The sequence below is a fragment of the Nocardioides sp. genome (assembly GCF_047607185.1).
Lineage (GTDB): Bacteria > Actinomycetota > Actinomycetes > Propionibacteriales > Nocardioidaceae > Nocardioides.
Genome location: NZ_JASGDQ010000049.1, coordinates 1 through 43,354, shown reverse-complemented (window position 1 = coordinate 43,354; position 43,354 = coordinate 1). Strand labels below are relative to the sequence as shown.

47 protein-coding genes are annotated in these 43,354 nt (G+C 71.7%); 26 read left to right on the top strand and 21 right to left on the bottom strand.

The window, feature by feature from the left end; genetic code table 11:
- Window positions 1–294 precede the first annotated feature (294 nt).
- The 15 genes from QM595_RS04845 to QM595_RS04775 all read left to right on the top strand — a co-directional run bounded on the left by QM595_RS04845 (window position 295) and on the right by QM595_RS04775 (window position 16,526).
- Window positions 295–1,359, top strand: coding sequence for an acetamidase/formamidase family protein (locus QM595_RS04845; protein ID WP_415170395.1), 1,065 nt, complete (start codon window positions 295–297; stop codon window positions 1,357–1,359).
- A gap of 19 nt (window positions 1,360–1,378) precedes the next feature.
- Complete coding sequence (locus QM595_RS04840) at window positions 1,379–2,908, top strand: AtzH-like domain-containing protein (protein WP_415170394.1); 1,530 nt, start codon at window positions 1,379–1,381, stop codon at window positions 2,906–2,908.
- A gap of 435 nt (window positions 2,909–3,343) precedes the next feature.
- A complete protein-coding gene (gene uraD / locus QM595_RS04835; RefSeq protein ID WP_415170393.1) occupies window positions 3,344–3,838 on the top strand; it encodes a 2-oxo-4-hydroxy-4-carboxy-5-ureidoimidazoline decarboxylase in 495 nt (164 codons plus the stop codon).
- Complete coding sequence (gene uraH, locus QM595_RS04830; protein ID WP_415170392.1) at window positions 3,838–4,152, top strand: hydroxyisourate hydrolase; 315 nt, start codon at window positions 3,838–3,840, stop codon at window positions 4,150–4,152. Before uraD ends, uraH begins: the two co-directional genes overlap by 1 nt.
- An 8-nt stretch (window positions 4,153–4,160) precedes the next feature.
- Window positions 4,161–5,516, top strand: coding sequence for an allantoinase AllB (gene allB / locus QM595_RS04825; RefSeq protein WP_415170391.1), 1,356 nt, complete (start codon window positions 4,161–4,163; stop codon window positions 5,514–5,516).
- On the top strand, window positions 5,513–6,730 hold the full coding sequence (locus QM595_RS04820) for a pyridoxal-phosphate-dependent aminotransferase family protein (RefSeq protein WP_415170390.1): 1,218 nt from the start codon (window positions 5,513–5,515) through the stop codon (window positions 6,728–6,730). Before allB ends, QM595_RS04820 begins: the two co-directional genes overlap by 4 nt.
- Window positions 6,727–7,962: an allantoate amidohydrolase gene (locus tag QM595_RS04815; RefSeq protein WP_415170389.1), complete on the top strand. Its 1,236-nt coding sequence runs from the start codon at window positions 6,727–6,729 to the stop codon at window positions 7,960–7,962. Before QM595_RS04820 ends, QM595_RS04815 begins: the two co-directional genes overlap by 4 nt.
- Before the next feature lie 76 nt (window positions 7,963–8,038).
- Entirely contained in the window at window positions 8,039–8,851 is an 813-nt protein-coding gene (locus QM595_RS04810; protein WP_415170388.1) for a MurR/RpiR family transcriptional regulator, read from the top strand.
- On the top strand, window positions 8,851–9,660 hold the full coding sequence (locus tag QM595_RS04805; protein ID WP_415170387.1) for an FAD binding domain-containing protein: 810 nt from the start codon (window positions 8,851–8,853) through the stop codon (window positions 9,658–9,660). The genes QM595_RS04810 and QM595_RS04805 overlap by 1 nt, the downstream gene beginning before the upstream one ends.
- The gene (locus QM595_RS04800; protein ID WP_415170386.1) at window positions 9,657–12,269 is read left to right on the top strand and encodes a molybdopterin-dependent oxidoreductase; all 2,613 of its coding nucleotides are present in this window, start codon (window positions 9,657–9,659) and stop codon (window positions 12,267–12,269) included. The genes QM595_RS04805 and QM595_RS04800 overlap by 4 nt, the downstream gene beginning before the upstream one ends.
- Window positions 12,266–12,751, top strand: a complete 486-nt coding sequence (locus tag QM595_RS04795) for a nucleoside deaminase (RefSeq protein WP_415170385.1) — start codon at window positions 12,266–12,268, stop codon at window positions 12,749–12,751. Before QM595_RS04800 ends, QM595_RS04795 begins: the two co-directional genes overlap by 4 nt.
- Before the next feature lie 177 nt (window positions 12,752–12,928).
- Window positions 12,929–14,032, top strand: a complete 1,104-nt coding sequence (locus QM595_RS04790) for an ABC transporter substrate-binding protein (RefSeq protein ID WP_415170384.1) — start codon at window positions 12,929–12,931, stop codon at window positions 14,030–14,032.
- Window positions 14,033–14,069: 37 nt separating this feature from the next.
- Window positions 14,070–14,909: an ABC transporter ATP-binding protein gene (locus QM595_RS04785; protein ID WP_415170383.1), complete on the top strand. Its 840-nt coding sequence runs from the start codon at window positions 14,070–14,072 to the stop codon at window positions 14,907–14,909.
- A 46-nt stretch (window positions 14,910–14,955) separates the two neighbouring features.
- Window positions 14,956–15,738 carry an ABC transporter permease gene (locus QM595_RS04780; RefSeq protein WP_415170382.1) on the top strand — a complete coding sequence of 261 codons (783 nt, stop codon included), beginning with the start codon at window positions 14,956–14,958 and terminating at the stop codon, window positions 15,736–15,738.
- Window positions 15,735–16,526, top strand: a complete 792-nt coding sequence (locus tag QM595_RS04775; protein ID WP_415170381.1) for an ABC transporter permease — start codon at window positions 15,735–15,737, stop codon at window positions 16,524–16,526. The genes QM595_RS04780 and QM595_RS04775 overlap by 4 nt, the downstream gene beginning before the upstream one ends.
- Before the next feature lie 17 nt (window positions 16,527–16,543).
- Here QM595_RS04775 and QM595_RS04770 read toward each other — a convergent pair whose 3' ends face one another.
- Together QM595_RS04770 and QM595_RS04765 are read right to left on the bottom strand one after the other, a co-directional pair.
- The gene (locus tag QM595_RS04770; RefSeq protein WP_415170380.1) at window positions 16,544–17,254 is read right to left on the bottom strand and encodes a DUF1275 family protein; all 711 of its coding nucleotides are present in this window, start codon (window positions 17,252–17,254) and stop codon (window positions 16,544–16,546) included.
- 107 nt (window positions 17,255–17,361) lie between these two features.
- Window positions 17,362–17,913 carry a TetR/AcrR family transcriptional regulator gene (locus QM595_RS04765; RefSeq protein WP_415170379.1) on the bottom strand — a complete coding sequence of 184 codons (552 nt, stop codon included), beginning with the start codon at window positions 17,911–17,913 and terminating at the stop codon, window positions 17,362–17,364.
- A gap of 70 nt (window positions 17,914–17,983) precedes the next feature.
- Between QM595_RS04765 and QM595_RS04760 the strand changes: the two genes are divergently transcribed.
- On the top strand, window positions 17,984–18,313 hold the full coding sequence (locus tag QM595_RS04760) for a DMT family transporter (protein ID WP_415170378.1): 330 nt from the start codon (window positions 17,984–17,986) through the stop codon (window positions 18,311–18,313).
- Between the two features lie 22 nt (window positions 18,314–18,335).
- On the opposite strand, the gene QM595_RS04755 is transcribed toward QM595_RS04760, so the two are convergent.
- Complete coding sequence (locus tag QM595_RS04755) at window positions 18,336–19,994, bottom strand: FAD-binding dehydrogenase (protein ID WP_415170377.1); 1,659 nt, start codon at window positions 19,992–19,994, stop codon at window positions 18,336–18,338.
- Window positions 19,995–20,175: 181 nt separating this feature from the next.
- On the opposite strand from QM595_RS04755, the gene QM595_RS04750 reads away from it, so the two are divergent.
- Window positions 20,176–20,505 carry a YdeI/OmpD-associated family protein gene (locus QM595_RS04750; RefSeq protein ID WP_415170376.1) on the top strand — a complete coding sequence of 110 codons (330 nt, stop codon included), beginning with the start codon at window positions 20,176–20,178 and terminating at the stop codon, window positions 20,503–20,505.
- Between the two features lie 23 nt (window positions 20,506–20,528).
- Complete coding sequence (locus tag QM595_RS04745) at window positions 20,529–20,891, top strand: thiol-disulfide oxidoreductase DCC family protein (protein WP_415170375.1); 363 nt, start codon at window positions 20,529–20,531, stop codon at window positions 20,889–20,891.
- Here the strand turns inward: QM595_RS04745 and rnhA are convergent.
- From rnhA to ychF, 3 genes are all read right to left on the bottom strand, one after another.
- A complete protein-coding gene (gene rnhA / locus QM595_RS04740) occupies window positions 20,843–21,352 on the bottom strand; it encodes a ribonuclease HI (RefSeq protein WP_415170374.1) in 510 nt (169 codons plus the stop codon). The genes QM595_RS04745 and rnhA overlap by 49 nt on opposite strands.
- The gene (locus QM595_RS04735) at window positions 21,349–21,774 is read right to left on the bottom strand and encodes an iron chaperone (RefSeq protein WP_415170373.1); all 426 of its coding nucleotides are present in this window, start codon (window positions 21,772–21,774) and stop codon (window positions 21,349–21,351) included. Before QM595_RS04735 ends, rnhA begins: the two co-directional genes overlap by 4 nt.
- Window positions 21,775–22,039: 265 nt before the next feature.
- The gene (gene ychF, locus QM595_RS04730; protein WP_415170372.1) at window positions 22,040–23,113 is read right to left on the bottom strand and encodes a redox-regulated ATPase YchF; all 1,074 of its coding nucleotides are present in this window, start codon (window positions 23,111–23,113) and stop codon (window positions 22,040–22,042) included.
- 66 nt (window positions 23,114–23,179) lie between these two features.
- On the opposite strand from ychF, the gene QM595_RS04725 reads away from it, so the two are divergent.
- Both QM595_RS04725 and QM595_RS04720 read left to right on the top strand, forming a co-directional pair.
- Window positions 23,180–23,680, top strand: coding sequence for a PH domain-containing protein (locus tag QM595_RS04725; RefSeq protein ID WP_415170371.1), 501 nt, complete (start codon window positions 23,180–23,182; stop codon window positions 23,678–23,680).
- A complete protein-coding gene (locus QM595_RS04720; RefSeq protein WP_415170370.1) occupies window positions 23,680–25,158 on the top strand; it encodes a PH domain-containing protein in 1,479 nt (492 codons plus the stop codon). The genes QM595_RS04725 and QM595_RS04720 overlap by 1 nt, the downstream gene beginning before the upstream one ends.
- A gap of 107 nt (window positions 25,159–25,265) precedes the next feature.
- On the opposite strand, the gene QM595_RS04715 is transcribed toward QM595_RS04720, so the two are convergent.
- Both QM595_RS04715 and QM595_RS04710 read right to left on the bottom strand, forming a co-directional pair.
- Complete coding sequence (locus QM595_RS04715) at window positions 25,266–26,339, bottom strand: ABC transporter substrate-binding protein (protein WP_415170369.1); 1,074 nt, start codon at window positions 26,337–26,339, stop codon at window positions 25,266–25,268.
- Window positions 26,336–27,109 carry an ABC transporter permease gene (locus QM595_RS04710; protein ID WP_415170368.1) on the bottom strand — a complete coding sequence of 258 codons (774 nt, stop codon included), beginning with the start codon at window positions 27,107–27,109 and terminating at the stop codon, window positions 26,336–26,338. The genes QM595_RS04715 and QM595_RS04710 overlap by 4 nt, the downstream gene beginning before the upstream one ends.
- Window positions 27,110–27,134: 25 nt before the next feature.
- On the opposite strand from QM595_RS04710, the gene QM595_RS04705 reads away from it, so the two are divergent.
- Window positions 27,135–27,917: an exodeoxyribonuclease III gene (locus tag QM595_RS04705; protein ID WP_415170367.1), complete on the top strand. Its 783-nt coding sequence runs from the start codon at window positions 27,135–27,137 to the stop codon at window positions 27,915–27,917.
- Between the two features lie 60 nt (window positions 27,918–27,977).
- Here QM595_RS04705 and QM595_RS04700 read toward each other — a convergent pair whose 3' ends face one another.
- The 10 genes from QM595_RS04700 to QM595_RS04655 all read right to left on the bottom strand — a co-directional run bounded on the left by QM595_RS04700 (window position 27,978) and on the right by QM595_RS04655 (window position 36,365).
- Window positions 27,978–28,394: a hypothetical protein gene (locus QM595_RS04700; RefSeq protein ID WP_415170366.1), complete on the bottom strand. Its 417-nt coding sequence runs from the start codon at window positions 28,392–28,394 to the stop codon at window positions 27,978–27,980.
- 11 nt (window positions 28,395–28,405) lie between these two features.
- On the bottom strand, window positions 28,406–29,647 hold the full coding sequence (locus QM595_RS04695; protein ID WP_415170365.1) for an MFS transporter: 1,242 nt from the start codon (window positions 29,645–29,647) through the stop codon (window positions 28,406–28,408).
- Entirely contained in the window at window positions 29,644–30,972 is a 1,329-nt protein-coding gene (locus QM595_RS04690) for an NtaA/DmoA family FMN-dependent monooxygenase (protein WP_415170397.1), read from the bottom strand. Before QM595_RS04690 ends, QM595_RS04695 begins: the two co-directional genes overlap by 4 nt.
- Entirely contained in the window at window positions 30,972–31,673 is a 702-nt protein-coding gene (locus tag QM595_RS04685) for a cysteine hydrolase family protein (RefSeq protein WP_415170364.1), read from the bottom strand. Before QM595_RS04685 ends, QM595_RS04690 begins: the two co-directional genes overlap by 1 nt.
- Window positions 31,670–32,734: an LLM class flavin-dependent oxidoreductase gene (locus QM595_RS04680; RefSeq protein WP_415170363.1), complete on the bottom strand. Its 1,065-nt coding sequence runs from the start codon at window positions 32,732–32,734 to the stop codon at window positions 31,670–31,672. The genes QM595_RS04685 and QM595_RS04680 overlap by 4 nt, the downstream gene beginning before the upstream one ends.
- A gap of 43 nt (window positions 32,735–32,777) precedes the next feature.
- Window positions 32,778–33,935 carry an ABC transporter substrate-binding protein gene (locus QM595_RS04675; protein WP_415170362.1) on the bottom strand — a complete coding sequence of 386 codons (1,158 nt, stop codon included), beginning with the start codon at window positions 33,933–33,935 and terminating at the stop codon, window positions 32,778–32,780.
- An 87-nt stretch (window positions 33,936–34,022) separates the two neighbouring features.
- A complete protein-coding gene (locus QM595_RS04670) occupies window positions 34,023–34,910 on the bottom strand; it encodes an ABC transporter permease (protein WP_415170361.1) in 888 nt (295 codons plus the stop codon).
- Entirely contained in the window at window positions 34,907–35,761 is an 855-nt protein-coding gene (locus QM595_RS04665; protein WP_415170360.1) for an ABC transporter ATP-binding protein, read from the bottom strand. The genes QM595_RS04670 and QM595_RS04665 overlap by 4 nt, the downstream gene beginning before the upstream one ends.
- Entirely contained in the window at window positions 35,758–36,243 is a 486-nt protein-coding gene (locus QM595_RS04660) for a flavin reductase family protein (protein WP_415170359.1), read from the bottom strand. Before QM595_RS04660 ends, QM595_RS04665 begins: the two co-directional genes overlap by 4 nt.
- Window positions 36,240–36,365 (bottom strand): hypothetical protein, encoded by a 126-nt coding sequence (locus tag QM595_RS04655; RefSeq protein WP_415170358.1) that lies wholly within the window; start codon window positions 36,363–36,365, stop codon window positions 36,240–36,242. The genes QM595_RS04660 and QM595_RS04655 overlap by 4 nt, the downstream gene beginning before the upstream one ends.
- 326 nt (window positions 36,366–36,691) lie before the next feature.
- On the opposite strand from QM595_RS04655, the gene QM595_RS04650 reads away from it, so the two are divergent.
- Window positions 36,692–37,114 carry a DUF6542 domain-containing protein gene (locus QM595_RS04650; RefSeq protein WP_415170357.1) on the top strand — a complete coding sequence of 141 codons (423 nt, stop codon included), beginning with the start codon at window positions 36,692–36,694 and terminating at the stop codon, window positions 37,112–37,114.
- 178 nt (window positions 37,115–37,292) lie between these two features.
- On the opposite strand, the gene QM595_RS04645 is transcribed toward QM595_RS04650, so the two are convergent.
- Window positions 37,293–37,919, bottom strand: coding sequence for an L-threonylcarbamoyladenylate synthase (locus QM595_RS04645; RefSeq protein WP_415170356.1), 627 nt, complete (start codon window positions 37,917–37,919; stop codon window positions 37,293–37,295).
- An 18-nt stretch (window positions 37,920–37,937) separates the two neighbouring features.
- Entirely contained in the window at window positions 37,938–38,915 is a 978-nt protein-coding gene (locus tag QM595_RS04640) for a 4-hydroxy-3-methylbut-2-enyl diphosphate reductase (protein ID WP_415170396.1), read from the bottom strand.
- A gap of 88 nt (window positions 38,916–39,003) precedes the next feature.
- Between QM595_RS04640 and xseA the strand changes: the two genes are divergently transcribed.
- Both xseA and QM595_RS04630 read left to right on the top strand, forming a co-directional pair.
- Entirely contained in the window at window positions 39,004–40,227 is a 1,224-nt protein-coding gene (xseA, locus tag QM595_RS04635; protein ID WP_415170355.1) for an exodeoxyribonuclease VII large subunit, read from the top strand.
- Complete coding sequence (locus tag QM595_RS04630; protein ID WP_415170354.1) at window positions 40,224–40,430, top strand: exodeoxyribonuclease VII small subunit; 207 nt, start codon at window positions 40,224–40,226, stop codon at window positions 40,428–40,430. Before xseA ends, QM595_RS04630 begins: the two co-directional genes overlap by 4 nt.
- A 7-nt stretch (window positions 40,431–40,437) precedes the next feature.
- Here the strand turns inward: QM595_RS04630 and QM595_RS04625 are convergent, their stop codons facing one another.
- Window positions 40,438–41,016, bottom strand: a complete 579-nt coding sequence (locus QM595_RS04625) for a DUF4245 domain-containing protein (protein ID WP_415170353.1) — start codon at window positions 41,014–41,016, stop codon at window positions 40,438–40,440.
- A gap of 76 nt (window positions 41,017–41,092) precedes the next feature.
- On the opposite strand from QM595_RS04625, the gene glpX reads away from it, so the two are divergent.
- Both glpX and QM595_RS04615 read left to right on the top strand, forming a co-directional pair.
- A complete protein-coding gene (glpX, locus tag QM595_RS04620) occupies window positions 41,093–42,121 on the top strand; it encodes a class II fructose-bisphosphatase (RefSeq protein WP_415170352.1) in 1,029 nt (342 codons plus the stop codon).
- Window positions 42,122–42,270: 149 nt separating this feature from the next.
- Window positions 42,271–43,170 (top strand): alpha/beta fold hydrolase, encoded by a 900-nt coding sequence (locus tag QM595_RS04615; protein ID WP_415170351.1) that lies wholly within the window; start codon window positions 42,271–42,273, stop codon window positions 43,168–43,170.
- Window positions 43,171–43,354 lie beyond the last annotated feature (184 nt).

Below are 43,354 nucleotides of genomic sequence, written 5' to 3'. Positions count from 1 at the left end.
GTCCGGGTGCGTGCCTCGCAAGGCGCCGGCGCGAAGGCAGGCCGGTGGCCTGTCGAGCGTCGGCAACGCCGCGAGGTGCGTGCCCGGGCGCCGCGATAGCAGCGAATTAGCCGCGACAGGCTACTAGCCGCCTTGTGAAGGATTCGTGGTGCCCTGGGTCACTCTCCGGTCACGACCCCTCCCGATCGCGTTCGTCGTCTGAAACACGGCGTCTACTAGGGTCGGTGTCGTGAGCGAGCTTGCGAGCGAATCATGGGCACCACGCCGGCGACGAGCGCGGCGAGGAGTCGCGGCGTGACCGCGCTGCAGCCCGACACCGGGCCGATCCGGTCCTCGACCTATCTGCCGGCTTCGGTCGACAATGTGCTGTGGGGGCGGCTGCCCTGCGAGGCCGACGCGCCGGTGCTCAGCGTCGCCCCCGGCACCTCGGTCACCGTGGACACGATCAGCCACGAGGGCATCCTGGAGGACCAGGGCCGCGACCCCGTGGCGTTCTTCGCGCGGTACGGCGTCGAGGAGGTGCTCGACGACGCGGCGGCGCTCGCCCGGTCGCCCTACGAGCGGACCTTCGGGGTCGACGGGCCGCACGTGGTGTCGCGGCCGATCGCCGTCGAGGGCGCCGAGGTCGGTGACCTGCTCGCGGTGACGATCGAGGAGACCCTGCCGCGGGTGCCCTACGGGGTGATCTCCAACCGGCACGCGAAGGGCGCGCTGCCGCAGACCTACCCGCTGGACGGTGCGCCGGTGTTCTCGGCGTTCGCCTCGGTGTCGGCGGACGGCAGCCGTGGCGAGCTGCCGCTGGTCCCCGGCGGGCCCCGCTCGGTGCGCTTCCCGCTGGCGCCCTTCCTGGGGATCATCGGCGTCGCGGTGCCGGGTTCGGTCCGACCGCACTCGGTGCCGCCGGGCCCGCACGGCGGCAATATCGACATCGCGCTGCTGACGGTCGGCTCGACCCTCTACCTGCCGGTGCAGGTGGCCGGCGCGCTGGCCTATGTCGGCGACCCGCACTTCGCCCAGGGCGACGGCGAGGTGTCGCTGACGGCGATGGAGGCCAGCCTGCGGGCGACGGTCCGGCTCGACGTGGTGCCCCGGGCCGAGGCGGTGGCCTCATTCGGGGAGTTGGTCGGGCCGCTGGCCGAGACCGCCGACCACTTGGTGCCGACCGGGATGGACGAGGACCTCGACGTCGCCATGCAGAATGCGGTCCGGGCCGCCATCGCGCTGCTGCAGGCGAGGTTCGGGATGGACCCCGCGCTCGCCTACGCCTATCTCTCCGCCGCCACCGACTTCCGGATCTCCCAGGTCGTCGACGTGGTCAAGGGCGTGCACGCCACGATCAGGAAAGCCGACTTCGCGTGAGCGAGCTTGCGAGCGAACCATGGGTATTCAGAGCGCGTTGGGTGGCGGCATGATGACCCCGCTGCCTCCCCCCGGCGGCCTGGTCGAGGCGTTCTGGGACTACGAGCGAGCGTTGATGAGCAACGACGTGCCTGCACTGGACCGGCTCTTCGCGCCGGGCGAGGCCACCCTGCGCGGCGACGCGAACGGGCTGCTGGTCGGGCACGACGCGATCTCCTCCTTCCGCAGCGGCCGTGGCGGGGCGCCGCGGCGGCGGATCGTGCAGACGCACGTGCAGACGATCGACGCCGACCATGCCCTGATCGTCGCCATCACCGAGCTGGACGCCGGTGGCCGAGGCCAGCAGACGCAAGCGTGGGCGCGGCTCGACGGGTCCTGGCAGGTGACGGCCGCGCACGTGTCGGTGCCGGCACCGGCGCTGGACGAGCGGATCTGGCGGGTCGTCGGCGCACCCCTGGTGCCGGGCTCCCCGGACGGGCCGCTGGCGGGCGAGACGGTGGCGGTCAAGGACCTCTACGCGGTGGCCGGGCAGCGGATCGGCGCCGGCAATCCGGCCTGGCTCGACCAGGCTCCTCCCGAGCCCGACCATGCTTGGGCGGTACGGGCGCTGCTCGACGCCGGTGCGGCGGTGCGGGGCCTGGCGCGCACCGACGAGTTCGCCTACTCGCTGGCCGGCACCAACGCCCACTACGGCGCCCCGCCCAACCCGCGGGCGCCGTACCGGATCTCCGGCGGCTCCTCGTCGGGCTCGGCCAGCGCCGTCGCACTGGGCCACGCCACGATCGGCCTCGGCACCGACACCGGCGGCTCGATCCGGGTGCCGGCCGCCTACCAGGGTCTGTTCGGGATCCGTACGACGCACGGCGCCGTCCCGACCGCCGGGCTGCTGCCGCTGGCGCCGACCTTCGACACCATCGGCTGGCTGACCCGGGCGGCCGTCGAGCTGCGGGCGGTCGGCGACGTGCTGCTCCCGGCCGGCTCGGCCTCGGGCTCGGACCAGCTGGTCGTCGTACCGGCGCTGTTGGGGCTCGCCGAGGCCGACGTCGCCGCCGCGATCGGGGCCTGGCTGCCGGCGGACACCGTCCGCGAGGAGTGGCCGGCGGACTCGCTCGGGGACTGGCTGGCGGCCTTCCAGACGTTCCAGGCCTGGGAGGCCTGGCAGTCGCACGGGGACTGGCTCGAGACCCGGCTCGACACGCTCGGTGCCGACGTGCGGGGTCGGTTCGAGCGGGCCCGCGCGGTCACCGCTGACGAGGCGGCCGCGGCCGGCGAGGTCGTCGACGCCGCCGGCGAGGCGGTCCAGGAGCTGGTCGGCGACCGGGTGCTGGTGCTGCCCTCGGCGTCGTCGGTGGCCCCCCGGCTGGGCGGCGACCTCCAGGCCGCCCGCGACGCGACGATGCGGCTCACCTGCCTGGCCGGGCTCGGCGGCCTGCCCGCCGTCTCGCTGCCGCTGCGCACCGCCGAGGGACTCCCCTGCGGCGTCTGCCTGGTGGCCGCCCCTGGTCGCGACCGCGACCTGCTCGACCTCGCCGTCTCGCTCACCGGCTGAGAACACGTTCTGACTTCTCCACAGGGCGGGAGTCGATCGGTGGCGGTTGTCGGTGCTCGACCGGAAGATGGTCGCCATGACCGATCTCGGGAGGCACCATGGCGGCATCGTCACAAGGAGGCGTCCGATGGCTCCGCTCCCACGGAGCGACACGCAGACTACGCGGCCGGGCTGTTTCGCCAGCTCGACCGAGTGGTGGCCGCGCCCTACAAGCTGCGCTGGGAGGTCGAGTGGACGCCGCCCGGCGAACGGCAGGCGCCAGCACCCGACCTGATCGTCTACCGCTCGACCAACGCCGGCCGCGCTCAGGAGACGCCCGCTCTCTGCGGTCACCCTCGACCTCGATGCCCTGCTGGCGAGCTGAGCCCGCGCTCCCGAGCCGAAACAGTGCGAAACAGAGTGACACATTCCTGAAACAGTTGTTTCGTAGGGTCCATGGCGATGCGACTCGACGACTTCAACTCCCTGCCCGCCCCGGAGGCCGCCGCGGCCGTGCGGGCATGTGCCGACATCGACTCCTTCGTCGAGACGCTGGTCGAGGGCCGCCCCTACCCGGACCTGCCGGAGCTGTTCGCCGCGGCGCGGGAGCTGGCGACGGCCTGGACGCCCGAGGAGGTCGAGCGGGCGCTCGCCGACCACCCGCGCATCGGCGAGCGTCCCGCCGGCGAGGGCGCCTCCGCCGAGCTGAGCAGAGCCGAGCAGGCCGGCGTCGGCGACGACGCCGAGCTCCAGCGGCGGCTCCGGGAGGGCAACGCCGCCTACGAGGCCCGGTTCGGACGGATCTACCTGGTCAGGGCCAAGGGCCGCACCGCCGAGCAGTTGCTGGCGCTGCTCGACGAGCGACTGGCCAACGACCCCGCGACCGAGCTCGAGGTCACCAAGGGCCAACTCGGCGAGATCGCGCTGCTGCGGCTCCAGGGAATGTTCTGATGACCACCGTAAGCACCCACGTCCTCGACGCGGCACTCGGCCGGCCGGCCGCCGGGCTGACCGTCACCCTGACGCTCCCCGACGGCAGCAGCAAGACCGGGAAGACCGACGCCGACGGCCGGGCCCGGCTGCCCGACGAGCTCACGCCCGGGGTGCACACCTTCACCTTCGTGACCGGGCCGTGGTTCGCCGCCCAGGACCGCGACACCTTCTATCCCGAGATCACCGTCTCGTTCACGGTGACCGCGGGCGAGCACCACCACGTCGCGCTGCTGCTCAGCCCGTTCGCCTACACCACCTACCGAGGGAGCTGAGCCGGCCGATGAGGCTAGACGCGGTCCGGGCGCAGCGGGTGCTGCTCGACCGACCTGACGGGCAGAGCGTCTTCGAGCCGGCCACCCTCCGGCTCTACCACGGCCGGATCGAGGCGATCGAGCCGTTCGAGGCCGAAACCGAGGGCCTAGTGCTGCAGGTGCCCGATTCGGCGTACGTCGTGCCGGGCATCGTGGACACCCATGTGCACATCAACGAGCCCGGCCGCACCGACTGGGAGGGCTACCTCTCGGCGACCGAGGCGGCGGCGCTCGGCGGCGCGACCACCCTGATCGACATGCCGCTCAACTCCATCCCGCCGACCACCACGGTCGAGCACCTGCGGGTCAAGCAGAAGGCCGCCACCACCGAGCTGATGGTCGACGTCGGCTTCTGGGGCGGCGCGGTGCCCGGCAATGTGCCCGACCTGGAGCCGCTGTGGGAGGCCGGCGTCTTCGGCTTCAAGTGCTTCCTGTCCCCCTCCGGCGTCGAGGAGTTCCCGCACCTGACCAGCGAGGAGTACGTCGCCGCGCTGACCGAGATCGCCCGCTTCGACGGGCTGATGATCGTGCACGCCGAGGACCCCGCCGTCCTCGACGCGGCGCCGGCGCCGCCCAGCAGGTCCTACGCCGACTTCGTGATGTCGCGCCCGGACGAGTCCGAGCTGGCCGCGATCCGCACGGTCCTCGACGGCGCCCGGGAGACCGGCTGCCGGGTGCACATCCTGCACCTGTCCAGCGCCAAGGCGCTCGACCTGATCAAGGACGCCCGGGACGAGGGGCTGCGGCTGAGCGTGGAGACCTGTCCGCACTACCTGTCCTTCGCGGCCGAGACCATCCCCGACGCCTCGCCGCAGTTCAAGTGCTGCCCGCCCATCCGCGACTCCGGCAACCGCGAGGAGCTCTGGGCGGCGCTCAAGGCCGGCATCATCGACCAGATCGTCTCCGACCACTCCCCCGCGACCCCGGCCGAGAAGAACAAGGGCGACGGCGACCTGCAGCAGGCCTGGGGCGGCGTCTCGGGGCTGCAGGTCGGCTTCAGCGCGATGGCGTTCGAGGCGCGGCGGCGCAACATCCCGCTGGCCTCGGTCTCGCGCTGGATGAGCCGCAACACCGCCGACCTGGTCGGGCTGGGCAACAAGGGCCGCATCCAGGTAGGCGCCGACGCGGACCTGGCCATCTACGACACCAACGTGGAGTTCCGCATCGAGGCGACCCGGCTCGCCCACAAGAACCCGATCTCGGCCTACGACGGACTGCGCTACGGCGGTCGCGTCACCCGCTCCATCGTGCGGGGCAACGCCATCGACGTCGAGCACCCGGACTGGCGCTGGGGCCGGCAGCTGATCCGAGGAGAAGTGTCGTGAACGTCCCGCCCCGGCTGCTGATGGGCCCCGGCCCGATCACCGTCGACCCGCGCGTGCTGCAGGCGATGAGCAACCAGCTCGTCGGGCAGTTCGACCCGTGGATGACCGACGCCATGACCGAGGTGATGGGGCTCTACCGGCAGGTCTTCAAGACCGCCAACGAGCAGACCTTCCTGGTCGACGGCACCTCCCGGGCCGGCATCGAGGCGGCGCTGGTCTCGCTGCTGGAGCCCGGCGACCGGGTGCTGGTGCCGGTCTTCGGCCGGTTCGGCCACCTGCTGGTCGAGATCGCGCAGCGCTGCGGCGCCCAGGTGCACACCATCGAGGTGCCCTGGGGCGAGGTGTTCACCCCGGAGGCGATCGCGGACGCCGTCGCCGCGGTCGAGCCGAGGCTGGTCGCGGTGGTGCAGGGCGACACCTCCACGACGATGTGCCAGCCGCTGGAGGAGGTCGGCGCGATCGCCAGGGCGCACGGCGCGCTCGTCTACTGCGATGCGACCGCCTCCCTGGGCGGCAACCCCTTCGAGACCGACGCCTGGGGCATCGACGTGGTCACCGCCGGACTGCAGAAGTGCCTCGGCGGGCCGTCCGGCTCCGCGCCGATCACCCTCGGCCCGGCGGCGGTCGAGGTGGTCGAGGCCCGCAAGCACGTCGAGGCCGGGCTGCGCCCGATCCCGGGGGAGGCCGACGGTGACACCGACAGCGGCACGGTGATCGCCTCCAACTACCTCGACCTCGCCCAGATCATCGACTACTGGGGCCCGCGCCGGCTCAACCACCACACCGAGGCGACCAGCATGCTCTACGCCGCCCGCGAGTGCGCCCGGCTGCTGGTCGAGGAGGGCATCGACCAGGCAGTGGCGCGACACCGGCGCCATGGTGAGGCGATGCTGGCCGGCGTACGCGGTCTCGGGCTCGAGGTCTTCGGCGACGTGGCCCACAAGATGAGCAATGTGGTCGCCGTTCACATCCCCGAGGCCGTCAACGGCGACCGGGTGCGAGCCGGCCTGCTCGACGACTTCGGCATCGAGATCGGCACCTCCTTCGGTCCCCTGCACGGCAAGGTCTGGCGGATCGGCACCATGGGCTACAACGCCCGCACCGACGCGGTGCTCACCACGCTGGCGGCGCTGGAGCAGGTGCTGCGCGCCGAGGGCGCCGAGGTCACCGCCGGCGGCGGCGTCGGTGCCGCCAAGGAGGTGTACGCGTCGTGACGACCGCCGAGGAGGTGCTCTACCGCTGCTCGGAGCTGGACCGGTTCTCCGCCAACCCCCGACACCTGGAGCGGGTCCACCTGACCAAGGAGCACGCCGCCGCCAATGCGGCCGCCGCCACCTGGCTGGAGCGGGCCGGGCTGCGGACCTGGGTCGACGCCGCCGGCAACCTGTGGGCCCGCCGCGAGGGGCCGGCCCCCGACAGCCCCGCACTGGTGCTCGGCAGCCATCTCGACACCGTCCCCGATGCCGGCTCCTTCGACGGGATGCTCGGGGTGGTGATGGCGATCGCCGTCGCCGAGCGGCTGCGCGAGGTGGCGCTGCCGTTCGCGCTGGAGGTGGTCGGGTTCAGCGACGAGGAGGGCACCCGGTTCGGCAAGGCGCTGCTCGGCAGCCAGGCGGTCGCCGGGGTCTGGGATCCCGACTGGTGGGAGCTGCGCGACCGCGACGGCGTCACACTGCACCAGGCGTTCCTCGACTTCGGCCTCGACCCGCGCCGGGTCGGCGAGGCCGCCCGCGACCCGCGCAGCATCGTGGCCTACCTGGAGGCCCACATCGAGCAGGGCCCCGAGCTGGAGGCGGCCGACCGCTCGCTCGGCTATGTCACCACCATCGCCGGCGCCCGGCGGTTCCGGCTCTCCGTGGTCGGCGAGGCGCGTCACGCCGGCGGGACGCCGTACCCCCGGCGTCGCGACGCGCTGGTCGGCGCCGGCGAGGCGATCGTGGCGATCGAGCGGCTGGCCAAGGACTCCGACTGCATCGCCACCGTGGGCCGCCTCGAGGTCACCCCCGGTGCGGTCAACGTCATCCCGGGCCGGGCCGACTTCAGTCTCGACCTGCGGGCCGCCAGCGACGCCGAGCGCGACGAGATGTGGGAGGTCATCCAGCAGACGATCGGCGAGATCTGCACCCGTCGGCGGCTGCGGTTCGAGCCCGTCGAGAACCACTCCGCCCCGGCGGCGCCCTGCGCGCCGTGGCTGCAGCAGGCGATCATCGACGGGATCCGGGTCGGCGAACCCACCGATCAGGAGCCGATGGGGCTGTGGAGCCGGGCCGGTCACGACGCCATGGCGATCGCCGAGATCGCCGACATCGGGATGCTGTTCGTCCGCTGTCACGACGGCATCAGCCACCACCCGGCCGAGGACGTCCGGGAGATCGACGTCGCGCGGGGTCTGGACGCCTTCGAGCAGGCGGTGCTACGGGTGGCCGAGCGGTGGACGTCTTCGTGAGCGAGCGCAGCGAGCGAACCATCCAAGGCAGCGCGGAATGTGCCTCATCGGCGCACGGAGCGAAGCGAGTACGCCGATGAGCTTACGTATTGACGAGCGGATCGCCCGGCGTCGCGACGAGCTGTCGCCGCAGGAGCGCCGGGCCGCCGAGACCCTGCTGGCCCATCTCGACGACCTGGCGACCTACCGCGCCGCCGAGCTGGCTGGGCTCGCGGGCGTCTCCAAGGCCACGATGAGCCGGCTGTTCCGCTCGCTCGGCTTCGCCGACTTCGACGAGGTCCGCGACCACCTCCGCTCGCTGCGGGTCACCGGGGAGCCACGGCGGGTCGACGGCGCGCCCGACCTGGCCAACCAGATCGCTGCCGAGACCACGGCGATCCAGCGCACACTGGAGCAGCCGGCGCTGCGGGACGCGGTCGAGGTCATCGCGTCGGCCCGGCAGGTGCTGGTGGTGGGCTGGCGCAACTCCTACCCGGTCGCGCTGCATCTGCGCGAGCAGCTGATCCATGCCCGGCCCCGGGTCGCGATAGCGCCGGCGCCGGGCCAGGTGATCGGCGAGGAGCTGGCCGACCTGGGTCCTGCCGACGTCGTGGTCGCGGTCGGCTTCCGCCGCCGTCCTCGCGGCTTCGGCGCCTTCCTGACCGCGGCCAACGCCACCGGGGCGGCCGTCGTTCTGCTGACCGATCCGAGCGGCGGCGAGCATGTCGGCCGCGCCAGGGTCCGGCTCGAGTGCCCCGTTCAGGGCCCGCTCGCCTACGACTCCTACGCCGCCGCGATGAGCCTGGTCAGCGTGCTCGCCGATGCGGTCCTCTTCGAGCGTGGCCGGTCGGGGCGGACGCGCATCTCGGCGATCTCCGACACCTACGAGCTGCTCGGCGAGGTCGAGTAGTGGACCTCGCCTCCGTCGCCTCCTACCGGCTGGCCAGGAGCCGGGCGGACCTCGCGCTGGCGCCCGGGGAGACGTACGTCGCGGGCGGCACCTGGCTGTTCTCCGAGCCTCAGCCCGCGGTGACCGGACTGGTCGATCTCGCGCCCCTCGGGTGGGCGCCGGTGGCGGCGCTGCCCGACGGCGGCGTCTCGATCGCCGCGACCTGCACCATCGAGCAGCTCCAGACCCACCCGTGGCCGGCGTCGGTAGCGGCGCTGGTGCGGCAGTGCTGCGACGCGCTGCTGATGTCGTTCAAGGTCCAGCACACCGCCACCATCGGCGGCAACCACGCCCTCTCGCTCCCGGCCGCCGCGACGGTCTCGCTCACCTCGGCGCTGGCCGCCGAGGTGGTGCTGTGGCACGCCGACGGCGCCGAGCGCCGGGTCCCGGTGGTCGACTTCGTGGTGGGGGCCGGCCGGACCGTCCGTGCCGCCGGCGAGACCATCCGTGCCATCGAGGTCCCGGCCGCGTCGCTGACCGCCCGCTACGCCTTCCGGCGCATCTCGCTGACCGACCTGGGCCGCTCCTCTGCGGTGGTCATCGCCCGCCAGGACCCCGACGCGGTCGTCGTCACGATCACCGCCGCGACGCCCCGGCCCACGGTGCTCCGACTCCCCCCGGGAGCGAGCCCGGCGCAGGTGGCTGCCGCCGTGGCGACGGTGCCGGAGTGGTTCGGCGACCCGCACGGCGCGGTCGACTGGCGGCGGGCCCAGACCGAGCGGATGGCGTTGGAGGCCGTCGCCGAGCTGGCCGGGGAGGCCTCCCGGTGAGACTCAACGGCGTCCCTGTCGAGGGTGAGCCGGCGCCCGGTCAGTGCCTGCGCACCTGGGTTCGCGATCAGGGCGACTTCTCGGTCAAGAAGGGCTGCGATGCCGGCGACTGCGGCGCCTGCTCGGTGCTGCTCGACGGCGCGCCGGTGCACTCCTGCATCACCCCGGCCGCCCGCGCGGCCGACGCGGAGGTGACCACCGCGGCTGGACTCGGCACCCCCGACCGCCCCTCGCCGGTGCAGCGCAACTTCCGCGAGGCGGCGGGGTTCCAGTGCGGCTTCTGCACCGCCGGGTACGTCGTCACGGCGACCTCCCTGGCGGACGAGGACGGCACCGTGACCGTGCCGGAGCCTGGCCGTGCCTTCAAGGGCAACCTGTGTCGCTGCACCGGCTACCGCTCGATCCGCGACGCCCTGGCGGGCCGTGTCAATGTGGTCGAGACCGGCGAGGGCGCCTTCGGCCGCTCCCTCGCCGCACCCGCCGGCGCCCGGGTGGTCACCGGCCGCGAGCCCTACACCCTCGACCTGCCCGGCACCGAGGTGCTGCACGTCAAGCTGGTGCGCAGCCCGTACGCCCATGCCCGGATCACCGGCATCGACACCAGCGCCGCCGAGGCGGTCCCGGGCGTCGTACTCGTCCTCACGCCTGCCGACGACCCCGGCGTGCTCTACTCCACCGGCCGTCACGACAGCCGGCTCGACGACCCCGACGACACCCGGATGTTCGACACCGTGGTGCGGTTCCGGGGCCAGCGGGTCGCGGCGGTCGTCGCCGAGTCCGTCGCCGCCGCGGAGCGGGCGGCGGCCCTGGTCCGGGTGGAGTACGACGAGCTGGCGGCCGTCTTCGACCCGGAGGCGGCCCGCCGGCCCGGCGCCCCGCTGCTGCACGGCGACAAGGACGCCACCGTCTCCCGGATCGCCGAGCCGGGGCGCAATGTGGTCGCCGCCACTCATGGCGAGGTCGGCGACGTCGCCGCCGGGCTGGCCGCCGCCACCCACCGGGTCGGCGGCAGCTGGCAGACCTCGCGAGTCACCCACGCCTCGCTGGAGACCCACGGCGCCCGGGCCTGGCTCGACCCGGACGGCACCCTGGTGGTCAGGGCCAGCACGCAGGTGCCCTTCCTGGTGCGCGACGAGCTGGCCCGGCTGCTCTCCCTCGACCCCGACCGGGTGCGGGTGGTCGCCGCCCGGGTCGGCGGCGGCTTCGGCGGCAAGCAGGAGCTGCTGGTCGAGGACGTGGTCGCGCTCGCCACGCTGCGCACCGGCCGGCCGGTGCAGCTGGAGCTGACCCGCGAGGAGCAGTTCACCGCGATCCCGTGGCGGCACCCGATGAGGGTGGCCGTGGAGCTCGGCGCCGACGCCGACGGCGTGCTGACCGCGATGCGGGTCGACGTGCTCTCCGACACCGGGGCCTATGGCAACCACGGCCCGGGGGTGATGTTCCACGGCACCCATGAGTCGGTGGCGGTCTACCGCTGCGCCAACAAGCGGGTCGACGCCGAGGCGGTCTACACCAACAACCCGCCCAGCGGCGCCTTCCGCGGCTACGGCCTGGGCCAGGTCGTCTTCGCCGTCGAGTCCGCGATGGACGAGCTCGCCCGCAAGGCCGGGCTGTCGCCGTACGAGATCCGACGCCGCAATGTCATCCGGCCCGGCGACCCGTTCGTCGTCAACGGCGCCCCGGACACCGACCTGGAGTTCGGCTCCGACGGCGTGATGGAGTGCCTCGACCTGGCCGAGCAGGCCCTCGCCGAGTCGGCCCCTGCACTTCTGCCGACTCGGCTTGTCGGGACGGGCGTGGCGCTGGCGATGATCGCGACCGTCCCGCCCCGGGGACACCACTCGCACGCGACCGTCACGATGCACCAGGACGGCACCGCGACCGTCGCCGTCGGCACCGCCGAGTTCGGCAACGGCACCGCCACGGTGCACACCCAGATCGCCGCCGACGAGCTGGGCATCGACCCACGGCTGGTGCGGCTGGAGACCTCCGACACCGCCACGTCCGGCTTCGACACCGGCGCCTTCGGCTCGACCGGCTCGGTCGTGGCCGGGCTGGCGGTGCAGCGGGCCGCGCGCTTGCTCAAACAGCGGCTCGACGCCGGAGCGAGCCTGCCGGCCAGCGCCGAGGCGACCCACGACGGCACCCCCCGCTCGGTGGCCTTCAACGTCCACGCGGTCCGGGTGGCCGTCACCCCGGCCACCGGCGAAGTGCGGATCCTGAAGAGCGTGCAGGCAGTCGACGCCGGTCGGGTCATCAACCCCGAGCAGCTGCGCGGTCAGGTCGAAGGTGGCATCGCCCAGGCGCTGGGCAGCGCGCTGCAGGAGGAGATCATCCTGCGCGACGGCGAGGTCCTCACCCGCACCTTCCGGCACTACCGGCTGCCGCAGCTCGGCGACGTCCCGGACACCGAGGTGCTCTTCGCCGACACCTTCGACACGCTGGGCCCGCGGGGCGCGAAGTCGATGAGCGAGGCGCCGTACAACCCGGTGGCTCCCGCCATCGCCAACGCCATCCGCGACGCCCTGGGCGTGCGACCCTACGAGCTGCCGATGAGCCGTGACCGGGTCTGGCGGCTGGCCCAGGACAGCGAGCAAGGAGAAGCATGACCGAGCAACCGATGACCGGCGACGAGCAGTGGCTGCGACGGGCGGTCGACCTCGCCACCGAGAACGTGGCGAACGGCGGCGGCCCGTTCGGGGCCGTCATCGTCCAGGACGGCGAGCTGGTCGCGACCGGCCGCAACCGGGTCACCGACGACCTCGACCCCACCGCCCATGCCGAGGTGCAGGCGATCCGGGCGGCCGCCAAGGCGATCGGCGACTTCTCGCTGAAGGGCTGTGTCCTCTACACCAGCTGCGAGCCCTGCCCGATGTGTCTGGCCTCGAGCCTGTGGGCACGGCTGGACCGCGTCGTCTACGCGGCGGACCGTGACGACGCGGCCGTCGGCGGCTTCGACGACCGGGAGTTCTACGAGCTGTTCGCCCGCCCCCGAGAGACCTGGGCGATGGGCGTCGAGAGCATCCCCCTCACCGGGCGGACCGCGCCCTTCGAGGCCTGGCTCGCCCACGACGCCCGCACCGACTACTGAGAAATCCTCGTTTCAGCGCGACCGAAACAGCGAGATAACCGTTCCACCCGACACGTAACCCTGGCGCAACACAGCTCGGCGAACCGCGAAACGCCCCGCTCCTAGGTTCACCGGGAACAGGGAGGGCGCCGACTCGACGGTCGGCCCAACGGACACGCACCATCCAGGAGTTGGAATATGAAGCGTCGCGCACTGCGCATCTCGGCCGTCTTGGCCACGGTCACTCTCGGCCTCGCGGCCTGTGGCTCGGACGGGTCCGACGGCGAGGCCGCCGAGACCCCGAGCACCTCGACGAGCAGCAGCGCCGCCGGGGAGACCACGGCCGCTGCCGAGAGCTTCGGCGACATCTCCGTGCAGCTGTCCTGGATCAAGAACGCCGAGTTCGCCGGCGAGTTCATCGCCGACAGCAAGGGCTACTACGCCGACGCCGGCTTCGGCAAGGTCGACCTGCTCACCGGCCCGGTGGCGCAGGAGGAGATCGTCGCCACCGGCAAGGCCCAGTTCGGTCTCAGCAACTCGGTCTCCACCGCGGCGGCCGTCGCCAACAGCGGCTTCCCGCTGAAGATCGTGGGCGCGACGTACCAGAAGAACCCGTTCAGCATCCTCTCGCTCGGCGACCAGGGCAATATCACCACCCCGGCCGACCTCAAGGGCAAGAAGATCGGCGTCCAGGACCCCAACCTGAGCCTGTTCCAGGCGTTCCTCTCCGCCAACGGCCTCACCGAGGACGATGTCACCATCGTCCCCAACGGCTTCGACATCGCGCCGCTGGAGGACGGCGAGATCGACGGCCTGGTGGCCTACATGACCAACGAGTCGCTGCTGGTCAAGGGCGACGGCTTCGACGCCGTGGACCTGCCCTTCGCCGACAACGGGCTGCCGTTCGTCGCCGAGACGGTCATCACCACCGACGACATCATCGCCGAGCAGCCCGACATGGTGAAGGCGTTCCTCAAGGCGGAGATCCAGGGCTGGAAGGACGCCTGCAACGGCGAGACCGGCTACGAGGAGGGCGCGAAGCTGGCCGTCGACACCTACGGCGTCGACATCGACCCGGCGCTGGAGCTGGACAAGGAGATCGAGCAGGCCAGGCAGCAGTGCGAGTTGCTGGTCCACACCGACGAGACCGCGACCAACGGCATCTTCACGATCAGCGACGCGATGATCGCCGACAACATCAAGTCGATCGCCGCCTCCGGTATCGACATCGCCCCCGAGGATCTCTTCGACATGGGCCCGCTCAACGAGCTGCTCGCCGAGGACCCGTCGCTGATCGGCTGAGGCCGTTATCAGTTCGTGACCGATCTGCGACCTTCTCGTGACTGAGACTCAAGCGTCGGCCGGTGGCGAGGGTAACCCGCTCAAGGGTCCCCTCGCCACCGGCACCGGCATCCACATCCAGGACCTCACCAAGACCTTCGCCTCGGGTCGGCGCAAGGTCACCGCGCTCCAGGACGCCACCCTCCACACCGACAAGGGCAGCTTCCTCTCGCTCCTCGGCCCCTCCGGCTGCGGGAAGTCGACGATCCTGCGGATCCTGGCCGGGCTGGAGGACCCGACCAGTGGTCGCGCCCTGGTCGACGGTAAGACCCCGGCGGAGCTGCGCCGCGACCACGAGCTCGGCATCGCCTTCCAGGACTCCGCCCTGCTCCCCTGGCGCAGCGTCGAGTCGAACATCCGGCTGCCCTTCCAGGTCTCCGGCGAGAAGATCGACCAGAGCCTGGTCAGCGAGCTCATCAGGCTGGTCGGCCTGGAGGGCTTCGAGAAGGCCAGGCCCTCGCAGCTCTCCGGCGGCATGAGGCAGCGGGTCTCCATCGCCCGTGCGCTGGTCGTCAAGCCCAGCGTGCTGCTGCTCGACGAGCCGTTCGGGGCGCTCGACGACATGACCCGGCAGCGGCTCAACCTCGAGCTGCTGCGGATCTGGACCGAGAAGCCGGCGACCACGCTGATGGTCACCCACGGCATCGCCGAGGCGATCTTCCTCTCCGACAAGGTCGCGGTGATGAGCCCGCGTCCCGGCCGGGTCAAGGAGGTCATCGACGTCGACCTGCCCCGGCCACGGACCCCGGAGATGATGCGTACGCCGGAGTTCCACGCCCTGCACGACCACGCCTCCGAGCTGCTCTTCGGCGAGGGCGGCGCGGCGATGGACGACTGATGAGCGAGCTCGCGAGCCGACCACGAGGGCAGCGAGGGGTGGCGGCATGACAGGCCGACTGCACACCTGGCTCGTCGGTGCCGTCGGGATCCTCGCCGTGGTCGCGATCTGGTGGCTCGCCGCGACCACCTTCCTGGCCGGGCACCACATCCCGACGCCGCCGGACGTGATCTCGAAGTTCCACGAGAAGGGCTTCTCCTACTACCGGGAGATCTTCTCGATCACCCTCAAGGAAGCGGCGATCGGCTACCTCTGGGGCGTGCTGATCGCGCTGCTGCTGGCCGTCGCGGTGCTGCTGATCCCGGTGCTGGAGCCGGTGATCATGCAGTTCGCCGTGATCACCTACTGCCTGCCCATCGTCGTGCTCGCGCCGATCCTCATCGTCGCCCACGAGATCCCGGCCAAGGGCGGCACCTCCGCGACCGCGATCGACCTGGCCGCGGTCTCGGTCATCTTCACCACGGTGGTGGGCGCCGTACTCGGCTTCCGATCCGCCGACCAGGCCTCCCTCGACGTCGTCCAGGTGTACGGCGGCGGGCCGGTGCAGCAGTTCCTCCGGGTGCGGCTGGTCTCGGCGCTGCCGGCGCTGTTCACCACGCTGCAGATGGCCGCGCCGGCGGCCTACCTCGGCGCGCTGCTGGGCGAGTGGTTCGACAAGCACCTGGAGATCGGCGTCGGGCCGTCGCTCTACCTCGCCCAGAACAACCGCGAGACGGCGCTGGCCTGGACGCTCGGCTTCGGCTGCGCGATCGTCTCCGGCCTCGCCTACTTCGCGATCGGCTGGCTCGGCCGGGCCATCGCCCCCTGGGCGAAGGGCACGTCGCGATGAGCTTCGTCAAGCCGCTGGCGCGGCCGGTCTTCAACCTGGTCTTCGTGATCGCCGCGCTCGTCGTCGTCTGGCTGCTGCTGCTCGAGGTCGGCAACGTCAACCCACTGGTCGCCCGCAAGCCGGGCCAGGTGCTGGACTACCTCTTCGATCCCGAGAAGGGTGCCGCCAACCGGTCTGCGGTGCTCGATCCGCTGTGGCAGACGCTGCTCGACGCCGGCATCGGCTTCGTGGCCGGGCTGCTGGCGGCGACCGCCGTCGCCGTCGGCACCTACCTCTCCCGGGGCGTCGAGGCGGCCACCATGCCGGTCGCGATGGTGGTGCGCACGGTGCCCCTGGTGGCGCTGGCGCCGATCATCACGCTGATCTTCGGCAACGGCTTCTGGACCGTGGCGGCGATGAGCGGCATCGTGGTGCTCTTCCCGGCGCTGGTCACCATCTCCTTCGGGCTGCGCTCGGTCAGCGACCAGATGCGCGACGTCGTCCGCGTCTACGGCGGCTCGACCTGGGCCGTGCTGCGCCGGGTCGCCTTCCCCAGCGCGTTGCCGTCGTTCTTCGCGGCCATCCGGATCTCGGTGCCCGGCGCGGTCACCGGGGCGCTGATCGCCGAGTTCTACACCACCCCGGCCAGCGTCGGGAAGGCGGTCAACCAGGCCCTCGCACTCTACAAGTACGACCTGGTCTGGTCGCTGCTGGTCGTCGTCACGCTGGCCTCGATCGTGCTCTACATGGTGGCCCAGCTGCTGGAGCGGGTGGTGCTCACCCGCTATGGCGCGGCCGACCGGGCCTGAGCCGTGACCGGTCCCGGTCAGGCTCCTTCCGCCGTGACCCGGGCGTGCCAGCCGCCCAGCGCGGTCGCGGCGGCGATGAGGACGCCGGCCAGCAGCAGGCCGTAGCCGAGATGCGCCTTGAGCAGCAGCGCGCCGACGGCCGCGCCGAGCAGGATCAGCGCGACGGCGGCGAACCGGCGGCCACTGCCGTTGCGCTTGCCGCTGCCGAGCAGCGAGTCGGCGGCGAGACCGGTGATCGTGGAGGTCACCACCACCGTCGTGACGTCCTTGACCGCGACATGCCTGGCGGCGGCGGCCTGGACGCCCATGGCTGCCGCCGCCAGGGTCGTCACGGTGACCATCAGCCAGCGGGCCGGCTCGTCGCCGGCCACGAAGAGCACCACCGACAGCACGAGCATCAGCGCCGCGGTGACGCCGAAGAGGACGGTAGTGCCGGCGGTCCAGGCTCGGCCGGCGTACTTCAGCGTGCGGCCGCCGATCGCGGCGCCGGCCATGAACCCGGCCAGGGCCAGCGCCGGGCCGAGGATGGGCAGGCCGTCGGCGCCGGCCAGCGCCATGCCGAGGATGACGACATTGCCGGTCATGTTGCCGGTGAAGACCTTGTCGAGGCCGAGGTAGCCGATCGCGTCGTTGATGCCGGTGGTGAAGGTCAGCACCAGCATCAGCCACAGATGCATCGTGCTGGCGGGGACGGCCTTGAGCCTGCGGCCCATCGTGGAGCTGGTCACCCGGACATTCTGGTGGGTCAGCCCCGGCGGGCGGCGAGGTACCCCGGTACGGCGTCCTCCTGCGCCCCGGGCGCCGGCGCTTCACGGGGGTCTCGGCGCGCCCGATGTCATGCCTTCGCGAGCGCCTCGGCGGCGACGGCCAGGTCGTCGACGCCCCGGGTCAGCTCCTCGGGCCGGTCGGTGGCGAGATCGAGCTGGAACCCGAACAGACTGGAGTCGACGAGGGTGACGACGCGGCCGACCCGGTCCGGTGGCGCGCCGCAGCGGACGAGGTAGCCGCACAGCGCGGCGTACCACCGCTCGTTGGCCTCCCGGACCGCGCTCCGGTAGGGCTCGCGCCCGAGCAGGCCGGTCGCCGCCGCCTGCACGTAGAGGTCGAGGCAGTCGTGCAGCGGCTCAGCCTGGTAGGCGGCCCACAGCGCGTTGACGCCGGCACGGACGCCGGCGGCGGCCGGCAGCGAGTCGATGGCGGCGATCGAGCGGTCCTCGGTCCGGGTCACGACGGCGGCGACCAGGTCGTCACGGCTGCCGAAGTGATAGATGAGCATCCGGTCGCTGGTGCCGATCGCGGCGGCGACCGGGCGCAGCGTCAGCCCGATCAGGCCCTCCCGCAGGACGTGGTCCACCGCCGCGTCGAGGAGATCGTCGCGACGGCTCACCCGGGGAATTGTGCCACTTTGTAGCGATCGCTACAATTATGTAGCAGTTGCTACAGACAAGGGAGTTCACATGTCCGCCGTGGTGTTGCTGTTCGGCGCGATCGGGGTCGAGGTCGCCGCGACCGCCACGCTCCCCCGCACCCGCGGCTTCCACGATCCGCTCTGGAGCCTCGCCGTGCTGGCAGGCTACGGACTGTCGATCTGGCTGCTTGCCCTCGTGGTGAAGACGATGCCGGTCTCCATCGCGTACGCTGTCTGGGCCGGCGTCGGCACCGCCGCGGTCGCCGTGATCGGCTACCTGTTCCTCGGTGAGTCCATGGACTGGATCAAGGCGACCTGCCTGCTGCTGATCATCGCCGGCGTGGTCGGCCTCAACCTGCTGGGCGGCAGTCACGCGTGATGCTCCCGGGCGGGGCGATGCTTCACAGATCGCCGGCCGCGCCCCGTCCGGCGGCGCGGCCGCTGAACAGGCAGCCGCCCAGGAAGGTGCCCTCGAGCGCGTTGTAGCCCATCATCCCGCCGCCGCCGAAGCCGCTGACCTCGCCGGCGGCGTAGAGCCCCGGCAGCGGGATGCCGGCGCCGGTCAGGCAGCGCCCGGACAGGTCGGTCTCCAGGCCGCCGAGCGTCTTGCGAGACAGCACGTGGAGCTTGACCGCGATCAGGGGGCCGTTGTCCGGGTCGAGGAAGGCGTGCGGCTTGGCGACCCGGATCAGCTTGTCGCCGCGGTAGTGCCGGGCGCCGTACATCGCGGTGACCTGGGCGTCCTTGCCGTAGGGGTTGGCGACCTCGCGGTCGCGGGCGACCAGGAGGTGGCGCAGCGCGGTCTCGTCGATCTCGGGGCCGGTGGGCGCCACCTTCGCCAGCCGGTTCATGCCGGCGACCAACTCGGTGAGGGTGTCGGCGACCACGAAGTCCGCGCCGTGCTCCTTGAACGCCTCGATCGGGCCGGGCGCGCCCTTCTTGACCCGGCTGAGCAGCAGCTTGACGTCCTTGCCGGTCAGGTCGGGGTTCTGCTCCGAGCCCGAGAGCGCGAACTCCTTCTCGATCACCTTCTGGGTCAGCACGAACCAGGAGTAGTCGTAGCCGGTCTGCCGCAGGTGGCGCAGCGTGCCGAGCGTGTCGAAGCCGGGGAAGTAGGGCGCGGGCAGTCGGTTGCCGGTGGCGTCGAGCCAGATGCTGCTGGGCCCCGGCAGGATGCGGATGCCGTGGTTGTCCCAGATCGGGTCCCAGTTGCGCAGCCCCTCGACGTAGTGCCACATCCGGTCGCGGTTGATGACGCGGGCGCCGGTGGCCTCGGTGATGCCCACCATCCGGCCGTCGACGTGCGCGGGCACGCCGGCGACCATGTCCTCAGGTGGCTTGCCCAGGGACTTCGGCCAGTTCTTGCGGACCAGGTCGAGGTCGCCGCCAATGCCTCCGCTGGTGACGATGACCGCCTGGGCGCGCAGCTCGAAGTCACCGGTCTCGGTGCGGTTGGAGGCCTGGCCGCGGGGCATCTCGTCGGGCGCGAGCACCCGTCCCCGTACGCCGGCCGCGGCACCCCCCTCGACGATGATCTCGTCCACCCGGTGTCGGAACCTCAGCTCGATCCGACCCGCCGCCTCGTGCTCGCGCACCCGCCGCTCGAACGGCTCGACCACGCCCGGGCCGGTCCCCCAGGTGATGTGGAAGCGCGGCACCGAGTTGCCGTGGCCGTCGGCGCGGCCGTCGCCGCGCTCGGCCCAGCCGACGACCGGGAAGACCCGGTGGCCCATCTCGCGCAGCCAGGAGCGCTTCTCGCCCGCGGCGAAGTCGACATAGGCCTCCGCCCAGCGGCGCGGCCACAGGTCCTCGTCGCGGTCGAACTGGGCGCTGCCCAGCCAGTCCTGCAGCGCCAGCTCCTTGGAGTCCTTGATGCCCATCCGCCGCTGCTCGGGGCTGTCCACGAGGAACAGCCCGCCCAGGCTCCAGAACGCCTGCCCGCCCAGGCTCTGCTCCGGCTCCTGGTCGAGCAGCAGCACCCGGCGCCCGTTGTCGGCGGCCTCGGCCGCTGCCACCAGACCCGCCAGGCCCGCCCCCACGACGACGATGTCGGCATCCATGGCACTGAATCCTAGGGCGTCCCACCTCCCGTGACCGGGCGCAAACTGACACCCAAAACCCCGTGACCGGGCGCAAACTGACCACCGCAACCCCGTGACCGGGCGCAAACTGACACCCGCAACCGGGTCTGCCAGAGGTCGCGGACAGCCCCTGTCCGCTCGCGGGCTTAGCGTCGGGGACGTGGACGAGATCGTGACCTTCACGACCACCGCCGAGCTGTGGGCATGGCTCACCGAGCGGCCGGCTACCCATCCGGGCGTGTGGGTGCGGCTCGGCAGGTCCCGCGGCCGGCTCCGCACGATCAGCTTCGAGGAACTGCTGGAGGCGGGGCTGGCGTTCGGTTGGAGCGAGTCCGGCCGCCGCCGCTATGACGCCGACTCCTACCTGCAGCGGTTCAGCCCACGGCGTACGACGGGCACGGCCTCGGCCCGCAACCTCCGCATCGCCAACCGGCTGATCGGCGAGGGCCGGATGACTCCGCGCGGTCTCGCCGCACTCGGCCTGGATTGACGCCACCGCGGTAGTGTCGAGTCGTGGGCACGCTGCTCCTCTACGACGCCGACTGCGGCTTCTGTACCCGTGCCATCTCGCTGGCGCCGCGGCTGCGGCTTCGAGCGACGATCGGCACCATCCAGGACACCGACCTGGCCGCACTCGGCATCGACGCGGAGCGCGCCCAACGGGAGATGCCGGCCGTGGTCGACGGCCGAGCGCGCTACGGCCATCGGGCCATCGCGGCCGGCCTGCGCACCGGTCCGGCGCCGGTGCGCCTGCTCGGGCTCATCGTCGGCGCCCGCCCGCTCGGCTGGCTGTTCGGCCCGCTCTACCGCTGGGTCGCCGACCGCCGTCACTCCCTGCCGGGCGGCACTGCGGCCTGCGAACTGCCGCGACGTTGACCGGATCGGCCCGGATCCCCGGCCATCGCCTCTCGCATCCCCCGGGTGGCGAGCTGGTCGGCCAGCTCGTTGTCGGCGACGCCGGCGTGGCCCTTCACCCAGAACCACTCGACCTCGTGTCGCTCGCAGGCGGCCTGCAGCCGCTGCCACAGCTCGACGTTCTTCACCGGCTGCTTGGCACTGGTCAGCCAGCCGTTGCGGGCCCAGCCGGCGACCCACTTGGTGATGCCGTTGCGGACGTAGGTGCTGTCGGTGTAGAGGTGCACCAGGCACGGCCGAGTCAGCGTCTCGAGTGCGACGATCGGCGCGGTCAGCTCCATCTGGTTGTTGGTGGTGACGCCGGCCTCGCCGCCGTACAGCTCCTTGACGTGGTCTCCGAACCGCAGCACCGCACCCCACCCGCCGGGCCCGGGGTTGGGCGTGCAGCCGCCGTCGGTGTGGATGACGACCGGCTCGGTCACTTCTTCTTGCCGTCGTACTGTCCGGGCACCGACCACGCGGTGTTGCCCGCGTCGAAGTCCTCGATCCGCGCCGCGATCAGCCTGGCCACCAGCGCCTCGGGCACCTCCTGGTCCCAGCGGATCTTGAGCGCGCCCTGGATGGCGTCGTAGCCCGCCGCCGCGGCCTCGTCGCGGAAGGCACCGAAGAAGGGCACCGGGAACCGGATCGAGCAATGGTTCTTGAAGCACTGCAGCATCCACACCATGGCAGGCTTGGGAGCGCCCTTGACGTACGCCGGGGTGTTGAACCGCAGCGCCTCCTCGACCCCGGTCCCCGCCGCGCCGGCCAGGCTCAGCTCGCGCAGCCTCTCCAGGTGCGGCGCCTCGACCTCCCCCAAGCGCGCGAAGTAGTCCTCGACACTGGCGACCTTCGGTGCGGGCATGACGACAAGGCTAGCCGTCAGAGCCTCTCGGCGAAGAACGGGCTGATCGTCTTCAGCGCCTCACCCGCGCCCTTGGGCGGGTCTGACGTGGTGACTGTGCAGCGTGCCCTCGGCCACTCGAAAGCGACCACGACGCTGAACACCTACGCGCACCTGTGGCCGACCGCCGAGGATCAGCCCCCGAGCGTCGGCAAGGCGGCCAGCACCGACTCGTCGGCCAGGGCCGCATCGCCACCCACCAGCGCGACCGCCGCGCGAGAATGAATCACACGTTGAAGCGGAACTCCACCACGTCCCCGTCGTGCATGACGTACTCCTTGCCCTCCATCCGAACCTTGCCGGCCTCGCGGGCCTTGAGGACCGAGCCGGCCTCGACCAGGTCGTCGTAGGAGACGATCTCGGCCTTGATGAAGCCCTTCTGGAAGTCGGTGTGGATGACGCCGGCGGCCTCGGGGGCGGTGGCGCCCTTGCGGATCTCCCAGGCGCGGACCTCCTTGGGGCCGGCGGTGAGGTAGGTCTGCAGGCCGAGGGTGTCGAAGCCGACCCGGGCAAGCTGCTTGAGGCCGGACTCGCCGATGCCGAGGTCGGCGAGCATCTCCTCGGCCTCCTCGTCGGTCATCTCGACCAGCTCGGACTCGATCTTGGCGTCGAGGAAGATCGCCTCGGCGGGGGCCACGATCTCGCGCATCCGCGCCTTCAGCGGCTCGTCGGCGAGCTCGTCGGTGTCGCAGTTGAAGACGTAGATGAACGGCTTGGCCGTCAGCAGGGTGAGCTCGCGGATCAGCGTGTGGTCGAGGCCGGAGGAGATGATCGGCGTACCCGCCTCCAGCGCCGCCTGCGCCTCCTTGGCCGCCGCCAGCACCGCGACCCGATCCTTGTTGTTGCGGGCCTCCTTCTCCAGCCGCGGGATGGCCTTCTCGACCGTCTGCAGGTCGGCGAGGATCAGCTCGGTCGAGATGGTGGAGATGTCGGAGGACGGATCGACGCGACCATCGACGTGGGTGACGTCGTCGTCGCGGAAGACCCGGGTCACCTGACAGATCGCGTCCGACTCGCGGATGTGGGCCAGGAACTGGTTGCCCAGCCCCTCCCCCTGCGACGCACCGCGCACGATGCCGGCGATGTCGACGAACTGCACCGTGGCCGGCACCAGCCGCTGCGAGCCGTAGATCCCGGCCAGCACCTCCAGCCGTGGGTCCGGAACTCCCACCACGCCGACGTTGGGCTCGATCGTCGCGAACGGGTAGTTCGCGGCGAGCACGTTGTTCTTGGTCAGGGCGTTGAAGAGCGTCGACTTGCCCGCGTTGGGGAGACCGACGATGCCGATGGTGAGCGCCACGAGGGGTCAGTCTAGAAGCGGGTACGACGCCCCGGGGAATCGCGACGATATGCAAAGCTCACCCTCGTGACAGCCTTGAGAGAGCCGGCCCATCGGGTGTCCGACCGCGCCCCGACGTACTGGCGGGTGAGCGCGCTGATCAGCGCCACGTTCGCGTGGCTGTTGGCGGTGGTGGCTCTGGTGCTCGCGCTCGCGGTCGCCGAGGGCGCCTGGCGGTGGCTGAGCTGGCTCGCCGTCGTGCTTCTGATCGCGGTGCCGCTGCCGGCCATCGTGGTAGCCCCGCCGATCAGATTCCGGGTGCACCGCTGGGAGGTCACCGACATCGCCGTCCACGTGCGCTACGGCTGGCTCTCCCGCACCGACGAGATCGTGCCGCTCTCCCGGGTGCAGACGGTGGACTCGACGCAGGGGCCGCTGATGCGGCTGTTCGGGCTGCGCACGGTGACGGTCCAGACCGCCTCCGCGCACGGCGCGGTCGAGATCGCCTGCCTCGACGACGCGATCGCCAAGGACACCGTCGAGCGGCTGGTCGCGATCACCGCCGCCACCCCGGAGGACGCGACCTGATGGAGCCGGCGCCGATGGAATGGCTACGCCTCGACCCGCGCAGCATGTTGACCCAGCCGGTCGCGGTGCTGCGCAATGCGGCGTTGCCGGTGCTCGCGGCGCTCTTCGGCATCGGCACGGCCGGCGGTCTCTCGCTGCTGTTGATCCCGGCCGGCCTGGTGGTCGCGGTGGCCATCGGGCTCGTCCCGTGGCTGACCACCACCTACCGCGTCACGCCCACCCATCTCGAGGTACGACGCGGCCTGCTGCAGCGCAGCACCGTCACCGCCCGGCTGGACCGCATCCGCAGCGTCGACCTCGAGGCCAACCCGCTGCACCGGGTGCTCGGACTGACCACGGTGGCCGTCGGCACCGGTGTCGACGACGGCCAGATCGATCTGGACGCGCTGGCCGTCGGTGCCGCCGAGCGGCTGCGGAGTGCGCTGCTGCACGGCGGCACCGGCGAGGCGCCCGCCGCGCCGACGACCGTGGAGATCGCCCGGCTGGACTGGTCCTGGGTGCGGTTCGCGCCGCTCAACGTCGCCAACCTGGCGATCGTCGCCGTCGCCGCCGGCGCGGTGGTCGGTCAGCTCTCGGACGTCTTCGGCTCGGTGATCGACCCCGAGGAGGGCCAGGGCGCCTGGGAGTGGGCGCAGCGGGTCGGCGTACCGCTGCTGGTCGTCGGGGTGATCTTCGCCGTGCTGGTGCTGTGGATCCCGCTGTCGTGCGTGGGGTACGCCGTGCGCTGGTTCGGGCTCACGGTGACTCGCGAAACCACCGAGAGCGGTACGACGATCCGGCGGGTGCACGGCGCGCTGACCCAGCGTGCCACGACCGTCGAGGAGGCGAAGGTCAGGGGCGCCACGCTCACCACTCCCCTGCTGGTCGGCGTCGCGGGCGGCACCCAGCTGTCGCTGCTGACCACCGGACTGGAGGACAACGAGCCGGACGTCTTGCCGGCGGCACCGCGCGGGGTGGCGGAGCGGGTGGCCGCCGACGTGCTGGTCGAGGCCGACGCGATGACCGCGGCGCTGACCGGGCACGGTGCCAGGACGCGGCGCCGCTACCAGCTCCGGGCCCAGCTGCCGGCGTGGCTGCTGACCCTGGTCTCGGTCGCCGCCACGGTGGCGCTGCGACTGGCCGACTTCGGCGCGCCGGTCTGGTTCCCGGTGGTGGTCTATGTCGTGGTGAGCTCCCTCGCCGCGGCCGAGGCGGAGCTGCGCTGGCGCCGGCTGGGGCACGCGCTGACCGACCGCTATCTGGTGGTCCGTACCGGCGCGCTGCGGACCCGGCGGGTGGCGCTGGAGAGCGACGGCATCGTCGGCTGGCGGCTCCGGCAGAGCTTCTTCGACCGGCGCCGGGGGCTGGCTCAGCTGATCGCCACCACCGCCGCCGGCCCGGAGCAGGTCACCATCCCGGACGTGCCGCTGGAGACCGCGATCGAGCTGGCTGCCAGGGCCACGCCCAAGATCGTGTCGCACCGGCTGGCGCGGCCCTGACCCGCCTCTCGCCAACGACCCCAACTCGTCAGTTTGCGACCGCTCACCGGCAATTGACTGTCAGTTTGCGCCTGCTCGGCGGGGATCGGCTGTCAGTTTGCGCCTGGTCACGGGGCGGGCCAGATCACCGCGCCGGAGTCGTCGACCACCTTGTCGGCGTAGTCGTTGGTGAACCAGGAGACCGCGTCGTCGGGCGAGACGCTCACCCCGCCGTACTCGCTGATGACGCCGGCCAGCGAGCGGACGTTGTCGAGGTCGACCGAGCCCCACTTGACCGGCAGCGGGTTGTCGGCGACGACCTGGGTCTCGGTGGTCCACACCGACTTCTCGTGCGCCGGGTCGGCGTCGGCGCCGGCCCGCTCCGCCTGGTAGCCCAGGCACTCGTCCACGGCTTCCGAGCAGTAGCCGTAGGCCTTGAAGACCGCGCGCAGGAAGTCCTCGACGGCGGTGGGATGGTCGGCCGCGAAGGAGGGATTGGCGGCGTAGGAGCCGAGCGAGCCGGCGACTCCGAAGTCCTTCGGCTGCCACACGGTCACCTCCTCGCCGGCTTCACGCAGCTGGTTGGGCTCGTTGGAGATGAAGCCGGTCAGCGCGTCGACCTGGCCGCGGGTCAGCACCGTCGGGTCGTAGCCGACCTTGACCTGCTTGACGTCGTCGGGCGCCAGCCCGGCCTGGCCGAGCATCGCCAGCACGCCGACCGGCACCCAGCCCTTCTCCCCCAGCGTCTTGCCCTTGAGCTGGGCCAGGTCGGTGATGTCGGGGCCGGTCATCAGGATGTCCAGGCCCGCGTCGGAGTACGACGAGATGCCGAGCACGCTCAGCCCGCTGGCGTTGGCGGTCATGGCGTCCTGCTCGGAGAGCCCGCCGAGCTGCGCCTGGCCGCTGGCGAGCAGCTTGGTGTTCTGCGAGACGTCGCCCTGGCCCGGCTGCAGCTCCACGTCGAGGCAGAGGTCGTCGAAGTAGCCCAGCGCGTCGGCGGCGATCACCTCCAGGATCGAGACCGAGGCCTGCCAGTAGTAGCCGGTCAGGTAGGTGATCTTGCCGGCCGCAGCATTCTGTGCGCACCGCTCGCCTCCGATGGCGCCGCCGTCCTCCTTCGGCTGAGGGTCTGACTCGGAGCCGCCACCGCAGCCGGCCAGGACGAGCAACGCGGCGACGGCCGCGACGAGGATCCGCTTCACCCGGAGAACTCTGCCGTACGGCGATATCGCCTCATCACCAACCGCTGCAGCGTGGACACCGCGAACAGCAGCAGCGCCCCCATCAGCGCCAGCACGAAGATGGCGGCCCACACCACCGCGAGCCGGTTCATGGAGCTCGCGACGGCGATGACGGTGCCGAGGCCGCCGTTCGCGCCGGCCGCCGAGAGCTCGGCGACGACGGCGCCGACCACCGAGAGCGGGAAGACGATCTGCAGCGCGGCGAGCAGGTGCGGCACCGAGAGCGGGACCCGCACATGGACCAGCTTCTGCCACCGGGTGGCGGCCATCGAGTCCAGCAGCCGCAGCACGTGCCCGGGCACCGAGCGCAGCCCGACGGAGGTGTTGATCAGGATCGGGAAGAAGCAGATCAGCGCCGTCACGATCAGCTTGGGGGTGATGCCGAAGCCGAAGGCCACCACCAGCGCCGGCGCGATGGCGACCAGCGGCGTGACGTTGAGGACGACCGCGACCGGCATGATCGCGCGCCGGGCGATGGGCACCTCGCTGACCAGCACCGCCAGCAGGAAGCCCACGACCAGGGCGATCAGCAGGCCGAGCAGCGCCTCTGTCAACGTGTGCCCAGCCGCGCTGGTGAAGTAGCCGGGATCCTCGGCGAGCTGGTGCCAGACGTCCTGCAGCGGCGGCAGCAGGTAGGGCCACCGCCGCGCGCCGGCCTGCCAGCCGAGCCCGGCGACCAGCAGCAGGATCGGCAACGGCAGCCAGTATGACGGCCGCGGCACCTGGAGCATGACGGAAACCGTATAGGTTCGCCTCGTGCGCATCGCCACCTGGAACGTCAACTCCATCAGGTCCCGCATCGACCGGGTCGAGGCCTTCCTGGAGCGGCACGACATCGACGTGCTCGCCGTGCAGGAGACCAAGGCGATGCCGGACCAGCTCCCGACCATGGGCCTGGAGGCGCGTGGCTACGAGGTCGCCGCGGTCGGCTACGACCAGTGGAACGGCGTCGCGCTGATCTCCCGGGTCGGTATCGAGGAGGTCCTCGTCGGCTTCGAGGCGATGCCGGTCTTCAAGGAGCAGGCCGAGGCCCGGGCGGTCTCAGCAGTGTGTGGCGGCGTGCGGGTGATGAGCCTCTACGTCCCCAACGGCCGCAAGCCCGGCGACCCGCACTACCACTACAAGCTGGAGTGGCTGGCCCGGCTGCGCGACGCCGCGCAGCGCTGGAAGGACACCCCCACAGCGCTGGTCGGCGACTGGAACGTCTGCCCCTTCGACGAGGACTGCTTCGACCCGGCGCAGTTCCGCAAAGCCACCCACCTCACCCCCGCCGAGCGGGAGGCGTTCTTCGCGATCGAGGCCGACTTCCGCGACGTGGCCCGGCCGTTCACGCCCGGCCCGGACGTCTACACCTACTGGGACTACTACCGGCAGCGCTTCGAGCGCAACCGCGGCCTGCGCATCGACTTCGTGCTCGGCTCCCCCGCGTTCGCCGAGCGGGTGACCGGGGCCTTCGTCGACACCGACGAGCGCGACCCCGCCCAGGGCACCGGCGCCCCCTCCGACCACGCCCCGGTGGTCGTCGACCTCGCCGACTGAGTGAGCCCGGTCAGTCGAGCGCGTCGAGCCGGCGCTCCCGGTCGAGGGGCCGGATCCCTCTCAGTTGTGCCGCGTGACGGTGCCGTCGTCGGCGAGGACGTAGAGGTCGAAGCCCAGCTCCTGGGCGGCCAGGAAGGTCCACGAGCGTGGCTTGAAGGCCTCGGAGGTGTTCTCGTTGAGCAGCAGCCCGACGCGGCAGTCGGGGAATCTGGTCGCCTTGAGCCAGAGCAGCTTGAACATGTCGGCGAGCACCTTGTTGCGCTTCTGGGAGGTGTAGGTGCCCCGGTTGACGACGACCTGGAGGAGATGCCTGCCGTCGGGGTCGACTCCCTCGATCTCGAACATGGTGCCCGGGCTCAGCTCCACCGCGCGCGGCCGCAGCGGCACGCCGAGGTGCTCGCTGAGGGCGAGCAGCGCGGCGCGCTCCGCCGAGTCCGGACCGAACCTGCGCCAGTTGCGCTCGTCCTCCACCGCCATGTCCTTCAAGGCTAGCCCGCCCTCACGACGACAGGGGTACGACGGGCGAGCAGGGCCGCGAGCCCGGTGACCGCGACCGCGAGCAGCGCCCCCATCAGCAAGCAGGCGGCGGCTTCGCCCGACCGGTCCGCGACCCAGAACACCGCCAGCGGCCCGACGGCGGCGCCGATGTCGCCGACGGTACGGGTGAGCCCGACCACGGCGCCGGCGTCCTGGGCGGCCCAGGCGTCGCCCGAGACGACTCCGGGGACCACGTTGACCGCCGTGGTGGCGGCGAAGTAGAGGACCAGCGCCGCCCCGAAGAGCACCGGCCCGTCGAACGCCGGCAGCGCGAGCACCGCCGCCGCACCGACCAGCCCGGCCGGCAGCAGCACGCCGACGCGGGCGCCGCCGTCGACCACCCGGCCGACGACCGGCATGGTGGCGAGGCTGACGACGGTGCCGACCGCCATCACCACGGCCAGCGTGACCGGGGTCAGGCCGGCGTCGTCGTAGGCCATCACCGGCACCAGCCCCTGCTCCCCGGCGAATCGGACGAAGAAGGTGGCGAACGAGACGCCGCACAGCGCCAGCAGCAGCGGCCGCCGACCGCTCGGCGCGTGGCCGGCGCTGGCGGTCGGCGCCCGGGAGTACGACGCCCAGTAGTGGCTGGCCGGCCGCAGCCACTCCCAGACCAGGCAGCCGAGCAGGGGCAGTACCGCGGCGACGAACGACCAGCCGACCCCGAGCGCCTCGACGACGACCCCGCCGAGCACCGCCCCGACCGCGGCGGCGCTCATCATGGCGACCATCGAGCTGGCCACCACCGAGCCGCGCCGGCCGGCGGGGGCGCCGGCGACCAGCACCGAGAAGGCGACGGTGACCACGGCGCCGCCGAGCAGGCCGGCGACGAAGCGGAGCGCGACGATCGCCGGTGCCGTGGTCGCCAGGCCGGTCGCGGCGGTGACCGCCGCCAGCGCGAGCGCGACGATCCACAGGTAGCGCCGTGGCCGCCACCAGCGCAGCGCCAGCCCGGCCGGCGCATTGGCCAGCGCCCGGCCGATGGCGAAGGCCGCCAGGATCGGGCCGAGGGTGCTCACCGCCAGGTCGTAGCGGTCGGTGAGCAGCGGCAGCCCGGGGACGATGACGCCCCAGGTCATCTGGGCGGTGCCGATCAGGGCACACAGCAGCAGCGTCTGCTCCCCGACCTCTCGGGACGTCAGACGCTGCTGCTGGGCGCGGGGCGCCGGGTCCGGCAGCTCGGTCTCGCTCACGAGGCGAAGACGTCTCGCAGCGTGCGCTGGCCGGGCTCGCGCTCGGCCAGGGCGCCGCGGCGGCGCAGCTCGGGGGTGAGCAGCTCGATCACCTCGACGTACCCGGCCGGGAAGGCGAGCGGCGAGGAGATCATGTAGCCGCCGCGTGAGCCGGTCTCGGCGAAGTTCTCCTCGAGCTGGTCGGCGATGGTGGCCGCGGAGCCGACCAGCATGTGGTCGACGCCGGTCGCGGAGCGGAAGCCGTGCTCGAAGAACTCCTCGCGGGTGATCAGGTGGTCCTCGCCGTACTCCTCCACCAGCAGCCCGATCAGGCCGGCGGGGGTGGCGTTGGCCCTGATCACCTCCTCGCGCAGGTCGCCGAGCCGGAAGCTGTCGGGCAGGGTGGAGAAGTCGTAGCCGGCGTTGTGCGACAGCGCGACGCCGACCATCTCCTCGGTCCACGAGGCGAGCACGGCCTGCTTCCGGGTCCGCGCCTCCTCGTCGGTGGCGCCGACGATGGCCTGCAGGTCCCAGAGGATGCCGACCCGCTTGGGATCGCGGCCCTTGGCGACCAGCGCCTCGTCGAGCGCCCGGCGGTGCCGCTGCTGCCCGGCGAGGTTGGCGCCGAAGCCGAAGACCAGGTCGGCGAAGGCGGCCGAGGCCTCGATGCCGCGCGGGCTGGCGCCGGCCTGCACCAGCACCGGCTCCACCTGCGGACTCGGCAACGAGGCCAGCGGCCCCTTGACCTTGAAGAACTCGCCGTCGTGGTCGATCGGGTGCACCCCGGCCGGGTCGGCGAAGCGACGGGTGTCGCGCTCGCGCAGGATCGCCTCGGGCTCGACGGAGTGCCACAGCGCCTTGCAGACCCCGATGAACTCCTCCATCCGCTCATAGCGGCGGTCGTGCTCCATCAGCTGGTCGAACCCGTAGTTCTGGGCGTCGGCCAGCCGGGTGGAGGCCACCACGTTGAAGGCGATCCTGCCGCCGGTGACGTGGTCGAGGCTGTTGAGCAGCCGGGCGACGTAGAAGGGGTGCATGAAGGTCGAGGAGTAGGTCAGCCCGAAGCCGACGCGCTCGGTGACCGTCGACATCGCCGCGATCACCGGGCTCATGTCGTGGCGCGGCCACTGGACGCCCCACGCCACCGCTGCGTCGATCGACCCCTGCCAGGTGCTGGGGATGCCCGAGCCGTCCCCGAAGAAGAGCAGGTCGATGCCGCCACGGTCCGCGACCTGGGCGAGCTCCATGTAGAGGCGGGGGTCGGGGAAGGCCCGGCCGACGAAGCTGCCGGGCAGCGCCCAGCGGCCCTCGGTGTGCGCGAAGGACAGGTCGAGTGCCAGGTGCATCACGCGCGACCCCGTAGCCGCGCGAGGAGCTCGTCGGTGGTGGTGATCATCGAGGAGTTGAGGGCGAGCATTCCCAGCGCCGCCTCGTGGTAGGAGGCGGCGTACGACGCCGCGGCGTCGGCCGGCACCACGACCGGGAAGTCGTGCTGCATGGCGTCGTTGGCGGTCGAGAAGACGCAGCACTCGGTGGTCAGGCCGGTGACGATCAGCCATTCGATCCCGGCCTCGCGGAGCAGCGCGTCGAGGTTGGTGCCGATGAAGCCGGAGTAGGCGTCCTTCTGGACGACCAGCTCGTCGGGGCGCGGGGCCAGTCCGCCGTACCAGGCGGCGCCCGGCGAGCCGGCCAGGCAGGGCAGGTGGTCGCCGAGCGGGATGGCGCGGGAGCCGTTGCGCAGCCAGTTGTTGACCGTCCAGGTGTCGTGGCTGGTGGCCAGCTCGACCCAGACCACCGGTACGCCGACCTCGCGGGCGGCGTCGACGAGCCGGTTGACCTGGGCCACGGCGTCCTGGACGTTCTGCAGGTCCTGCGGCGTCTCGCACATGTGGCCGATCGCCTCGGGGGCGCCGAAGTCGTACTGGACGTCGACGACGACCACGGCCGGGCGCAGCGGCTCGAGCGCGGCGAACCGGGCGACCGAGAGCTCGTCGAGGCTCTCCGCGCTGGTGCGGAAGGCGACCGAGGCCACCGAGGTGTCGGTCATCGCGAGGCTCCTTGGCTGGTGGCGTCGGCGGCCCGCAGCGCGGGTAGCACCGTCTCCCCGAAGCGGGGCAGGTCGGTGAGGTAGTCGGCGAAGATGAGCATCAGGCCGTCGAGCTCGGCCTCGCGGACCAGCCGCAGGATGGACTCCGTCACCGTGGCCGGCGACCCGGCGACGTACTGCACCTGGAAGGCGCGCTCGCCGGTGGCGCCCTCGGCCCAGGCCCGGGCCCGGTCCTCGGGCACGCCCCAGGCCAGGCTCATGTTGAGCAGCGCCTCCCTGTCGACGCCCTCGCCGTACTGCCTGACGAGGGCGGCGGCCTCCTCGTCGGTGTCGGCGAGGACGACGGTCATCATCGTGTAGGTCTTGCAGGTCCGGCCGAGCTCGGCGGCCCGGGTGTGGACGTACCGGGACTTCTCGACCATCTCCTCGAAGGTGTCGGCGCCGAGGAAGGCGCCGTCGGCCCAGGCGGCCTGGAACTCCATGCCGAGTTTGGAGGAGCCGGCGTTGATGATGGTCGGCCGGGGCTCGGGGTGTGGCCGGGACTGGCACTGGTCGAGGGTGAAGAACTCCGACTTCATGGTGACCTCGTCCTCGGTCCACAGCCGGACCACGGCCTCGGTCCACTCCTCGGTCATCCGGTAGCGGTCCTCCTTGGACATCTCCTGCCACAGGCCCATCTGCGCGAACTCGTCGGCATAGGCGCCGTTGACGATGTTCATGCCGGCCCGACCGCCGGAGATCTGCTGGAGGGTGGTGTACATCTTCGCGGTGACGGCCGGGTGGTGGACGTTGGCGTGCATCGTCGCCCAGATCCGCACCCGCTCGGTGCACTCGGCCAGCGCCGACATCAGCGTCATCGACTCCAGCGTCTCGCCCCAGTGGTCGGTGGTGCCGCCGAAGCCCTTCCACTTCGCCATCGTCATGATGAAGTCCAGGCCGGCGGCCTCGGCGTCGAGCGCGACCTGCTTGTTGTAGGCATAGGTCGCCTCCGGGTGCGGGGCCGTGGTCGAGACCATCCAGCCGCCGTTGCCGATCGGCAGGAACACGCCGTACTCGGTCATCTCGTCCTCTCTCGGTCAGGGTTCGCGCGGGTGTCTCGCCGGGTCAGGGCGCCGGCCAGATGACGGAGCCGTCGTCGGCGACGACGGCGTCCGCGAAGGAGCCGTCGAACCAGGAGACGGCGTCGTCGGGCGAGACGGTCATGCTCATGTAGGTGTTGACGACCTCGGTGAGCGCCTTGACGTTGTCGAGGTCGACCGAGCCGAACTTGCCGGGCAGCGGGGTGTCGGCCGCGACCTGGGTCTCGGTCGTCCATACCGCCGTCTCGTGCTCCGCGTCGGAGTCCGCGCCGGCGAGGTCGTGCTGGTAGCCGATGCACTCCTCGACGTGGGCGGCCTCGGCGCAGTACTGGTAGGCCTTGAAGGTGGCCCGCAGGAAGTCCTCGACCGCGCTCGGGTGGTCCTCGGCGAATTCGGGGTTCACCGCGATGGCGCCGAGCGAGCCGGGCACACCGAAGTCCTTGGGCTCCCAGACCGTGACGTCCTCGCCGGCGCTCTTGAGTTGGTTGGGCTCGTTGGAGACGAAGCCGGTCAGCGCGTCGACCTGGCCGCGGGTCAGCACGCTCGGGTCGTAGCCGACCTTGACCTGCTTGACGTCGTCGGTCGCGAGGCCCGCCTTGGCCAGCATCGCCGCGACACTGATCGGAAGGTAGCCCTTATGCCCCAGGGTCTTGCCCTTGAGCTGGGTCAGGTCGGTGACCTCGGGCATGGTCATCAGGATGTCCAGGCCCGCGTCGGAGTACGACGAGATGCCGGTCAGCTTCAGGCCGTTGGCGTTGGAGGTGATGATGTCCTGCTCGGAGAGCGGGGTGATCTGGACCTGACCGCTAGCCAGCAGCTTGGCGTTCTGGGAGGTGTCGCCGGGGCCGGGCTGCATCTCGACGTCGAGGCAGACGTCCTCGAAGTAGCCGAGCCGGTCGGCCGCGATGACCTCGAGGATCGAGGCCGAGGCCTGCCAGTAGTAGCCGGACATGTAGGTGACCTTCCCGGCCTCCGTGTTGGCGTCGCAGCGGTCCGCGGAGATCGCCGCGCTGTCGCTGGCGGCGCTGCTCTCGCTGCTGGTGTCGCTGCTGTCGGCGCCGGTCGCGGGCTCGTCGTCGTCGCTGCCGCAGCCGACCAGGGCGCCGAGCAGGGCGATCGCGCCCAGGGTGGTGCCCAGGGTGGTGCTCAGCGTGGTGGGGGTGGAACGGGTGGGGAGGGACATGGCGTACTCCTTCTTCGAGCGCGTCTTGGGGCGCACCGGCGCAGGCCCGCGGCGTCGCTGCCGCGGCTGGTGCCGGGGTGGAACGGGTCAGGACGGGTTCTGCTTGGACTCGTGCCAGTGCAGGACCTTGCGTTCGACGACGGTGACGAACAGCAGCAGCAGGGACCCCATCAGCGCGAGCACGAAGATGGCGGCCCAGATCATGGCCATCCGGTTCATGGACGAGGCCACTTGGATGGTGGTCCCGAGACCCGCCGAGGAGCCGGCGGCGGAGAGCTCGGCGACGACGGCGCCGATGACGGAGAGCGGGAAGACGATCTGGAGGGCGGCGAACACATAGGGCAGCGCGTTCGGCACCCTGATGTGGCGCAGCAGCTCCCAGCGGGAGGCGTGCACCGTCCGGAACACCTGCAGCACCTGTTGGGGCACCGAGCGCAGCCCGACGGCGGTGTTGATCAGGATGGGGAAGAAGCAGATCAGCGCGGTCAGGATGAGCTTGGGCGTTGCGCCGAACCCGAAGGCCACGACCAGCGCCGGGGCGATCGCCACCAGGGGCGTGACGTTGAGGACGACCGCGACCGGCATGATCGCCCGTCGGGCGAGCGGCGCCTCGCTGATCAGGATGGCGAGCAGGAAGGCCGCGACGAACCCGATGGCCAGGCCGAGGAGGGCCTCGCGCAATGTCACCCAGCTGTTCTCCAGGAAGTAGCCGGGCTGGTCCCTCAGGACGCCGAGGACGTCGGAGAGCGGCGGCAGCAGGTAGGGCAGCTTGTGGGCGCCGAGCTGCCAGAGTCCGCCCAGCAGCACCAGCATCGCGGCGAAGGGAAGCCAGTACGACGGCCGCAGCACGCCGAGACGGCGGCGCAGCCTCCTAGCCCGCAGCTCGGCCGGGCTCGGCACCACGAAGGCCGGCCGGGCGGCCGCCCCGGTCGTCTCGCCGGTCACCTCGCCCGTCGTCTCGCCGGTCATCGTCATCCCTCGCCCTCCGTCCTCTCGCCGCGGGCGACCTCGCTGTGCCCGAAGGCGTCGCGCAGCCGCTCGCGGATGAGCAGCTCGTAGTAGTGGAACTCCGGGCTCCGCACCAGCTCCGCCGAGCGCGGCCGGGGCAGGTCGATGTCGAGCACGTCGACGATGCGTCCCGGCCGTGGCGCCATCACGACGACGGTGTCGGAGAGCCGCACCGCCTCGCTGATGGAGTGGGTCACGAAGACGACGGTCGACTTGGTCTCGTCCCACAGGTCGAGCAGCTGCTCCTGCAGCGACTCGCGGGTGAACTCGTCGAGTGCGGAGAACGGCTCGTCCATGAGCATCACGTCGGGACGCAGCCCGAAGGCCCGGACGATCGCGGCGCGCTGCTGCATTCCGCCGGAGATCTGGCTGGGCAGCTTGTGCATGGCCTCGCCGAGGCCGGCCTTGCGCAGCAGCTCGGCCATGTCGGGCAGCGGCGCGCGGTTGTGCCGGCGGTTGACCTTCGCGGGCAGGCTGACGTTCTTGAGCACGCTCAGCCAGGGCAGCAGCGCCGCGCCCTGGGGGACGAAGCCGAGCGCCTTGGACTCGGCGGCCTGGCGCGGGCTGACGCCGCAGACGGTGATCTCGCCCGCGTCGGGCTGCTCGAGACCGCCGATGATGCGCAGCAGCGTCGACTTGCCGCATCCACTGGGCCCGATGACGCTGACGAAGGTTCCCGGCGCGATGGCAAGGTCGACGTGGTCGAGCGCCACCAGGCTGGAGAAGTCGGGCAGCTCGTAGGCCCGGCAGGCGCCCTCGACCGTGATCGAGGGATGGTCGAGGCCCGATCCCAGCCGGTTGGGAGCGAGAAGGCTCATGATGCTCCTAGTCGGTAGAAGTCGCGCCGGTGGTAGACCAGTGGCGAGGAGCCGAGGCTGGTGGCCTCGGTGGGGGTGGCGAGCAGCAGGACGTGGTCGCCGATGACCACCCGGTCGTGCACGGTGCCGGCGAGCGTGACCATGGTCCCTGCCAGCGCCGGGACGTCGGGCAGCTCCTCGCTGAGCGCCAGGCCCGCGAACTTGTCGATCCCGCTGGTGGCGAACTGGCGCGCGACCTGGCCCTGGTCGTGGGCCAGCACGTTGAAGGCGATCCGGTCGGCGGCCATGAAGGCGTCGTACGACGAGGCGGTCTCGGCCAGGTAGACACCGAGCAGCGGCGGCTCCATCGAGACGCTGGTGAAGCTGTTGGCGGTGAACCCGTAGTGACGTCCGCCGACGGTCGTGGTCACCACGACTACGGGTGTCGCCATGCCGGCCAGTGCCGAGCGCAGCGTCGGCGCGTCGAGTTGGGTCGTGGTCATCGCGCACCCGCCTCCGCCGTCAACTCGGCGCCCGGCAGCGCGGTGCGGAGGTCGCCGGTCACGGCGAGGGTCTTGCAGGTCGGCGCTGGGTTGCCACCGACGCCGGCGATCGCAATGGGCACAACTGTCTCCTGGAATGGTTCGAACCCCGGCAGGGGCGGCTAACCGTTCAGGAAGAGCGTGCGCTGCGATTCGGACCTGCCCGGCCTGACGCCGGGTGGTCTGAGTGCACCGCGGATCATCCGCTGGAGGAAGACGCTAGGAGACCTAGGTTTCGCCGGGCGGCGTGGTGTCGTTACGGGTCGGTGAACTCCGACGCCTGGCCCCCGGGCACCTGAGGTTCGGCACGAGATCGTCGGCGGGTCGCGTGCAGAACGTCAGGTGCCCGGCGCAGGGTGGTCGGCGTGCCGGGCCGGAACTGTCGGTGGCCGGTCCTACGGTGAGAGTCGTGAGCATTGGATCCGGACCGATCCGGCTGGGGCGGGAGCCCGCCGGCCAGGTGGTCGCGCTCGCGACGGCGCTGGCGCTGACCGTCGCGGCGGCCGACCTGCTCACCGCCGGGCGCGTCACGCTGCTCTTCGACGTCTGCTTCGTCGTCATCAGCGCAGGGCTGGCGGTGGTGGTGACGCCGCGCGACTTCTACACCGTGGGGGTGCTGCCGCCGCTGCTGATGGTCGGGGTGTTCGTGCTGGTGGCGCTCTTCGACACCAGCGCCGTCGGCGAGGCCGACGACAGCGTCGCCCAGGCCGTGGTCTCCGGGCTCGCCGGCCACAGCCTGGCGCTCTGCGTCGGCTACGGGCTCAGCCTGCTGCTGCTCGCGCAACGGCGGCGGGTGATCGCCGCCCAGGCAGCGCGACGACAGCGCGGCTAGGGAATCGCTGATCAATGGCGCCGTCGCGAGCGTCGCGAGGCGAGTGTGCTGGCAAAGGCCACTTCGTTCAGACCTGGGCGCGAAGGCAGGCTGGGCGCCTGTCGAGCGGCCGCGGCGCGGCCAGCGTGCCGCATCGCGGCGCGCAGCAGGCGGGATTGATCAGCGTTTCCCTAGACGGTCAGCCCTCGAAGCGCGACGGGTCGCCGGCGCCGACGCGGACGACCTCGGGGGCACCCTCCGACCAGTCGATCACCGTGGTGGGCTCGGCCGGGGTGTCGACGCCGGTCTCGACGACCACGTCGACGACATGGTCGAGGGTCTCCTTCACGTCCCAGCCGCTGGTGCGCGGCTCGGTCTCGCCGGGCATGATCAGCGTCGAGGAGAGCAGCGGCTCGCCGAGAAGCTCCAGCAGCGCCCGTACGAAGGTGTGGTCGGGGATGCGCACCCCGACGGTCTTCTTCTTGGGGTGCAGCAGCCGGCGCGGCACGTCGGGCATCGCCGGAAGGATGAAGGTGTAGGGGCCTGGCGTCGCGGCGCGGATGGCCCGGAAGGCGCTGTTGTCGACGTGCACCATCTGGCCGAGCTGTGAGAAGTCCTTGCAGACCAGGGTGAAGTGGTGCCGCTCGTCGAGGCCGCGGATGTCCAGGATCCTCATCCGGCCCGACTTGTTGCCGATCCGCGAGCCGAGCGCATAGCCGGAGTCCGTGGGGTAGGCGATCAGCTGGTCGTCGTTGAGGGCGTCGACGACCTGCTGCAGCAGTCGCTGCTGCGGGTTGTCCGGGTGGATGTCGAGATAGCGAGCCATCCACCGACCCTAGCCGCCTCAGGTGAGCCCGGCGGCCTTGAGATCCTTGCGCAGCTCGACCGGCAGCGCGAAGATCAGCGACTCCTCGGCGGTGGTGACCGCGCGCGCGTCGGGGTAGCCGTGCCCGGCCAGCACGCCCAGCACCCCCTGCACCAGCTCCTCGGGCACGCTCGCGCCGCTGGTGACCGAGACCGTCGAGACGCCGGTCAGCCAGGCGGGGTCGATCTCGGTGGCGTCGTCGACGCGGTACGCCGCCCCGGCGCCCGCCTCCAGCGCCACCTCGACCAGCCGGACGCTGTTGGAGGAGTTGCCGGAGCCGACCACGATCACCAGGTCCGAGCTCGCGGCGATCTCCTTGACCGCCAGTTGGCGGTTCTGGGTGGCATAGCAGATGTCGTCCGAGGGCGGGTCGAGCAGCAGCGGGAACCGCTCCCGCAGCGCCGCGACGGTCGCCATGGTCTCGTCGACGCTCAGCGTGGTCTGCGACAGCCAGGCGACCCGGGCGGGGTCGCGGACCTCGACGGTGGCGACATCGGCCGGCGACTCGACCAGCTTGATGTGGTCGGGCGCCTCCCCCGCCGTACCCTCGACCTCCTCGTGGCCGGCGTGACCGACCAGGATGATGTCGTAGTCCTCGGCGGCGAACCGGCGGGCCTCCTGGTGCACCTTGGTGACCAGCGGGCAGGTGGCGTCGATCGTCTTCAGCCCCCGGGTGGCGGCCTCGGCGTGGACGGCGGGCGAGACGCCGTGGGCGGAGAACACCACGGTCGCGCCGGCCGGCACGTCGTCGAGCTCCTCGACGAAGATCGCGCCGCGGGACTCCAGGGTGGCGACGACGTGCTTGTTGTGGACGATCTGCTTGCGCACGTAGACCGGGGCGCCGTAGAGGTCGAGCGCCTTCTCGACGGTGATCACGGCGCGGTCGACGCCGGCGCAGTAGCCGCGCGGCGCGGCCAGCAGCACCTGCTTCTCCGCCTCGGTCAGCGTCCGGGGCATCGCCAGATCGGTCACGCCTCCTGAGTCTACGGAAAGGCACCGCCCCGGCCCCATCGTCGACGTCGGTGGTCCTCGATAGGGTCGCCTCGTGGCCCTGGAGACCTCACCGGAGCAGCCGGCGCCGGTCCGGCAGATCGCCAACGCGATCGCCGGCTGGATCGACCGGCTGGGCGCGGTGTGGGTGGAGGGGCAGGTGGCCCAGGTGAGCCGTCGGCCGGGCGTGCAGACCGTCTTCCTGACGCTGCGCGACACGGTCGCCGACATCTCGATCCCGGTCACCTGCAGCCGCACCCTGTTCGACGGTCTCAACCCGCCGCTGGTCGAGGGCGCCAGCGTCGTGCTGTGGGCCAGGCCGAGCTTCTACGCCAACCGCGGCACCCTCTCGCTCTATGCCCGGGAGATCCGCATGGTCGGCCTGGGCGAGCTGCTCGCCCGGCTGGAGCGGCGTCGGCAGCTGCTGGCCGCGGAGGGGCTCTTCGCCGCCGAGCTGAAGCGGCCGCTGCCGTTCCTGCCCGGCCGGATCGGGCTGATCACCGCGCCCAACTCCGCCGCCGAGCGCGACGTCGTGGAGAACGCCCGCCGGCGGTGGCCGCGGGTCTCCTTCGAGGCGGCGTACGCCGCGATGCAGGGGCCGCGCTCGGCTGTCGAGGTGATCGAGGCGCTGGGGCGGCTCGACGCCCATCCGGAGGTCGACGTGATCGTGATCGCCCGGGGCGGCGGCTCGGTCGAGGACCTGCTGCCGTTCTCCGACGAGGCGCTGATCAGGGCGGTCCACGCCGCTCGCACCCCGGTCGTCTCGGCGATCGGCCACGAGCCCGACAGCCCGCTGCTCGACCTGGTCGCCGACGTGCGGGCCTCCACCCCGACCGATGCCGCCAAGCGGGTGGTGCCCGACGTCGCCGAGGAGCTCCGGCTGGTGGCGACCGCCCGCGACCGGCTGCGGAGCACGCTGGGCGGCTGGCTCGCCCGGGAGCAGGCGGCGCTCGACGCGCTGCGCTCCCGGCCGGCGCTCGCCGACCCGCGCTCGCTGCTCGACGATCGCTCGGCGGAGGTGGCGGCGCTGCGCGACCGGGCCCGGCGCACCCTCTCCCACGCGCTCGACCGGGCCGCCGACGACATCGGCCACCACCGCGCCCGCGCTCGGGCGCTCTCCCCGCTGGAGACGCTGCGCCGCGGCTACGCGGTCGTGCAGGACGCCGGCGGCCACGTGCTCGCCTCCGTCGACGGCGTCGCCGCCGGGGCGGCGGTCAGCGTTCGGGTCGCCGACGGCCGCATCCATGCCGAAGTCACGTCCACCGAGGAGTCGCCATGACCGAGGACAAGCCCTCCTACGAGGCCGCCCGCGAGGAGCTCGTGGACGTCGTACGGCGTCTGGAGGCCGGCGGCACCACGCTGGAGGAGTCGCTGGCGCTGTGGGAGCGCGGCGAGCGGCTGGCCACCATCTGCCAGGAGTGGCTCGACGGCGCCCGGCAGCGGCTCGACGCCGCGATCGAGGCCGAGGAGGAGCCCGCGTGACGCGTTCTCAGCCGACCGGGGCGGTCGTCAGCGACCGGACCACCGTCTCCAGATCGGCCACCGGAGCCGAGCCGTAGACCAGCACGATCGCGTCGCCGACCTCGGCTGCGAAGGCGTGGTCCCCGCCGGAGTCCGACCAGGTCGACCAGGTCGTGGCGACCGCCGACTCCAGGGTGACGTCCTGGCCTCGCTGGGCATCCTTCTCGACATAGGTCGCGACGAGGTCGGAGAGCTTGGCGTGGTCCTCCTGCTGCAGGCCGACGTACTTTCCCTTGGCGGTCAGCATCGGCAGACTCCAGGCCAGTCCCTCGGCGCGATCCAGCCGTGCGTCGGTCGCCATCCAGCCCTCCGGCAGCGACGGCGGGTAGACCAGCGGGATGTGGGCGCCCTGGGCCGCGGCCACCGCGTCGAGGTAGTCGACGGCGACCGGCTTGGTCTCCTCGTTGGGGTGAGCGAAGCTCTGCAGCGCCCAGTAGGCCACCACCGCGAGCACCAGCACGATCATCGACCCGACGAGCGCGCCGAAGCTGCGCGGGTAGCGCCGGGTGCCGCTGGTTGGCTCCGTGGCCGGCTCGGTGGTGCTCACCGCGCCATTGTCGCAGGGGTGGACCACCCCGACGACTCACCCTCGCGGGGCCGGGGCCTGCCGGTAGGGTGACGCCATGAGCAGCCACGTGCCCGACACGCTCGAGGTGCCGGAGAGCAAGCCGGACCGCAACCTCGCCCTGGAGCTGGTGCGGGTCACCGAGGCCGCCGCGATGGCGGCAGCGCGCTGGGTCGGCCGGGGCGACAAGAACGGCGCCGACGGCGTCGCGGTCAACGCCATGCGGGTGATGATCTCGACCGTCGCGATGGACGGCGTCGTCGTCATCGGCGAGGGCGAGAAGGACAACGCCCCGATGCTCTACAACGGCGAACGGGTCGGAGACGGCAGCGGCCCGGAGGTGGACGTCGCGGTCGACCCGATCGACGGCACCACGCTGACCGCGAAGGGCATGTCCAACGCGATCGCGGTGATGGCGGTGGCGCCGCGCGGCACCATGTACGACCCGTCGGCGGTCTTCTACATGGAGAAGCTCGTCACCGGCCCGGAGGCGGCCGAGGTCGTCGACATCCGGCTGCCGGTCGCCGAGAACGTCGCCCAGGTGGCGAAAGCCAAGGGCATCAGCCCCTCCGACGTGACGGTGGTGCTGCTGGACCGGCCCCGGCACCAGTCGCTGGCCGAGGAGATCCGGGCGACCGGGGCGCGCATCAAGTTCATCACCGACGGCGACGTGGCCAGCGCGATCTCGGCGGCCCGGGCGGGCAGCGGCGTCGACCTGCTGCTCGGCGTCGGCGGCACCCCCGAGGGCATCATCGCCGCCTGCGCGATGAAGGCGCTGGGCGGCACCATCCAGGGCCGGCTGTGGCCGACCAGCGACGAGGAGCGGCAGCGGGCGCTCGACGCCGGCCACAACCTCGACCCCGACTTCGTGCTGACCACCAACGACCTGGTGACCGGCGACGACTGCTTCTTCGTCGCCACCGGCATCACCGACGGCGACCTGATGCGCGGCGTCCACTACCGCGCCGGCGGCTGCACCACCGAGTCGCTGGTGATGCGCTCGCGCAGCGGCACCATCCGCAAGATCATCAGCGACCACCAGCTCGCCAAGCTGCAGGCCTACTCCGCCATCGACTTCGAGGGCTGACCCTCCCCGCGACCGGTCGCAAACTGACACCGAAACACGTGTGAGCGGTCGCAAACTGACACTGAAACACGTGTCAGCCGTCGCAAACTGACACCAGTCGTAGCGACCGGACGTCGGGAGCGCTGAGGCGGGCACGACAGAATGGGGGCATGACGACGACCGGCATCTCCGAGGAGCTCTTCACCACCGTCGGCGAGGGCATCGAGCTGTGCTACCAGACCTTCGGCTCCCCCGAGGACGAGCCATTGCTGCTGGTGATGGGCCTGGGTGGGCCGATGACCTGGTGGGACCCGGAGTTCTGCCAGCTGCTGGCCGACGCCGGCTTCTTCGTCATCCGCTACGACAACCGCGACGTCGGCCGCTCCAGCCGGATGCGCGGCCGGGTAACCTTCCAGCAGCTGGCCATGGCCTTCGTCGGCCGGCCGATCAAGGCGCCGTACAGCATTCCCGACCTCGCCGGAGACGCGCTCGGCCTACTCGACCACCTCGGCATCGAGGCCGCCCACGTCGTCGGCATCTCCATGGGCGGCATGATCGCGCAGACCATGGCGGTCACCGCGCCGGAGCGAGTCCGCTCGCTCACCTCGATCATGTCGACGACCGGCAACCGCAAGGTCGGCTGGCAGCATCCGATCCTCATTCCCGGGCTGCTGACCAAGGTCCGCACCAAGGAGGAGTACGTCGCCTCGGGGCTCAAGATGTGGCGGCTGATCGGGTCGCCGGACTATCCGGTGAGCGAGGCCGACCTCCGCTCCCGGGGCGAGAGCACCTGGGACCGCGGCGGCAGCACCGCTGGCGTGGCCCGACAGATGCTGGCGGTGCTCACCCAGCCCGACCGCACCAAGGCACTGCGACAGCTGACCGTGCCGACCACCGTCATCCACGGCCTCGCCGACCGGATGGTCAACGTGTCGGGCGGCCGGGCGACCGCCAAGGCCGTTCCGGGTTCGCAGCTGCTGCTCGTCAAGGGCATGGGCCACGACCTGCCGCAGCCGCTGTGGCCGACCTTCGTGGGCACGATCCGCGCCACCGCAGACCGGGCCCGCTAGCCCGAGTCGGCAGAAGTGCTGGCCCCAGCACGCCCAGTCGGCAGAAGTGCAGGTCCCCAGCACGCCCAGTCGGCAGAAGTGCAGGCTTGGCCCCTGCACTTCTGCCGACTGGGCGTGCTGGGGACCTGCACTTCTGCCGACTGGGCGTGCTGGGGCCAGCACTTCTGCCGACTCGGGCTAGCGG

Excerpts from the sequence above, each read along its gene's own strand:
- QM595_RS04640 (WP_415170396.1), bottom strand. The coding sequence starts at position 38,915 with ATGCCCCGGACGCTGACCGAGGCGGAGAAGCAGGTGCTGCTGGCCGCG.
- glpX (WP_415170352.1), top strand. The coding sequence starts at position 41,093 with ATGAGCAGCCACGTGCCCGACACGCTCGAGGTGCCGGAGAGCAAGCCG.
- QM595_RS04680 (WP_415170363.1), bottom strand. The coding sequence starts at position 32,734 with ATGACCGAGTACGGCGTGTTCCTGCCGATCGGCAACGGCGGCTGGATG.
- QM595_RS04840 (WP_415170394.1), top strand. The coding sequence starts at position 1,379 with ATGGGTATTCAGAGCGCGTTGGGTGGCGGCATGATGACCCCGCTGCCT.
- uraH (WP_415170392.1), top strand. The coding sequence starts at position 3,838 with ATGACCACCGTAAGCACCCACGTCCTCGACGCGGCACTCGGCCGGCCG.
- QM595_RS04660 (WP_415170359.1), bottom strand. The coding sequence starts at position 36,243 with ATGACCACGACCCAACTCGACGCGCCGACGCTGCGCTCGGCACTGGCC.
- uraD (WP_415170393.1), top strand. The coding sequence starts at position 3,344 with ATGGCGATGCGACTCGACGACTTCAACTCCCTGCCCGCCCCGGAGGCC.
- QM595_RS04630 (WP_415170354.1), top strand. The coding sequence starts at position 40,224 with ATGACCGAGGACAAGCCCTCCTACGAGGCCGCCCGCGAGGAGCTCGTG.
- QM595_RS04780 (WP_415170382.1), top strand. The coding sequence starts at position 14,956 with ATGACAGGCCGACTGCACACCTGGCTCGTCGGTGCCGTCGGGATCCTC.
- QM595_RS04720 (WP_415170370.1), top strand. The coding sequence starts at position 23,680 with ATGGAGCCGGCGCCGATGGAATGGCTACGCCTCGACCCGCGCAGCATG.
- QM595_RS04755 (WP_415170377.1), bottom strand. The coding sequence starts at position 19,994 with ATGGATGCCGACATCGTCGTCGTGGGGGCGGGCCTGGCGGGTCTGGTG.
- QM595_RS04810 (WP_415170388.1), top strand. The coding sequence starts at position 8,039 with ATGAGCTTACGTATTGACGAGCGGATCGCCCGGCGTCGCGACGAGCTG.
- QM595_RS04675 (WP_415170362.1), bottom strand. The coding sequence starts at position 33,935 with ATGTCCCTCCCCACCCGTTCCACCCCCACCACGCTGAGCACCACCCTG.
- QM595_RS04685 (WP_415170364.1), bottom strand. The coding sequence starts at position 31,673 with ATGACCGACACCTCGGTGGCCTCGGTCGCCTTCCGCACCAGCGCGGAG.
- allB (WP_415170391.1), top strand. The coding sequence starts at position 4,161 with ATGAGGCTAGACGCGGTCCGGGCGCAGCGGGTGCTGCTCGACCGACCT.
- QM595_RS04665 (WP_415170360.1), bottom strand. The coding sequence starts at position 35,761 with ATGAGCCTTCTCGCTCCCAACCGGCTGGGATCGGGCCTCGACCATCCC.
- QM595_RS04710 (WP_415170368.1), bottom strand. The coding sequence starts at position 27,109 with ATGCTCCAGGTGCCGCGGCCGTCATACTGGCTGCCGTTGCCGATCCTG.
- QM595_RS04775 (WP_415170381.1), top strand. The coding sequence starts at position 15,735 with ATGAGCTTCGTCAAGCCGCTGGCGCGGCCGGTCTTCAACCTGGTCTTC.
- QM595_RS04760 (WP_415170378.1), top strand. The coding sequence starts at position 17,984 with ATGTCCGCCGTGGTGTTGCTGTTCGGCGCGATCGGGGTCGAGGTCGCC.
- QM595_RS04615 (WP_415170351.1), top strand. The coding sequence starts at position 42,271 with ATGACGACGACCGGCATCTCCGAGGAGCTCTTCACCACCGTCGGCGAG.
- QM595_RS04790 (WP_415170384.1), top strand. The coding sequence starts at position 12,929 with ATGAAGCGTCGCGCACTGCGCATCTCGGCCGTCTTGGCCACGGTCACT.
- QM595_RS04700 (WP_415170366.1), bottom strand. The coding sequence starts at position 28,394 with ATGGCGGTGGAGGACGAGCGCAACTGGCGCAGGTTCGGTCCGGACTCG.
- QM595_RS04670 (WP_415170361.1), bottom strand. The coding sequence starts at position 34,910 with ATGACGATGACCGGCGAGACGACGGGCGAGGTGACCGGCGAGACGACC.
- QM595_RS04690 (WP_415170397.1), bottom strand. The coding sequence starts at position 30,972 with ATGCACCTGGCACTCGACCTGTCCTTCGCGCACACCGAGGGCCGCTGG.
- QM595_RS04795 (WP_415170385.1), top strand. The coding sequence starts at position 12,266 with ATGACCGAGCAACCGATGACCGGCGACGAGCAGTGGCTGCGACGGGCG.
- QM595_RS04645 (WP_415170356.1), bottom strand. The coding sequence starts at position 37,919 with ATGGCTCGCTATCTCGACATCCACCCGGACAACCCGCAGCAGCGACTG.
- QM595_RS04735 (WP_415170373.1), bottom strand. The coding sequence starts at position 21,774 with ATGCCCGCACCGAAGGTCGCCAGTGTCGAGGACTACTTCGCGCGCTTG.